56 protein-coding genes, 1 pseudogene and 1 other annotated feature are annotated in these 54693 nt (G+C 42.4%); of the genes and pseudogenes, 42 read left to right on the top strand and 15 right to left on the bottom strand.

Translation table 11 applies throughout. The annotated features are described in order from the left end of the window. From BI182_RS06920 to dnaA, 13 genes are all read right to left on the bottom strand, one after another. On the bottom strand, window positions 1–897 hold an 897-nt coding region (locus tag BI182_RS06920), incomplete at its 3' end, for a LysR family transcriptional regulator (protein ID WP_286806471.1). 49 nt (window positions 898–946) lie between these two features. Continuing rightward, a complete protein-coding gene (locus BI182_RS06915; protein ID WP_286806469.1) occupies window positions 947–1927 on the bottom strand; it encodes a M14 family metallopeptidase in 981 nt (326 codons plus the stop codon). A gap of 132 nt (window positions 1928–2059) precedes the next feature. Next, the gene (locus BI182_RS06910) at window positions 2060–2818 is read right to left on the bottom strand and encodes a class I SAM-dependent methyltransferase (protein ID WP_286806467.1); all 759 of its coding nucleotides are present in this window, start codon (window positions 2816–2818) and stop codon (window positions 2060–2062) included. Window positions 2819–3049: 231 nt separating this feature from the next. Beyond that, the gene (locus tag BI182_RS06905; RefSeq protein WP_250934273.1) at window positions 3050–4465 is read right to left on the bottom strand and encodes an MATE family efflux transporter; all 1416 of its coding nucleotides are present in this window, start codon (window positions 4463–4465) and stop codon (window positions 3050–3052) included. Between the two features lie 126 nt (window positions 4466–4591). Further along, on the bottom strand, window positions 4592–4876 hold the full coding sequence (locus BI182_RS06900; RefSeq protein WP_070370641.1) for a PTS sugar transporter subunit IIB: 285 nt from the start codon (window positions 4874–4876) through the stop codon (window positions 4592–4594). Between the two features lie 27 nt (window positions 4877–4903). Beyond that, window positions 4904–5554 carry a ribulose-phosphate 3-epimerase gene (gene rpe, locus BI182_RS06895; RefSeq protein ID WP_070370642.1) on the bottom strand — a complete coding sequence of 217 codons (651 nt, stop codon included), beginning with the start codon at window positions 5552–5554 and terminating at the stop codon, window positions 4904–4906. A 55-nt stretch (window positions 5555–5609) separates the two neighbouring features. Next, a complete protein-coding gene (locus tag BI182_RS06890) occupies window positions 5610–6062 on the bottom strand; it encodes a PTS sugar transporter subunit IIA (RefSeq protein WP_070370643.1) in 453 nt (150 codons plus the stop codon). 216 nt (window positions 6063–6278) lie between these two features. After that, the gene (gyrA, locus tag BI182_RS06885; RefSeq protein WP_276553977.1) at window positions 6279–8780 is read right to left on the bottom strand and encodes a DNA gyrase subunit A; all 2502 of its coding nucleotides are present in this window, start codon (window positions 8778–8780) and stop codon (window positions 6279–6281) included. 29 nt (window positions 8781–8809) lie between these two features. After that, window positions 8810–10726, bottom strand: coding sequence for a DNA topoisomerase (ATP-hydrolyzing) subunit B (gyrB, locus tag BI182_RS06880; protein WP_070370645.1), 1917 nt, complete (start codon window positions 10724–10726; stop codon window positions 8810–8812). Between the two features lie 16 nt (window positions 10727–10742). After that, on the bottom strand, window positions 10743–11858 hold the full coding sequence (recF, locus tag BI182_RS06875; protein ID WP_148637005.1) for a DNA replication/repair protein RecF: 1116 nt from the start codon (window positions 11856–11858) through the stop codon (window positions 10743–10745). After that, window positions 11840–12079 (bottom strand): RNA-binding S4 domain-containing protein, encoded by a 240-nt coding sequence (locus BI182_RS06870; protein WP_070370647.1) that lies wholly within the window; start codon window positions 12077–12079, stop codon window positions 11840–11842. The genes recF and BI182_RS06870 overlap by 19 nt, the downstream gene beginning before the upstream one ends. A 221-nt stretch (window positions 12080–12300) precedes the next feature. Then, on the bottom strand, window positions 12301–13413 hold the full coding sequence (gene dnaN / locus BI182_RS06865) for a DNA polymerase III subunit beta (RefSeq protein WP_070370648.1): 1113 nt from the start codon (window positions 13411–13413) through the stop codon (window positions 12301–12303). A 196-nt stretch (window positions 13414–13609) separates the two neighbouring features. Next, a complete protein-coding gene (dnaA, locus tag BI182_RS06860; protein ID WP_148637003.1) occupies window positions 13610–14965 on the bottom strand; it encodes a chromosomal replication initiator protein DnaA in 1356 nt (451 codons plus the stop codon). Window positions 14966–15428: 463 nt separating this feature from the next. Between dnaA and rpmH the strand changes: the two genes are divergently transcribed. From rpmH to metG, 25 genes are all read left to right on the top strand, one after another. Continuing rightward, a complete protein-coding gene (gene rpmH, locus BI182_RS06855) occupies window positions 15429–15563 on the top strand; it encodes a 50S ribosomal protein L34 (protein WP_041669680.1) in 135 nt (44 codons plus the stop codon). 61 nt (window positions 15564–15624) lie between these two features. Beyond that, window positions 15625–15966 carry a ribonuclease P protein component gene (gene rnpA / locus BI182_RS06850; protein WP_070370650.1) on the top strand — a complete coding sequence of 114 codons (342 nt, stop codon included), beginning with the start codon at window positions 15625–15627 and terminating at the stop codon, window positions 15964–15966. 1 nt (window position 15967) lies between these two features. Next, complete coding sequence (gene yidD, locus BI182_RS06845) at window positions 15968–16180, top strand: membrane protein insertion efficiency factor YidD (protein ID WP_070370651.1); 213 nt, start codon at window positions 15968–15970, stop codon at window positions 16178–16180. Between the two features lie 33 nt (window positions 16181–16213). Beyond that, entirely contained in the window at window positions 16214–17173 is a 960-nt protein-coding gene (locus tag BI182_RS06840) for a YidC/Oxa1 family membrane protein insertase (protein WP_070370652.1), read from the top strand. 33 nt (window positions 17174–17206) lie between these two features. After that, a complete protein-coding gene (gene jag / locus BI182_RS06835; protein WP_084633543.1) occupies window positions 17207–17836 on the top strand; it encodes an RNA-binding cell elongation regulator Jag/EloR in 630 nt (209 codons plus the stop codon). A 131-nt stretch (window positions 17837–17967) separates the two neighbouring features. After that, window positions 17968–19347: a tRNA uridine-5-carboxymethylaminomethyl(34) synthesis GTPase MnmE gene (mnmE, locus tag BI182_RS06830; RefSeq protein WP_286806455.1), complete on the top strand. Its 1380-nt coding sequence runs from the start codon at window positions 17968–17970 to the stop codon at window positions 19345–19347. 10 nt (window positions 19348–19357) lie between these two features. Then, on the top strand, window positions 19358–21259 hold the full coding sequence (mnmG, locus tag BI182_RS06825) for a tRNA uridine-5-carboxymethylaminomethyl(34) synthesis enzyme MnmG (RefSeq protein WP_286806453.1): 1902 nt from the start codon (window positions 19358–19360) through the stop codon (window positions 21257–21259). After that, entirely contained in the window at window positions 21252–21983 is a 732-nt protein-coding gene (gene rsmG, locus BI182_RS06820; RefSeq protein WP_286806451.1) for a 16S rRNA (guanine(527)-N(7))-methyltransferase RsmG, read from the top strand. Before mnmG ends, rsmG begins: the two co-directional genes overlap by 8 nt. A 218-nt stretch (window positions 21984–22201) precedes the next feature. Then, a complete protein-coding gene (locus BI182_RS06815) occupies window positions 22202–22966 on the top strand; it encodes a ParA family protein (RefSeq protein ID WP_070370655.1) in 765 nt (254 codons plus the stop codon). A 2-nt stretch (window positions 22967–22968) separates the two neighbouring features. Beyond that, window positions 22969–23868 carry a ParB/RepB/Spo0J family partition protein gene (locus BI182_RS06810; RefSeq protein WP_286806447.1) on the top strand — a complete coding sequence of 300 codons (900 nt, stop codon included), beginning with the start codon at window positions 22969–22971 and terminating at the stop codon, window positions 23866–23868. A 44-nt stretch (window positions 23869–23912) separates the two neighbouring features. Further along, window positions 23913–24989 carry a hypothetical protein gene (locus BI182_RS06805; protein ID WP_286806445.1) on the top strand — a complete coding sequence of 359 codons (1077 nt, stop codon included), beginning with the start codon at window positions 23913–23915 and terminating at the stop codon, window positions 24987–24989. Then, the gene (locus BI182_RS06800; RefSeq protein WP_148636995.1) at window positions 24986–25639 is read left to right on the top strand and encodes a CvpA family protein; all 654 of its coding nucleotides are present in this window, start codon (window positions 24986–24988) and stop codon (window positions 25637–25639) included. The genes BI182_RS06805 and BI182_RS06800 overlap by 4 nt, the downstream gene beginning before the upstream one ends. 9 nt (window positions 25640–25648) lie before the next feature. Beyond that, on the top strand, window positions 25649–26545 hold the full coding sequence (locus BI182_RS06795) for a mechanosensitive ion channel family protein (RefSeq protein ID WP_070370659.1): 897 nt from the start codon (window positions 25649–25651) through the stop codon (window positions 26543–26545). Next, window positions 26535–26741 (top strand): DUF951 domain-containing protein, encoded by a 207-nt coding sequence (locus BI182_RS06790; protein ID WP_070370660.1) that lies wholly within the window; start codon window positions 26535–26537, stop codon window positions 26739–26741. Before BI182_RS06795 ends, BI182_RS06790 begins: the two co-directional genes overlap by 11 nt. Beyond that, window positions 26738–27370, top strand: a complete 633-nt coding sequence (locus BI182_RS06785; RefSeq protein ID WP_070370661.1) for a stage II sporulation protein M — start codon at window positions 26738–26740, stop codon at window positions 27368–27370. Before BI182_RS06790 ends, BI182_RS06785 begins: the two co-directional genes overlap by 4 nt. A gap of 112 nt (window positions 27371–27482) precedes the next feature. After that, the gene (gene rpsF / locus BI182_RS06780) at window positions 27483–27770 is read left to right on the top strand and encodes a 30S ribosomal protein S6 (protein WP_070370662.1); all 288 of its coding nucleotides are present in this window, start codon (window positions 27483–27485) and stop codon (window positions 27768–27770) included. A gap of 11 nt (window positions 27771–27781) precedes the next feature. Beyond that, window positions 27782–28219 (top strand): single-stranded DNA-binding protein, encoded by a 438-nt coding sequence (locus BI182_RS06775; RefSeq protein WP_070370663.1) that lies wholly within the window; start codon window positions 27782–27784, stop codon window positions 28217–28219. A gap of 17 nt (window positions 28220–28236) precedes the next feature. Next, the gene (rpsR, locus tag BI182_RS06770; RefSeq protein WP_070370664.1) at window positions 28237–28464 is read left to right on the top strand and encodes a 30S ribosomal protein S18; all 228 of its coding nucleotides are present in this window, start codon (window positions 28237–28239) and stop codon (window positions 28462–28464) included. A gap of 249 nt (window positions 28465–28713) precedes the next feature. After that, window positions 28714–29667, top strand: a complete 954-nt coding sequence (locus BI182_RS06765; protein WP_286806441.1) for a YybS family protein — start codon at window positions 28714–28716, stop codon at window positions 29665–29667. Continuing rightward, window positions 29664–31637: a DHH family phosphoesterase gene (locus BI182_RS06760; RefSeq protein ID WP_228881765.1), complete on the top strand. Its 1974-nt coding sequence runs from the start codon at window positions 29664–29666 to the stop codon at window positions 31635–31637. Before BI182_RS06765 ends, BI182_RS06760 begins: the two co-directional genes overlap by 4 nt. Further along, complete coding sequence (rplI, locus tag BI182_RS06755; protein ID WP_286806439.1) at window positions 31634–32083, top strand: 50S ribosomal protein L9; 450 nt, start codon at window positions 31634–31636, stop codon at window positions 32081–32083. The genes BI182_RS06760 and rplI overlap by 4 nt, the downstream gene beginning before the upstream one ends. Before the next feature lie 14 nt (window positions 32084–32097). Continuing rightward, window positions 32098–33453 carry a replicative DNA helicase gene (gene dnaB, locus BI182_RS06750; RefSeq protein WP_070370668.1) on the top strand — a complete coding sequence of 452 codons (1356 nt, stop codon included), beginning with the start codon at window positions 32098–32100 and terminating at the stop codon, window positions 33451–33453. Between the two features lie 12 nt (window positions 33454–33465). Continuing rightward, window positions 33466–34854 carry an NAD(P)/FAD-dependent oxidoreductase gene (locus tag BI182_RS06745; protein WP_286806436.1) on the top strand — a complete coding sequence of 463 codons (1389 nt, stop codon included), beginning with the start codon at window positions 33466–33468 and terminating at the stop codon, window positions 34852–34854. Beyond that, the gene (gene rsmI / locus BI182_RS06740) at window positions 34855–35697 is read left to right on the top strand and encodes a 16S rRNA (cytidine(1402)-2'-O)-methyltransferase (RefSeq protein ID WP_286806435.1); all 843 of its coding nucleotides are present in this window, start codon (window positions 34855–34857) and stop codon (window positions 35695–35697) included. A gap of 51 nt (window positions 35698–35748) precedes the next feature. Continuing rightward, window positions 35749–35976, top strand: a binding site (T-box leader). Window positions 35977–36000: 24 nt separating this feature from the next. Next, a complete protein-coding gene (gene metG, locus BI182_RS06735; protein ID WP_286806475.1) occupies window positions 36001–37992 on the top strand; it encodes a methionine--tRNA ligase in 1992 nt (663 codons plus the stop codon). 91 nt (window positions 37993–38083) lie between these two features. On the opposite strand, the gene trxA (BI182_RS06730) is transcribed toward metG, so the two are convergent. Then, a complete protein-coding gene (gene trxA, locus BI182_RS06730) occupies window positions 38084–38410 on the bottom strand; it encodes a thioredoxin (RefSeq protein ID WP_070370672.1) in 327 nt (108 codons plus the stop codon). 119 nt (window positions 38411–38529) lie between these two features. On the opposite strand from trxA (BI182_RS06730), the pseudogene BI182_RS17325 reads away from it, so the two are divergent. The 17 genes and pseudogenes from BI182_RS17325 to BI182_RS06645 all read left to right on the top strand — a co-directional run. Next, window positions 38530–39885: pseudogene (locus tag BI182_RS17325) on the top strand (aminotransferase class I/II-fold pyridoxal phosphate-dependent enzyme); the annotation flags it as partial. Between the two features lie 87 nt (window positions 39886–39972). Beyond that, window positions 39973–40668: a dTMP kinase gene (locus tag BI182_RS17320; RefSeq protein ID WP_286806473.1), complete on the top strand. Its 696-nt coding sequence runs from the start codon at window positions 39973–39975 to the stop codon at window positions 40666–40668. After that, the gene (locus BI182_RS06715; RefSeq protein ID WP_070370673.1) at window positions 40661–40972 is read left to right on the top strand and encodes a DUF2007 domain-containing protein; all 312 of its coding nucleotides are present in this window, start codon (window positions 40661–40663) and stop codon (window positions 40970–40972) included. Before BI182_RS17320 ends, BI182_RS06715 begins: the two co-directional genes overlap by 8 nt. A 23-nt stretch (window positions 40973–40995) precedes the next feature. Continuing rightward, window positions 40996–41982 carry a DNA polymerase III subunit delta' gene (holB, locus tag BI182_RS06710; RefSeq protein WP_070370674.1) on the top strand — a complete coding sequence of 329 codons (987 nt, stop codon included), beginning with the start codon at window positions 40996–40998 and terminating at the stop codon, window positions 41980–41982. Between the two features lie 4 nt (window positions 41983–41986). Further along, complete coding sequence (locus tag BI182_RS06705; RefSeq protein ID WP_250934260.1) at window positions 41987–42826, top strand: PSP1 domain-containing protein; 840 nt, start codon at window positions 41987–41989, stop codon at window positions 42824–42826. Between the two features lie 69 nt (window positions 42827–42895). Beyond that, entirely contained in the window at window positions 42896–43063 is a 168-nt protein-coding gene (gene fdxA / locus BI182_RS06700; RefSeq protein WP_148636984.1) for a 4Fe-4S ferredoxin, read from the top strand. A gap of 188 nt (window positions 43064–43251) precedes the next feature. Then, window positions 43252–43413: a rubredoxin gene (gene rd, locus BI182_RS06695; protein WP_070370677.1), complete on the top strand. Its 162-nt coding sequence runs from the start codon at window positions 43252–43254 to the stop codon at window positions 43411–43413. Window positions 43414–43501: 88 nt separating this feature from the next. After that, window positions 43502–43993 carry a hypothetical protein gene (locus BI182_RS06690; protein ID WP_070370678.1) on the top strand — a complete coding sequence of 164 codons (492 nt, stop codon included), beginning with the start codon at window positions 43502–43504 and terminating at the stop codon, window positions 43991–43993. 241 nt (window positions 43994–44234) lie between these two features. Further along, on the top strand, window positions 44235–44801 hold the full coding sequence (locus tag BI182_RS06685) for a flavodoxin family protein (RefSeq protein ID WP_148636983.1): 567 nt from the start codon (window positions 44235–44237) through the stop codon (window positions 44799–44801). A 30-nt stretch (window positions 44802–44831) separates the two neighbouring features. After that, window positions 44832–45152, top strand: coding sequence for a thioredoxin (trxA, locus tag BI182_RS06680; RefSeq protein ID WP_070370680.1), 321 nt, complete (start codon window positions 44832–44834; stop codon window positions 45150–45152). A gap of 207 nt (window positions 45153–45359) precedes the next feature. Continuing rightward, window positions 45360–47471: a YhgE/Pip family protein gene (locus BI182_RS06675; protein WP_286806428.1), complete on the top strand. Its 2112-nt coding sequence runs from the start codon at window positions 45360–45362 to the stop codon at window positions 47469–47471. 127 nt (window positions 47472–47598) lie between these two features. After that, entirely contained in the window at window positions 47599–48198 is a 600-nt protein-coding gene (locus tag BI182_RS06670; RefSeq protein ID WP_286806427.1) for a TetR/AcrR family transcriptional regulator C-terminal domain-containing protein, read from the top strand. A 63-nt stretch (window positions 48199–48261) separates the two neighbouring features. Then, window positions 48262–49620, top strand: coding sequence for a 23S rRNA (uracil(1939)-C(5))-methyltransferase RlmD (gene rlmD, locus BI182_RS06665; RefSeq protein ID WP_286806425.1), 1359 nt, complete (start codon window positions 48262–48264; stop codon window positions 49618–49620). A gap of 301 nt (window positions 49621–49921) precedes the next feature. Next, a complete protein-coding gene (locus BI182_RS06660; protein WP_286806424.1) occupies window positions 49922–50956 on the top strand; it encodes a helix-turn-helix domain-containing protein in 1035 nt (344 codons plus the stop codon). A 430-nt stretch (window positions 50957–51386) separates the two neighbouring features. Next, entirely contained in the window at window positions 51387–52604 is a 1218-nt protein-coding gene (gene mef(A), locus BI182_RS06655; RefSeq protein ID WP_027625762.1) for a macrolide efflux MFS transporter Mef(A), read from the top strand. Window positions 52605–52623: 19 nt separating this feature from the next. Beyond that, the gene (locus BI182_RS06650; protein WP_502691633.1) at window positions 52624–53478 is read left to right on the top strand and encodes a nucleotidyltransferase domain-containing protein; all 855 of its coding nucleotides are present in this window, start codon (window positions 52624–52626) and stop codon (window positions 53476–53478) included. Beyond that, complete coding sequence (locus BI182_RS06645; protein ID WP_502691632.1) at window positions 53475–54104, top strand: class I SAM-dependent methyltransferase; 630 nt, start codon at window positions 53475–53477, stop codon at window positions 54102–54104. The genes BI182_RS06650 and BI182_RS06645 overlap by 4 nt, the downstream gene beginning before the upstream one ends. A 131-nt stretch (window positions 54105–54235) precedes the next feature. On the opposite strand, the gene BI182_RS06640 is transcribed toward BI182_RS06645, so the two are convergent. Continuing rightward, on the bottom strand, window positions 54236–54693 hold a 458-nt coding region (locus tag BI182_RS06640), incomplete at its 5' end, for an ExeA family protein (RefSeq protein ID WP_502691631.1).

Genomic DNA, 54693 nt, shown 5'->3' with positions numbered 1-54693 from the left:
ACTGTGCTCTTCCTGCCGCCGACGGATATAGCCAAACATCACCACATTCTCCTTTTCATATAAGGGAATACCATTGATTTCCTTCTCGTCCACATCAGCAGTGATATAACCGCTGCCGATATTAGCCAGATCAGTGGTTTGCAGCAGCTGCATCATAACACAGTCACTGTTGGTCACTACCACACTCTCCAGGGATGGCATATCTTTTCCCTGGGGATTGGTTATTTTCCAGTAATTGTTGAGATCAAACTCGTCTTCATAGCACTGCACCAGCTTGAGCTTCTTCAGTTCTGCTTCACTGATCTCACTGGCCTGATAAAGCGGGTGTTTCTGACCCAGATACAAGACCACCTGGGTTTTTTTGAGCTCCACAAATTCTAAATGATTTCTGGTTAAGATATACTGAAAGGCGGTATTCTGACTGTCCATCACATAGACAAAACCCAGTTCGTCCTGATAACCGGCCACCCGCTTGATAATTTCTGCCACCGAGGCGCTATAAAGCTCAAAATGTAATTGTTTGACGTGAAAGCGATTATAAAAATCGGCAAACACCTTCGCCATCCAGGCGCTGGGATTACTGGCAATCTGCAATTGCTCAATCCGGTCCGTCTGCGAAAAAGAAGCCAGCATTTCAATGTTGTCAATGGCTTTGCAGGCATACTCATAGACGTGTTTGCCCCGGGATGACAACAAAATCCCCCGACTTTTGCGATGAAAGAGGCTAAATCCGAGATGTTCTTCCAGCGCCTTAATGGCCTTACTGACATTGGGTTGGGTCGTATAGAGGATTTCGGCAGCTTTGCTGAAAGATCCCACATCGGCACAAACCACAAAATATTTCAGTTGCTTAAGTTCAATCATATCACACACCTTCTTAAAGCGATTGTCCTTCATTTTAAAACCATCCTTCTGCTAAAATCAATTGTCATCACGTTTAACTTTTTTATTTCTCGTTTGTATTATCCCCGTCATTTTTTATTTTTCCATAGGCAATCATTGCGCTCTTTTTTGGAATTGTCAGCGAACTGACCTGATAAAGAACGATCCCATCATATTTGGCAATGGAAGTCTGCAAAACCTTGCCAAAATAATCCTTGATCATCCCCAGGATCTCGCCTTTTAAAAACGACTGGCCGGCTTTTTTATTGGGGTACCAGCACCCGGTGACTTCGGCCTCTTCATAAACGACATCCACTAGCTCCAACTGTTTGCTTGCAGGCGAGCGCATCGGCTCAGCCAAAACCTTTAGATAGCGCAATACATTTTTAACATCTTCCTGATATTTTTTAATCTCATCTTCAGACCAGCGGGCCTCGCCGCCCCGTTCAATCAGAATACCGGGAATCCCCATCGAACCGGCATAATTATAGGCGCCGCTGGTGGCCAGATAGGATTTAACCCGATAGGGCACTAGTACCGCCGTTGCCATGGCCTCGGACTCACTGACGACCGCCTCTTTGGCTGCACCAACATAATAAACGTAAGGAGTCAGCGACTCATAACCATCCCCGGCATGAAGGTCAATAAAGCGATCGGCTTTTTTAAAAAACATTTCTGTTAAAAAAGCCGCCAGCTTATCGCCGGTTGTGCCGTCCGGATCACCCGGAAAAATCCGGTTAAGATTTTTTCCATCCTCGGCCACCACACTCATCGTCCGGTTTTCAAATCCGCTGATATTGACCGGATGAATGATGATCAGACAGCCAGCTACTGCTTCTGGCGTGATTTCCTGAGCCAGACGAATCGCTGTTTCGATTCCGGTATATTCGGCGTTATGGACTCCGCCGGTAATCAGCACGGTTTTTCCGGCACTTTGGCCATTAATAATGGTCACCGGTAAGTTAAGCGCCGTCTTGGGCACCGCCACATAGCCAGAAACTTTCGTTCCTTTTTTTGCCACCAGATTATTAATTACTACTTCCAAGTGCCTTCCTCCTTTTGTCAAATAAAAAATACTTTATAAACTCATTTTTAGCTTTTTAAAATATCTAATCTAAAAACGAGACCGTAATTCCGTTCTGGGAATTACGGTCTCACCAGTTTATTTTATCATTATTTATTTTTCGGCAAAAATCATAAACATCGGGGTGGACGCATAATTGATCTGTTCTTCCTGATCCCAGACTACCGCACCAATCCCCTGTTCAACCATGACCTTATTAAAACCGGTATTAATCAAAACCGCGGCATCCCACTGGGGCCGCATGGTTCGGCTCAGCGGCAGATTCATGGCAATTTCTTCCATCGCTTTAGTATCGGTCTTGATATAGTGGTCATTAACCCCTGCTTCTTCCGATTTAATCCGATCGTTAAAGTACTCCTCTCTTTTTTCTTTATCATAAAGATGGAGATACCAGTTGGCATCAAAATTCAGGATCCTACCGCCTGGCGCCAGTACCCGATGCCATTCTTTATAGGCTTCGTCGGGACGTTCCAGATTCCAGGTCAGGTTCCGGGTAACAATCAGATCAAAACTGTTATCTGCAAAGCTTAAATGATGAGCATCCATCTGCATAAAATTGATTTGATTCCGGTAATAACCGGCATTTTGTTTAGCCTTATGAAGCATCGCATCGGTGTAATCAACCGCTGTTACATCATAACCGCAGGAGGCCATGGTAATGGCAAAGAAACCCGGGCCGGTGCCAATATCCAAAACTTTAAGCTTACGGCCAATCACGGCTGGCTTATGACGATTGATCAGTTCTTTCCAGACATCCATTTTGTAGCTGTTCAGCTCCACCACATTGACCTCAGAATAACCTTCTGAACGTTTATCCCAATAATTTTCCACTTTTTCAAGAATGTTTTCCATTATTATTCCCCTTTTTTGCCTGATACAATAAAAAAAGCCGTAAAGAAACAAGCCGATCTTCTGATCGAAATGAGTCTTCATGACTTTCTTGTATATACGTGTATTTAATTTAGCCGTATTTTCTCATAATCTTCTTGTTCTGTCAAGGACTATTCTTTTGGGAACTAAGACAAACCTCTTCAAATTTTACAGAATAGTAATTTTAGAAAGAAAAAATTTGTATTTTATGGTTTATTCGAAACCCTCCAGGGCCTTAAGTCTTTTAAATTCACCCATCCAGTCGCCTTTAAAATAATAGATCGCCATTCCCAATGCCGTGGATGCCCAGGTAATCGGATAGGTCATGGCAATCCCGGTAATACTCTGATTGGATGCCATAATCATAAACAGCAGCACGGTCCGTAATACACAGATATTGGTTAAAATAATCACCATCGGCGGCACCGCTTTACCAGCTCCACGAATGGTGCCACCCAACACTTCCAAAATCAGGTAAACAAAATAAAACGGCACCGTCACCGAAATAATCTGAACCCCCAAATCAAGGACCCCCGGATCACTGTTGATGGCACTGAAGGCCTGACGGCCAAAAGCCAGTACCAGGGCGCTCATAAGGGCAGTGACCCCGATCCCCATGGCCAAACAGACCCGGGTGCCTTTTTTAACCCGTTCATATTCACTGGCTCCCAGATTTTGACTGGTAAAGGTTGAAATCGCCTGACCAAAGGCTAGTATTGGCAGGTAGATTAAGAGCTCAACTTTAAAATATGCCGTAAAGGCCGCTATCGCATCAACCCCCAAACTATTGACATGAAATTGGATAAAAACATTGGATACTGTAATAACCAAGGCCTGCAGACCACTGGGAACGCCAATTTTTAAAATATTGCTTAACAACTGGACATCGACCCGGATCTTTTTCCACTCCAGCCGGGATTCCGGCTCCAGACGCATCAGGTAAAGAAGCGCCAACCCGGCGGCCACCGACTGTGAAAACAGGGTCGCCAGAGCAACGCCGACCACACCATTTTTAAAGAGGAAAATAAAAACCGCATCCATCACTACATTAACCAGACCGCCAATCAATTGGATATGCATGGTGGTTTTTGAATCGCCCAAGGCCCGGATAATTCCCGAAGCCATGTTGTAGGTGACCACTGCAATAATGCTGATAAAGTATACCCGGACATAGGAGACCGCCATACCCATGATCTCATCTGGCGTATTAATCATCTTAAGAAAATAGGGTGCCCCGATCAGACCGATCACCATCATGATCAGACCACAGATAAAAGCCAACCCGACGGTGGTATGAATCACCTTTTTTAATTCACGTCTCTTACCACTGCCAAATACATAAGCGGTCACCGCACTGGAACCGACCGACATCCCCGAAAAAAAGCCAACCAGACAGGTGACAAATAAGGTACTGGCACCGACTGCAGCGGCTGCTTCCTTGCCCAGAAAATTTCCCACGTAGATCAGATCAACGGTATTGTAAAGTTGCTGAATAAAGCTGGTTCCCAATAGCGGCAGGGCAAAAAATAGTAACTTCTTCCAAATGACTCCTTTGGTTAAACTATTGTTTTTTATACCTTTACCCTCCTTATTTGCTGATCCATTTAAACTGTTAATAAAAAAAGCCATGAAAGTTAATCACACTTAACCTTCATGGCTTTTTCTATTGATGTTCAGATCAATAAAAATGTTATCCTCTTCGTTTTTAGATCCAACCAGAAATATTATACGTTAAATTATTATCAATTGTCAATTCTATTTTTTTAATATCTCAATCAATTGATCAATGGTACTTTGTAAATTAATTCCCGTTAAAAAAGCCCGGCCATTAATCACTGGAATATCAATGTCCCCTTCTAATTGACAAGTACAGACAATCGCATCCGGATGCAGTTCCTGATACTTTGTAAAGGCATCAACCGCTTTGGCTTGAACGGTTTGACATTCAATCCCATTTTCCTGAGCAATTTGTTCAATTTTTTTGGCAACTACAGTTGATGTTGCCAGGGCCGTTCCACACGCAACTAAAACAAGTTTCATTATACTTCCCTCTTTCAATTTTAGAATTTATCCCTGAATGATTTTTCTAAATTGTCGCATATTCTCTTTCATATCGCCTTTAAATAAACACGATCCAGAAACAATGACATCGGCTCCAGCTGTTACCACTTCTTTTAAGGTATCAAAATTAATCCCGCCGTCAACCTGAAGTTTTATATCTCGTTCACCAATCATTTGGCGACACGCTCTTATTTTTTCGGTACTGGCTGGAAGATAACGTTGTCCGCCAAAACCAGGATAAACACACATAATCAGAATCATCCTGACCTGATCAAGGTAGGGTTCAATCACCTCTAAAGGGGTATCGGGCGACACCACCAGGCCCGGTTTGATACCCTTATTGACAATGGCGTCAATACACGCCTGAATCTCTCCATCCGATTCCACGTGAACCGTAATGATATCTGCTCCTGCATCAGCAAAACGGTCAATATACTTAAGCGGTTCGCTAATCATCAAATGGACATCAAAAGGAATATCTACCGTTTTTCGCAGCTGCGCCACCTGATCCGGCCCAATGGTAATATTGGGAACAAAGTGACCATCCATAATATCCACATGGAGATAGTCGGCGCCACTCTTCTCAACTTCTTTAAGATCCCGTTCCAGATTGGCAAAATCTGCACTGAGCATCGATGGTGCTATTTTTATATTCATTTAGTTTCTCTTTCTCTGTTTGGTTATTTTCACAATAAATCATCACACAACATTTTTATAAAAATGTATTAATTAAATTGTAGATATCCCGTGGTTCTTTGGCATCCCTGATTTTTTTGAGCATTTTTTCATTTTGAATGATGGTAATAATTGTCTGTAATATACGCAGTTGTTTTTCAGGATTACTGATGGCCAGTAAAAAAACAATCTGAACCGGGATGCTTTCTTTCGGGTTACCCATACCTGCAAAAACAATGGTGTTTTTAAGCGTTAAGATTGAAATACTTTCTTTTAATACATATTTCGCTTCAGTATGAGGCAACGCCACGCCGATTTTTGTTGGTAATCCCGTTGGAAAAATCCGTTCTCTTTCGATTGCGGCATCAATAAATTCCTCCGTAATACAGCCCTTTTCCAAGAGTGGTTTGGCTGCTAAGGCAATGGCATCAAATTGATCCTTAACCAGACAACTGACCTGAATGCGATCGACTTGGATTAATGAGCCCATTATTCTTTTTCAACTGGCACGGTCTTTTTTTCTTTATTCAAAATGGTTTTCACCGTAGTTCTCTCCTTTTTTTGATCTATTTTATCATGCCATCCACGTTTTGTCACTTTTTTCGATCCATTAACACTGGACAACGTTTGCAATTTTTTAACCTCAAATTCATAAAAAACACACCCTGTTTACTTAAATTAATATCAAAACAGGGTGTTGAGTAATTTATTCTTTTTCAGTTGAATTGACAAGTGTCATCTGGTTTTCTCCATTTTCTCCATCTTCTTCAAGATCATCAACCGGATCTTCTTTGTAGACTTTGGAAATCGTCGCAATGGATTCATCCGGACTTAATTTCATCAGACGAACGCCCTGGGTATTACGGCCCACGGCACTGATATCATTACCTTCCAGTTTGATCACAACGCCCTGATTATTAATCATCATAATCTCGCCATCCCGACTGATCACGCAAAAGCCCACCAGTTCCCCGGTTTTTTTGGTGACCTTGTAGGTTTGAACGCCTTTGCCGCCCCGTTTCTGAGGACGATACAGATCCGATGCACTCAGCTTGCCATAGCCGTTTTCGCTGACACAAAGAACAAAGAGTTCTTCTTTGACAATATCCATACCAACCACCACGTCATCTTCCCGAAGCTCAATCCCCCGAACCCCAATGGAGGTTCGACTAATTGGTCGCACTTCTTCGGAATTAAAGCGGATCGCATAGCCACATTGGGTTCCCATGACGATTTCTTCGTCCTGTTCAACCAGACGCACATTAATCAGCTCATCCCCTTCGCGCAGGTTAATGGCAATGATCCCATTTTTACGGGAGGTGTCATATTCGGTCAGATCGGTTTTCTTAATAATCCCCTGTTTGGTGGCCATAATCAGATATTTATCAGCGGTAAACTCTTTAACCGGAATCATCGTCGCAATCTGTTCACCTTCCTCTAATGGCAGCAGGTTGACAATGGCGGTGCCTCGGGCGGTTCGTCCGCCTTCAGGAATTTCGAAGGCTTTTAAGCGATAGACCTTACCCAGGTTGGTAAAGAACATCAGATAATGATGGGTGGTGGTCGTAAAGAGATGTTCGACAAAATCATTTTCCCGGGTGCTCAGCGCCGTGATCCCTTTACCACCTCGTTTTTGTGACCGGTAATTGTCAGCCGTAATGCGCTTCACATAACCGATATGGGTCATGGTGATGACCACTTCTTCTTCTTTGATTAAATCTTCGATTTCAAAATCTTCGACGTCAATATCAAAGGATGTGCGTCGTTTGTCGCCATATTTTTCTTTGATTTCAATCAGTTCTTCTTTGATAATATTAAGAACCAGTTGACCATCGGCCAAAATGGCTTTTAATTTGGCAATGGTTAACATGATTTCTTTATATTCTTCTTCAATTTTTTCCCGTTCCAGACCGGTTAAACGCTGGAGACGCATGTCCAGAATCGCCTGAGCCTGAATTTCCGAAAGCTTAAATCGCTCAATCAATTGCTCTTTGGCAGCCTTGCCATCGGCAGCGGCTCGGATTAATTTAATCACCTCGTCAATATGATCGAGCGCAATTTTTAAACCTTCTAAAATATGAGCTCGGGCTTCGGCTTTTTTAAGTTCAAAAATCGTTCGTCTGGTGATGATTTCTTTCTGATGCTCAATATAGTGAAAGAGGATCTCTTTTAGATTCAGCACCTTCGGCTCATTATTGACCAACGCCAGCATAATCACCCCAAAGGTTTCCTGGAGTTGGGTATGTTTATATAATTGATTTAAAATGATCGTTTCGTTGGCATCCCGTTTTAAATCAATGATGATCGACATCCCTTTTTTAAGATCAGACTCATCTCTTAAATCGGAAATCCCTTCAATTTTTTTCTCTTTAACCAACTCGGCAATTTTTTCAACCAGCTTGGATTTATTGACCATATAAGGAATTTCGGTAATGATAATCTGTTTCTTACCTTTTTTAGTGGTAACAACGTCGACCTTGCCACGTACTTTGATTCGGCCGCGACCGGTGCGATAAGCGCTTTTAATCCCAGATTTTCCAAGGACAATTCCGGCAGTGGGAAAATCGGGCCCTTTGACATATTTCATCAGCTCATCAATACTAATATCCGGGTCATCAATAAAGGCCACGGTACCATCGATGATTTCACCCAGATTATGGGGCGGAATATTGGTGGCCATCCCGACGGCAATCCCGGAGGAACCATTAACCAGCAAATTTGGAAACTTTGAGGGTAAAACCATCGGTTCTTTTTCTGATTCATCAAAGTTAGGACCAAAATCCACCGTTTCTTTGTTGATATCCCGCAGCATTTCCACCGTAATTTTGCCCATTTTGGCTTCAGTATAACGCATTGCTGCCGGGCTGTCACCATCCACTGAACCAAAGTTTCCCTGACCATTGACCAGCAAATAACGGGTCGACCAATCCTGGGCCATCCGCACCATCGCATCATAAACCGATGAATCACCATGGGGGTGATACTTACCTAAAACATCCCCGACAATACGGGCTGATTTTCGAAAGGGTTTGTCCGGCGTCAGACCCAGCTCACTCATGGCAAAGATAATCCGGCGATGCACTGGTTTTAAGCCATCCCGAACATCCGGTAAGGCTCGACCTATGATGACACTCATGGCGTAGTCAATATAGGAAGTTTTCATTTCTTCTTCAATATTAATCGATTTTACCCGATCAAATTCAATTATTTCTTGCATTTAACAGTACTCCTTCTTGACTAGATGTCCAAATTCTTGACTTTTTTTGCATTCCGTTCGATAAACTCTTTACGGGGCTGAACTTTATCGCCCATTAAAATGGTAAAAATTTCATCAGCATAGGAGGCTTCCTCAATATTAACCTGAAGCAGGGTTCGAACGCTGGGATCCATGGTGGTTTCCCATAGCTGATGGGCATCCATTTCTCCAAGACCTTTGTAGCGTTGCAGACCGATCCGGGAACGATCTTCCACGCCTTCCAGTTTCTTCTCCAGATCCCGATCCGTATAGGCATAATCAACCTGTTTCCCCCGGGTAATCTTATAAAGTGGTGGTTGGGCAATATAGACATAGCCGGCTTCGATCAGACCAGGCATGTAGCGATAAAAGAAGGTTAACAGCAGGGTTCGGATGTGGGCCCCATCCACATCAGCATCGGTCATGATGATGATTTTATGATAACGGGCCTTTTCGACATTAAATTCATCGCCCACCCCGGTGCCAAAGGCAATGATCATCGATTTTAAGGAATCCGTCGTTAAAATCCGATCCAATCGGGCTTTTTCCACATTCAGGATCTTTCCCCGCAGCGGCAGAATCGCCTGAGTTTTAGAGTCCCGGCCAGATTTAGCCGAACCACCGGCCGAGTCCCCTTCGACAATATAAATTTCTGAAAGGGCCGGATCTTTTTCCCGGCAATCAGCCAGTTTCCCAGGTAGGGCTGTGGAATCCAAAGCACTTTTTCGCCGGGTGAATTCCCGGGCTTTTTTAGCGGCTTCCCGGGCTCGGGCGGCCGATAGCGTTTTTTCAATGATGCTTTTGGCAATTCCGGGGTTTTCTTCCATCAGGGCTGATAACTGATCGCCAACAATGGTTTCAACAATTCCCTTCACTTCGGTATTCCCCAATTTTGATTTGGTCTGACCCTCAAATTGCGGATCCAGTAGCTTGATGCTGACAATCGCCGTTAAGCCTTCTCTGGCATCTTCACCGGTGAGATTTTTGTCATTCCCTTTTAAAAAGCCATTTTTACGGGCATAGGTATTGACGGTCCGGGTCAGGGCACTTTTAAAGCCATTGAGATGGGTGCCGCCTTCTGGGGTATTAATATTATTGGCATAGGAAAAAATATTTTCCGAGTAACCGGTGGTATATTGAAAGGCTATTTCCAGGGCATAATCGTCCTGCTCTTTTTCAAAATAGGTGATCTTATCATACAGCGGATCTTTATTGCGATTCATATATTCGACATAGGAATATATCCCGCCGGTATAACAATAATTTTCTTTCCGTTTGGGTGACTCTTTTTCATTGATTAAAGTGATCGATACCCCTTTATTAAGAAATGCCAGCTCTCTTAAACGATGCTCCAGAATATCAAAGTCATAGACGGTTTCATCAAAGATATCCTTATCCGGTTTAAAATAAACGGTGGTTCCAGTGCGATTGGTGGTTCCAGTCACGGTCAGGTCACAAGTTGGTTTCCCTTTTTCATAGCTTTGAAAAAAGATCTGACCTTTTTGTTTGACTTCAATGGTCAGTTTTTCCGATAGCGCATTAACGACCGAGACCCCGACCCCATGCAGACCGCCGGATACCTTATAGCCGCCACCGCCAAATTTTCCGCCGGCATGAAGAACCGTTAAGGCCAGCTCGACCCCCGTTTTACCCTGGGCATGGTTCATCCCGGTGGGAATCCCCCGACCATCATCAACAACGGTGATGGAATCATCCGGATGGATGGTGACACTGATATTTTTACAATAACCGGCCAGGGCTTCGTCAATACTGTTATCGACCACCTCATAGACTAAATGGTGTAAGCCCCGGGATCCGGTACTGCCGATATACATCCCCGGTCTTTTCTGAACAGCTTCCAAGCCTTCGAGGACCTGGATCTGATCAGCGGTATAGTTATCTGCTTTGTTTTCTGGCATGTTTTCCTCCTGATTTTTATGGTTTATTAATTTTTCTTACTTGGCCCTTTACAATCTCGATGATGTGTTGATTTTCTGGTCGAACATCACCTTCATTGACAATATCTTCGGTACAGGTGATAAAGGCCTGGGTTTTATTTAAAAGTGAGAGAATGCTTTTGCGACGATGTTCATCCAATTCTGAAAAGATATCATCCAAAAGGATCACCGGATATTCCCCGGTATTGTCATAGTATATCTCAATTTGAGATAGCTTAAGGGAAATGGCGGCAGAACGCTGCTGGCCCTGCGATCCAAAGCGTCTGGCATCTTTACCATTAATTTGAATCAGCATGTCATCCACATGGGGTCCAAAAATCGTAGCCCCCCGTGAAATTTCTTCTTCCCGGCTGGCTGCTAATTTTTTTTTATAAAGGTTTTTTATTTCAGACAGTTCTTCCAGAGAATCAATAATATTATTCAGATAGGATAATGAAAGCGTTTCTTTTCCATGACTGAGTACTTGATGAAGATTATTTGCTTCCCGATTGAGCCGATGAAGATAGCGAATCCGATGATTCATTAACCTGACTCCAGTTTGCATCAGTTGTTCATCCCAAACATCGAGGGTGGTAATCAAACTGGGCTGATAATGAATATTTTTTAACAGGGAATTTCGCTGATTCAGTATTTTTTCATAATCTCTTAAAATATAATGATATTCTGGCCGGAAACCGGATATTTCCTGATTAAGAAACCGCCGTCTTTTGTCCGGTCCTTCTTTGACAATTTTTAAATCATCCGGTTCAAAAAGAATGGTATTAAAAATCCCATTGATCTTATCTCTTTTCTTGATCTTGCCATCCAGTAAAAATTGTCGTTTTCCCTGGTGACTCTTAGCAGAAAGGGTATGTTTGACCTCTTTGCTGACAACCCGGGCATTCATAAAAAAATCATCATGATCCCATTGGGCAAGTTCTGCCACATTTGAAGCACGATGACTGTAACCCCGGGATAAAAAAAACATAGCTTCAATAAGATTTGTTTTTCCCTGGGCATTTTCGCCCATAATAATATTGATTCCTCGCTTCGGAATAATTAATTCATTTTCATAATTACGATAATGAATCAGTTTTAATTCTTCGATAAACATGGTTTTCCGATCCCTTTTACCTGCAGGGTATCATAATCTTTTATTTCGACCAGATCACCATCTCTGATCTTTTTATTTCTCTGGGTACACAACTCCCCATTCACCCGAATCAAGCCGTCTAAAATCATCAATTTGACATCACTGCCATTACCGACAATGCCAGCATATTTGATCAGTTGATCAATTTTTATGAACTCCGTGTTAATTTCAATTATTTGCATATTTTTCCCCGCCCATTACATTTTTGACAAAAATGAAAGAGCATTACACGAATCCCCTTTATTTATACCAAAATTGATTAAATTTTTATATGTTTATCTATGAACCAAGCTATTATAACATAAAAATAAAAAATAGTCTAAAAATTCAATGAATCATTTACATAATTCTGATTTTTTAAACTACTTTTAATACTACTATTTATTTTTATCTTATTGATAATTTAATTCTCTTCTGCAATCCGAACCGGAAGAATCAAATAAATAAAGTCATTCCCTGTCATCGGCAGTAAAACCCCCGGACCAACCGAAGTGGTCATATCAATCATCAGTTCTTCACCTTCAATCACCCGCAAAGCTTCAATGAGAAATTTGGAGTTAAAGGCAATTTTTAAAGATTCACCCCGATTTTCGATGGGAATCACTTCAAACACATCCCCGATTTCCGCATTAGAGGTTAAAATCAGCTGGTCTTGATTAAAATCCATTTTGATTAAGTTGTTTTTACCTTCCCGAGCGAGTAGCGCTGCCCGTTCACTGCTTTCGAGTAATAATCGGCGATTGACTTTAACTTGAGTCGTTTTTTCGCCAGGTATAATTTGCTTGTAATTAATAAAGTCCCCTTCCAGCAGTCGGGAGGTAAATTGAGTATTGTCCATTTCAAAAAATATCTGATTTTTTGAAAATTTAACGACCACATCGCCACTATAATTGACCAGAACCTTATTGATTTCAGAAAGCGATTTAGACGGGATAATGACACTAAGGTCTTCTGCCACCGGATTTTTTATTTTCCCGGCTCTGAGTGCCAGACGATAGCCATCAAGCGCAATCAAATGAATGTCATCATCATGCAGTTCTATTTTTACACCGGTTAAAACCGGAATATTCTCATTGGTAGCCACCGAAAATAAGGTACCTTTGATCAGTTCTTTTAAAACACTTGCTTCGATGGTAAAAATATGATCATCGATCACTTCGGGGAATTCCGGGAATTCTTCATCTGACAATCCTTTAAGGGTAAAGTTTGATAACAGGCATTCTATTTTTATCTGATGGTGCTCATCACTTTCAAAGAAAATATCAGAACCGGACATTTTACGAATCAATTCACTAATGATGTTGGCAGTTAAAACAATTTCACCGCTTCTTTCTACTTCAGCTGGAATCGTAACTTCAACACCAATTTCCATATCGGTACTTCTTAATAATAATTTATTATCAGAGGCACTAAAAAGAATTCCCTCCAATATTTTCATGGTTGTTTTTGATGAAACTGCCTTTTGAGCAATGGATATCGCAGCTATTAAACTTTCTTTTGAACAATTGAATTTCATAAATAATCCCTCCTATTTTTTTAAAAAACCCCTTTTATATATTAATAATATTAAATAAAATAATAGTATTAGTAGTAGGGGGTGTGGATTTTGTTAATAACTCGGCAAATCGGTTGATCGTACAAAAAATCAGCAAAAATAACAGGGGATAACTTGTGGATAACCTCGTTATTGATCCGACAGAGCCTGTGGGTTGTTAATTACCATTTATTTCCCGTTCAATTCGCAGAATCAGGTTTTTAAAATCGGTATTGGTATCCATTTCTTCGGCGATTTTCTGACAGGCATGAATCACCGTGGAATGATCACGTCCGCCGAATTCTTCGCCAATTCGCGGGAGTGAAAGATCGGTAATTTCCCGGGTAATGTACATGGCAACCTGACGGGGCAATGCAATCGAGCGGGTTCTTTTTTTAGAATTCATGTCTTCAACTGTAATATTAAAGTATTTAGCGGTGACCTCTTTAATGTACTCACCAGTGATGACAATGTCTTCTTTTTTTCTAAAGATATCTTTGAGGGCATTTTTGGCTGATTCTAAATTAATCGGCACCTTATGCAGTTTTGAATAAGCAAAGACGGTTGTTAACGCGCCTTCAAGCTCCCGGATATTGGAATGGATGCTGTCGGCAATAAAACTTAAGACCTCATTGGGGATCTCATCATTAAAGGATTCAGCTTTTTTTCGGATGATCGCAATCCGGGTTTCAAAGTTAGGGGCATAAATATCTGTTATCAGACCGCTTTCAAAACGGGAACGAAGTCGTTCTTCAAGGGTTGGTATTTCCTTTGGTGGTCGGTCACTGCTGATGACAATCTGTTTATTTTCCTGATGCAGAGTATTAAAGGTATGGAAAAATTCTTCCTGGGTTCCTTCTTTTTTGGCTAAAAACTGGATATCATCAATTAACAAAATATCGGCGCTGCGGTATTTGTTGCGAAAAGAGATATTGGTTTTATTCTGAATCGCATCGATAAAGTCGTTGGTAAATTTTTCACAGGATACATAAACAACCTTTTTATGGGGTGCATAGGATAAGATGTAATGTCCGATCGCCTGCATCAGGTGGGTTTTTCCTAAACCAACACCACCATAAATAAAGAGTGGATTATAACGTTCAGAAGGTGCTTCGGATACGGCCACACAGGCGGCATGAGCAAAACGGTTATTTTCGCCAATAACAAAACTGTCGAAGGTATATTTCGGATTCATCGAGTTATTCTGGTAATTGGATATTTTATCTTCAACAGTGGTGATGGATATCTGGGAGGAAGCATTGTTTTGCGGAATCATCGCATCTTCTTCTTTTAAAACGATTTTAACCTGACCGGTTTTTCCGGTAACTTCAGCCAGGGCATTGGTGATCAAGGGAATATGCCGACTCTCCAGAATTCCTTTTTCGAATTCATTTTCCGATAAAAAATAATAGGTGTTATTGACATAGTTTATGGGCTTTATTTTTAAGAACCAGGTGTTAAAACTGGTTGGACTAATATCCGGTTTGATAATTTCCAGGGCGGCATCCCATATTTTTTTAAAGGAAGTGTCCATTAAATGAACCTCCAATTTCTAATAAATTTAAGTCGTGTCATTGTGGATAAAATTTTAAATTATGCACAGAGAATTCATTTTAATGTGAATAGCCAAATAAATCAAGCAAAATCTACGAAAAATTGTTGATAACTTAAAAAAATTATCCCAACAAGAAAAGACGAAAAGAAAGGGATAAATAAAAAATACTGACAAGTTATCCCCAAATAATCCACACAATCCTGGAATTTGTGGATTATTTGGATAAAATTCAAAAACTTATCCACATTTCCGTTGATAAACCTAGTATAACAAATTGTTATGTGGCATTCAATATAATTAAAATAAACATAATACTTGCGAAAACGCTTTAGATTTGATAATATAACTTGACATAAAATAAGCGAGATTATATAATTCTAGGGTAAAAGTCTTATTAGCTTATAAACAAATGAATATAAAGTATTAGTCAGGGGGTGTCGAAGTGAAAAGAACTTATCAACCAAAAGTTAGACAACGTAAGAAAGAACATGGTTTCAGAAAAAGAATGTCTGCAAAAAGCGGTCGACTTATTTTGAAGAAGAGAAGACAAAAAGGAAGAGAAAAATTATCAGCATAATCCTTTATAGACCGTTTTTCAAAAGCGGTCTTTTGTTTAATAAAAATTAAGGAGAATTCCTTTGGTAAAAATAAAATCCCTAAGTAAGGAAAATGAATTCAAACGTGTTTTTAAAGTTGGGGATGTATTCGGAAACAAAGTTTTTGTGATCTATTATCTAAAGAATGAAGAGAATTTTAATCGTTTGGGGATAATCGTCAGTAAAAAAGTTTCTAAAAAAGCTGTGATTAGAAATAAGGTAAAAAGACGAATAAAAGAGGCATATCGTCTTAATGAAGATTCTTTTTCAAAAGGTTATGATATTATTCTGATTGCTAAGGAATCCATTAAAGAAGTGCCGTATAGTAGTTTGGAAAAATCGTTAAACCATTTGTTTTATAAGAAGAATCTCATGAGGCCATAGAATGTTCAAGAAATTCCTGGTTTTAATTATTAGAGGTTATCAGAAATTTATTTCACCTCTTTTAGGAAATAATTGTCGTTTCAGTCCCACGTGTTCAGAGTATTTTATTTTGGCTGTTGAAAAATACGGTGTCATAAAAGGAAGCTATATAGGTGGGAAACGCATTCTCAGATGCCATCCTTTTAATCCCGGGGGATATGATCCCCTTCCTTAGAATGTTAGGGAGAAAAACTTAAGGAGTTAATGAATGGAGTTTTTATACCAGATCTTTGGTTGGATGTTATTCCAGATTTATGGAATTGTTCATAATTATGGATTATCAATCATTATTTTTACAATATTTATGAAGGTATTGTTATTACCGCTAAATATTAAACAAACGAAATCCATGAAGGATATGCAACGCCTTCAGCCGGAATTACAAAAGCTTAACAAGAAGTACAAGAATAACAAAGAAAAATTAAATGAAGAGACGCTAAAACTCTACAAAACCTTTAAGGTTAATCCTGCCGGGGGCTGTCTGCCGATTTTATTACAATTTCCCATCCTGATCGGGCTTTATCAGACCCTGCTTCATCCCGAAACCTGGGTCTTCGTTAACGGAACCATCAGTGAAGTGGATATGTCTTTTTTATGGATGGATAGTTTAAGTGTACCGGACCCGATTTATGTATTGCCAATCTTAGCTGCTTTATTTACCTTTATCACTCAGAAATTTACCATGGCAGCACAACCGGCAACGAATCCGGATGATCCCAATGCCAAAACTCAGAAAATTATGCTTTATGCCATGCCAATTATGATTGGTTATATTTCTATTTCCATGCCAGCAGGGGTAGCACTTTACTGGGTCGTACAGAATATCTTTACCTTTGTACAACAATTTATTATGATGCGAATTCCGGAACCAGATTATACTATTGAAGAAGCGGAACGCCGGGTTCGTGAAGCGGAGGAAGAGCGTAAAGCGGAATTAGCGGCCAGACGAGCGGCGGCTAACCCCAATGCCCCTAAAAGCAGTAAAAAAGATCAGACTGATGGACCCAAAAAACCACTAACCCGACCAGCTTCTCAGAAGAAAATTCAAAGTTCAAAAAACAATCAGTCTGCGGAGCAGCGAAAAAAACCATCAGTCGAAATTCCCGAGCGCGATGCAGCCCAGGAAGAAGCCTATCAAAAAGCCAAGGAACGTTATGATAACAAGTAAAAAATGATGACTAAAAGCTTAAGGAGAGGGAAAATGAATAAGACAGTAACGGGCACTGGTAAAACCGTAGAAGATGCGATTAACCATGGTTTGCAACAGCTTGGTGTGACAAAGGAACAAGTTGAAACAAATGTATTGCAATTACCGGACAGTGGTTTAATGAAAATATTTGGGAAAAAAGAAGCCATTGTTGAGGTCTCACTGATAAACAATCCTGAACAGCGGGCCCTTGATTTTTTAAATGATGTCCTCAATGCCATGAAAATTAATTGTAAAATCAATACCCGTCTTGAGGATAAAGTATTATTCATTGATCTGGAAGGGAAAGACATGGGGGTTTTAATTGGACGCCGTGGTCAAACCCTGGATTCGCTCCAATATTTAGTTAGCTTGGTTATCAATCGGCAACATGAAGAATATGTTCGGGTTATTCTGGACACTGAGAACTATCGGGCGAAGCGGGAAAAAACCCTTGAAGATCTTGGGGAAAAAATGGCCAATAAGGCAGTTTATTATCAAAAGAAAATGCTGCTGGAACCCATGAATCCTTCAGAACGAAGGGTTATTCACGCAAAACTCCAGAATCACGACAAGGTTTTTACCTTTAGTGAGGGAGAGGAACCCTATCGTCGGGTTGTTATTCAATTAAAAGATAAAAACTAAAAAAAGGCACTTTGCAAATTAGCTTAAGCGTTAATTGTAAGGTGCCTTTTTATTTGGATCTTACTTGTAAACATCAGGTTTTTATTATATTATTAGAGATTAGGAAACAATTATTGAAACAGGAGAATAAATTGGAAGCCTTATTACAAAATGAAGATACCATTGCTGCAGTAGCTACCGGTATGGGTGGTGCCGGAATCGGTATTATCCGAATCAGCGGGCCCGATGCCGTTGAACTGGGAAACAAACTGTTTGTCAACCCCCGGGGAAAAACCCTGTTGGCAGCTGGCAGTCATGAATTGGTTTATGGACGGGTTGTTGACCCAGCTACCAAAAAAGACATTGATGAGGTGCTGGTTTCAAAAATGCTGGCGCCCCATTCCTATACCGCTGAAGATGTCGTCGAGATAAATTGCCATGGGGGAATTGTCCCGATGCGCAAAATTTTAAAACTGGTTATTACCAGTGGAGCCCGACTGGCCGAACCGGGAGAATTTACCAAGCGGGCTTTTTTAAATGGGAGAATGGATTTGACTCAGGCTGAAGCGGTTATTGACATCATCAATGCAAAAACCGAAAAAAGTCTGGAATATTCAGTGGCCCAGCTGGAAGGACGACTGTCTCACAAACTGGAAGAACTGGATAATATTTTAGTGGGAATTCTATCACATATGGAAGTCAATATTGATTATCCTGAATACGATATTGAAGAAATATCATATGATTTTGTGAACAGCCAGATTTTAGAGTTGTTAAACAAGATCAAAGAAATTCTGACTGTGGCAGAAACCGGCAAAATTTACCGGGAGGGGATCACAACTGCGATTCTTGGTGAGCCAAATGTGGGAAAATCGTCATTACTAAATACCTTGTTAATGGAAAACAAAGCCATTGTCACCGATATTCCCGGCACCACCCGGGATACCATTGAAGAATATCTTAACATTGAAGGGATTCCCTTTAAGATTATTGATACTGCCGGAATCAGAGAAACAGATAATCTGGTGGAAAAAATCGGCGTTGAAAAATCAAAGGCGCTTTTAAACCAAACCAATCTGGTGATTTTTATGCGGGATATTTCTAAAGAAATGTCTACTGGAGAAAAGGAACTGATTGAATTGCTTAAAAATCGCAAAACCATTTATATTGCCAATAAGACCGATGCGATCAGTGGAATGGATGTTGAAATTCCAGAGCCATGGATACCAATGTCCCTATTGGAAGATCAGGGGATCGAAACCCTGCGACAAAAAATGCTGGAAATGGTTTTTGAAGGAACGGTCAGTCAGGAAGCGGATTACCTGATTACCAATACCCGACACATTCAGTTACTGGAAACAACAAAAACCAGTCTGGAAAATGCTATTAACACCATGGCCAGCCAAATGCCACTGGAACTTGTCAGTATTGACGTGATGGAAGCCCTGGAAGCGCTTCGTGGCATTACCGGCAAAGCCGTTGGGATGGATATCATCGATCAGATTTTTAAAAATTTTTGCATTGGAAAGTAGAGGAAAGAAAATGACATATCCAGGAGGAGACTACGACATTATCGTCATCGGTGCCGGTCATGCCGGTTCTGAAGCAGCTCTGGCCAGTGCCCGAATTGGTTTTAAGACATTATTATTAACCATCAATCTGGATTCGGTGGCAATGATGCCCTGTAATCCATCCATCGGTGGTACCGGAAAAGGACATCTGGTTCGGGAAATTGATGCCCTTGGCGGTGAAATGGGAAAAAACATTGATGCAACGATGATTCAGTGTAAGATGTTAAATACGGCAAAAGGTCCGGCGGTACATTCGTTGCGGGCTCAGGCCGATAAAAAAGCCTATCAATTCAGAATGAAGGAAGTAATTGAGAATCAGGAGAATTTGCTGTTAAAACAGCAGGAGGCGACTGAAATTATTGTCGAAGATGGCAAGATCACCGGGGTAATGGTTAATACCGGGGCAGTTTACAGCTGTAAGGCAGCGATTATCTGTAGCGGCACCTATTTAAAGGGCCGGATTATTATCGGTGATGTTCAATACGATGGCGGGCCCAACGGTTTATTTCCAGCCATGTATTTATCAGAGAGCCTTATAAAAAATGGTATTGAGTTGCAACGTTTTAAAACCGGAACCCCGGCCCGGGTTGATGCCAAAACTCTGGATTATTCAAAAATGATTATTCAGGAGGGCGACGATCAGATTGTTCCTTTTTCATTTGAAACCGACTCAATAAAAATTGATCAGGTGCCCTGTTACCTGACCTATACCAACCCGCAAACCCACCAAATTATTAATGCCAACATTGAACGCTCGCCGCTTTATACCGGCGAAGTCGTAGGAATTGGCCCTCGTTATTGCCCATCGATTGAAACTAAGGTAATGCGTTTTCATGACAAGGAACGACATCAGATTTTTATGGAGCCGGAAGGATTAAATACCAATGAAATATACGTCCAGGGGATGTCCTCCTGTTTACCAGAAGATGTTCAGATTGCTCTATACCGAACGGTGCCGGGAATGGAAAAAGTGGAGTTTATGCGTTCGGCCTATGCCATTGAATATGACTGCATCCATCCGACTCGATTAAAGCCTTCGCTTGAATCCAAGGCAGTAGCTGGTTTATTTTTTGCCGGACAAATCAATGGTACCTCTGGTTATGAAGAGGCCGGAGCCCAGGGATTGATTGCCGGTATTAATGCATCGCTCTATTTACGGGGTGAACAGCCGGTGATCATCGATCGGTCTGAAGGTTATATTGGTGTACTCATTGATGATATCATTACCAAGGGAATTGATGAGCCATACCGAATGATGACTTCCCGGGCTGAATATCGTTTATTGTTACGACAGGATAACGCCGATCTGCGGTTAACTGAGATCGGACACCGGGTCGGGCTAATTGGCGAGAGCCGGTATCAAAAGTTCCTGGAGAAAAAGGAACAGATTAAACAAGAGATAACTCGGCTCAATCAGATTATTGTTAAACCCAATCAGGAAAACAATGCAGTTCTTAGATCACTTGGCAGTTCGGAGATTTTGCATGGTTTATCAATCGGTGAACTGATTCGTCGGCCGGAAGTTAAGTATCAACAAACGGCTGTTTTTGATCCGGAACGACCGGTGTTGCATTGGAGTGTGGTCGAGCAGGTGGAAGTTCAGATTAAGTACGAGGGTTACATTAAAAAGCAACTGCAACAGGTTGAGCAGTTTAAAAAGCTTGAACACAAACTGATTCCGACCGATCTTGATTACCCCCAAATTGGCGGACTGCGAATTGAAGCAGCTGAAAAACTGCAAGAAATCAAACCATTGTCAATTGGTCAGGCATCCCGAATTTCTGGCGTTTCGCCAGCAGACATTTCGGTATTGTTAATTGCCTTGGAGCAACGCCGACGAAGTGGAGATCAGAAGGGAACGGATAATGAATAAACGTATTGAAGAATTAATACATCGGGGTAAAACTGCCGAAATAATAATTAATGAAATTCAGGCAGAAAAGCTGATTGCTTATATGGATCAGCTCCTGGAACGAAATAAGCAGATCAATCTAACTCGGATTATTGATGAAGATGAATTTATCAGGCTTCATCTACTTGATTCTTTGACATTACTTAAACTAATAAAAAACCCCCGGATAAGTATTTTAGATGTCGGAACCGGGGGCGGTTTTCCGGGCATTCCGCTGGCGATCATGCTGGAAGAGGCCAAGATTACGCTAATGGATTCAACAAAAAAGAAGCTCAATGTCGTCCAGTCCATCGCTTCTGAGTTAGAGATCAACAATATAAATACCCTTCATGGCAGAGCTGAAGAATTAGGACAAGATCATAGATACCGGGAGAAATATGAAGTGGTCGCCTCTCGGGCGGTGGCAAATTTGACGCTGCTATCCGAGTATTGTTTGCCGCTGACAAAGGTTGGGGGACAGTTTCTATCGATGAAAGGAAGAGACTATCAGGAGGAGTTAAATGCTGCCCAAATACCGATTGATGTTTTAGGTGGAAAAATTACAACAATTAAAAAGGGTTTGTTACTGCAAAGTGAGTTTGTTCATGTTATAATAAATATAAAAAAAGTCAAACCTACCCCAGCTAATTTTCCGAGGATTCATGGTAAGATTAAAAAAGAAGCGTTTCCAATCCAGTATAAATAGTACAAGCATAAATAAAGGGTTATATGATAGTATTTGACCTGGTTTTTGACAGATGTTTCACGTGAAACATCTGTCAAAAACAGTGTATCGCAGCTTGCGTTGACAATCACATGTTTCACGTGAAACATTGCTGGCAGTCAGAAATTTCAGGATAACAAACCAATGATCAGTAAACAAAGTTGTGAAAGTGATTGAGTGATTTAATTAAGGAGCAAAGTATGGCAAAAATCGTGGCAGTATTTAATCAAAAAGGTGGTGTTGGTAAAACGACCACAAATATCAACTTAACCACTGCCCTTAGTTTAGAAGGATATCGAGTATTGGTTATTGATATTGATCCGCAGGGAAATACCAGTAGTGGGTTTGGAATTGAAAAGAATAATCTGGAAAAAAGCGTCTATAATGGAATTATCCATGGTGATAATTTTAAAGAAATTATTCTGACAACTTCTTACGAAAATCTTCATATTCTGCCATCTCACCCCGATTTAGCTGGAGCAGAAATTGAATTGACAAATATGCCACAACGAGAATTGCGCCTTAAAAATAGTATTGAAAATATCAAATCATTTTACGACTATATCTTCATCGACTGCCCACCTTCACTTGGCTTGTTAACAATTAATGCCCTGGCAGTGACAAACACGGTGTTAATTCCCATCCAATGTGAGTTTTATGCATTGGAAGGCGTGAGTCAGCTGATGAATACGATCAGTCTGGTAAAACAGGGATTAAATCCCCATTTAGAAATAGAAGGTGTCCTGATGACCATGTTTGACAGCCGCACCAACTTATCAAATCAGGTTGTCGATGAAGTGGTTGATTATTTCAAAGAAAAGGTTTATGACACCATGATCCCCCGCAATGTCCGCTTGGCCGAAGCCCCCAGCTATGGGCAGACTATCTTTGAATACGCCAACGGATCAAAGGGATCAAAAGCATATCTGGCCCTCGCAAAAGAGTTTGTACAAAGACAGGAGTAGTTATGGGAAAAAGCACAGGTTTAGGTAAAGGTCTTAGAGCGTTATTTCCCGATGATGCAGTGGTTGTTCCTTCGCAAAAAGATGAAGTGCTGGAAGTTGACGTTGAAAAGTTGGTTTTCTATGTCAGAACAAATAATGTTCGGCCCAATCCAAAACAACCGCGAAAAAGTTTTGACCGAATTAAGCTAGAAGAATTAGGGGCATCAATTAAAGAACATGGCATTCTCCAACCGTTGGTGGTTAAACCGGAAACGAAGGGTTATACCATTATTGCTGGAGAGAGACGTTGGCGAGCCGCCAATATGATTGGCCTTAAAGAGGTGCCAGTAATTGTAAAAGATCTGCCACCAGAAGAAGTTCTGGAAATCGCCATCATTGAAAATGTTCAACGGGAAAATCTCAATAGCATTGAAGAAGCGCTGGCCTATGAAGCGTTAATGGAGAACTTTAATCTGACCCAGGGGGAAATTGGTATTCGGATTGGAAAAAGTCGTACCGCCATTGCCAACACCCTCAGGTTATTAAAACTGCCTCAAAGCATTCAAGAACAATTGGCTCAAGAAAAAATCACATCGGGGCATGCCCGAGCGATTCTGATTCTGGAAGATCCCGCAAAAATGGAAGCTTTTGCAAGCGAGATCATTGAAAAAGGAATGAGTGTCAGAGAAGCAGAGAATCGCATAAAAAAAATGCAGAGTGAAGGTCTGGTAAAGCCACTTCAGCAAAAAAAAGACAATAGTAGTGGATATATAGCAGAAATTCAGGAAGCTTTGGAAAGAAAATTCGAAACCAAAGTCCATTTAAGTAATCGAGGAAAAAAAGGAAAAATAGAGTTTGTCTATTCATCGCTGGAAGAATTGGATCGTCTACTCGAGCGATTGGGATATGAAAAAGAAAACTAGAATCAGTCGAACTGTGACAATTCAATTATGAAATGGAGAAAATAATGAATCAAATCAAAAGAAAGAGACGACTGTCAGCGTTAGAAGCAGCAGTATTGGGCAATATCCTTTATATTGTGATTGTACTGATCTTCAAAAATATATTTGATCTGACCCGAACAAGTAATTTTGACTATCTGTTTAATGGCATCCAATTAATAACAATTGGTGCGTTCTGGATCATCCTGTTTACCGTTTGCTTTAAAAACATCAGTGGCAATGAAAAACCAAAGACACTGCGGTATGTTGTCTATAGTCTGATTCCCATAATCGTCCTAACCGGGACATTGACAGTGGTATCCACCATGTTTCCGGGACAGGATACAAACAGTATCTGGAATCAGTTTGCTTTTATTGCAGCACCCACTATATTTTGGTACTTGCCCTTTGGGTTAATTTATCAATTAGTTGGTGGTGAGCTGTCTGTTTTTCTGTTATTTGGAATAGCGCTAGTAATGACCATTGTCTTTCAGGTGATTGGGATTGTACTCGGCCGAATTGTGGGCCGAAAGTATTGGGAAGAAACCAAAGCCGAAGATCAGCGGGATCTGGAGTATGATCTCGAAGCGAAAAAAGAAAAGAAAAAAAACCGTCGAAAATCACGAGGACCGAAACGGGAGAGTATCGGCCTGGAAGGGCTTTCCAACGAACAAATCAATGAAGGTTTTACGCCCAGAGAGACAGAAATCATGACAGAAGTCATCATTGACGATACCTATGTAGCTCCCGAGCGCGGGAATGTAAAAAAAACCCGCTTTAAGAAATCAGAAACAGGATTGTTTGAAACCAATGAGCCCATTATCGAAGAAAAGCCATTTGGTTCAGAAAAAGTTTCGCTTTCCTACGAAAGCGAAATAAAACCAGCGGCAATGCCGGACATCGCAACCGACACAGAGTTCAGTAACGAACCCTCACAAACGGCAGGGGAATGGAATCTTTCCCAACCCATCGAGCTGGAGAATCTCAATAAAGGGTTGAATCAACATGAAGAATCGGATGATAAATCCTTCTTGATGGAAACCAGTGCTGTGCGGATCATCAACGAAGAGGACATTGAAGCATACTACAGGAATAAAAAATGAGTTTTCAAACACTGACATCACTTGATTTAATAGGTATCCTGATTTGCGTGCTATCAGGAATTATAGGATTCAAACGAGGTGCAATAAATACCCTGATCAGTTTCGGGGGATTTATTGCATCTTTTGTAATCGCCTGGTTTTTTTCACCATTGCTGGCGGATTGGTTGATTCAGTCGGGCATGCTCAACAATCTTTTTACTACAATTAACATTGATGCGATTTCCCAGTCGCTGATGGATCTGGGTGCCCAGCAAAGTGGTTTAACCAATGCTCTTTTAGGTGAAGCCGCTATGAGTAGCGGACAATCCATATTGGATCAGGGCATTACCGTAATAACAGAAGTGATCAAACATGGTATTGCCAACAGTATCAGTTTTGGAATTCTCGTTATGGGGGTATCGGTGTTGTGTTGGTTGCTGCAGGCCATCTTTCTGGGAATCTCAAAACTTCCTGTTATTGGAATCCTTAATCGGCTGGCGGGGGCGATAATCGGAGTGGTTTTAGGGGCAGCCATCATTGCAGTGATGCTTTGGGTATTTTCTGTGATTAATCTTGCAACGGGAGGTGTATCCAAACTGCCCACCGTTGAAGCGAGCAGTTTGTTAACCACTTGGATACCAATTGGGCTTAACGTTATCGGAATTCAATAGGAGTTAATTATGGAATATTTAACAACAAGTTTTTCTTCGTATCTCAATCAATTTGATTTTTCACATTTACTGCAAAAATGCCTGGTTTCGGGGATCGTTCTAATTGCGGTTGTGATCAGTATAAAAATCACTTTTGGTATTGTCGACCGGATTTTTGATGGTGAAAAAGCAGGGCTTGAACCCCGGGATGCCCGCCGCATTGTTACTCTGAATCATGTGACAAAAACCGCTGCCAGAGCAAGCATCTGGACCCTGGCGGGGTTGATTATTCTGGGCCAATTCATTAATGTGGGTTCATTGTTGGCAGTAGCCGGAGTTGGAACCCTGGCCATTGGTTTTGGGGCGCAGGGGATTGTGGAAGATGTGATGAGTGGCTTTGTAATTGTTTTTGAAAATCAATTTAGTGTTGGTGATTATGTGATCATTGATGAGACGCACTATGGGATCGTTGAGACGATTGGGATGCGCACAACCAGCGTCCGGGAATTTAATGGGGGGCTCTTTATCATTCATAATGGGAAAATCGATCGCCTCGTCAATTATTCTAAGGGTCATATGAAAGCAATTGTTGAAGTCAGCATTGCTTATGAAGAAAACATCGACAAGGTCATGACAATCCTCGAAGAAATCTGCACAGATCTATATGAAAACCATGAAGAGTTATTTAAAATTCGGCCTGAAGTTCAGGGAATCACCCGACTTGATCCATCTGCAGTTGTTATCCGGGTTGTATGTGAAGAAGATGCGGCATCAAAATTTGCGGCAGAAAATTTACTGCGGCAACGAATCAAAACGGTATTTGACGAAAAAGGAATTGAAATTCCCTACAATAAAACCGTGATATATAATCAAAATTCGGTCAAAATGATGGACAAAAAAGAAGCAGAGGTGAAATATGGAAACTAAGGTTTATTCATTAGGGGATCGGGTAGAAATGAAAAAAAAGCATCCCTGCGGAAGCTTTCAATGGGAAATTATCCGGGTCGGGGCCGATATTAAAATAAAATGTCTGGGTTGCGGCCATATTGTTATGCTTCAGCGGTCAAAATTCAATAAACAGATTAAGAAAATTCTGAGCGGTGAGAGCAAGGGAGAAGTATGAAAGAATTTTTTATGACCCAATGGAATGGAGCAGAAACCTACTTTGAAAAACATTTAAAACCAACCTTCTTTTTTTGTCTGACGTTTTTTGTGGTTATGAGTATTTTAAACACCCTGCTTTTTCTGAGTGACCCGGGCTTGAGTCAGAGTTATTTTAATGAGTTGCAGGCGTTGTTTAATCAGAAAGAATTTTTAGATGGTACCGGGGTTGATCTCTGGCTGGGTATTTTTTTAAATAATGTGATTGCCAGTGGAATCAGCAGTCTTTTAGGGGTTGTTCCATTTTTATTTTTGCCAATGTTTTCGCTGGCTTCCAATGCGATTATTATTGGTTTGATCGGTGCAGTGTATCAAACCAATGGCATTGGTTGGTTTGCTTTTCTGGTGGGGGTTTTGCCCCATGGTATGATTGAGATTCCGGCTCTGGTTTTAGGGGTAACGCTGGGTGTGCATCTCTGTTTACAATTATCAAAAACAATTTTACGAAGAAGCCTAAAGGGTGAGCTAAAACAGGCGGCGATAGGATGTTTGCGAATTTATTTATTGTGGCTGATTCCACTTTTCTTTCTAGCTGCTTTTATAGAAACATTTATGACACCAATTATATTTGGTGCAGTTGTGCCTGCCTGAAATAAAAAATAAAAGAAAATCCTTGCATGAATTGTAAGATGTGATATAATTAAAAGCTGTAATCCTTGCTCGCTGGAAAAGTGAGCCATAGTCCATGAGGAGGTGAAATGGAATGAGAAAGTATGAAACACTATTTGTTTTAAAACCGGATCTTGAGAAAGAAGCGATTGAAGAACTTGTCGGCAAAGTGAAGGCTGTTATTGAAGCAGCTGGAGAAATTGAAAAAGTCGACGAATGGGGCAAACGAAAGTTAGCCTACGAAATCGATAAAAAGTATCAAGAAGGATTCTATGTTTTAATCGACTTTAAAGCTGATAACTCAGTTCTTGATGCATTAGATCATTTATACAAAATTAACGAACAGTTTATTCGAAGCATCGTTATTAAAAAAGAGAAATAGGGGGCAATTCTGTGAATAAAGTAATTCTCGTAGGAAGACTAACCCGTGATCCTGAGGTGAAAAACACTACAACAGGCAGAGCAGTCGCTTCATTTACCTTAGCGGTGGATCGTCGTTTTAAAAACAAAGATGGTCAAAAAGAAGCAGACTTTGTGCCAGTCGTCGTGTGGGGAAAACAGGCAGAAATTGCTGGACAATATTTGTCAAAGGGTAGCCAAATTGGTGTATCAGGACGACTACAGGTAAGAAGTTACGACGCACAGGATGGTCAACGACGTTATGTGACGGAAGTTGTTGCCGATGAGATTAGTTTTCTCTCATCCGGCCGGAGAGATTCGAACGCCGGATTCCAGCAAACTTCAGCGCCACAATCCAATAATAATATGTCAGTAATGGGATTGGATGAAGATTTTCATCTGATGGCCGATGATGACGATATACCTTTTTAAGATAGGAGGAAAATACAATGCCAAAACCATTTAAAAAGCGAAGAAAAGTTTGTGAGTTTTGCGAACGAAAAGTAGAAAATGTTGACTATAAAGATGTAGTTACGTTAAAAAAATTCGTTTCTGAACGTGGAAAAATTCTACCAAGACGAGCAACCGGCACCTGTGCTAAACATCAGAGAAAGGTAACTGAAGCCATTAAACGTGCGCGAAATGTTGCCCTATTACCATATAGCTCAAACAATTAAAAACGCAAAGCTGTTTGTTTCAGGAAGGATCTGGAGCGAACAGCTTTTTCTTTTTCACAAATGAGCTGCGTAAACGGCTTGGGCGAATCCTTCCGCCCGGAAGGTTAAGAAGAATTGCCGGTGAAATTAAAAATCAGAGCAAACAAAAATAATAGGTATTTTCCGTTAATATGATATAATGGTTCAGTAACTTTTTATAGAGTAATAAAAGGTATGTGGTAATACGTAAGTTACCAATTTGGAGGATCAATGAAAACACGTGGAATAACAGAAGGTGCCATGTTTTGTGCCCTGGGAGTCATTCTTACCTTAGTTAGCTATTATTTACCTTTTTTTGTGCTATTGGTATTTTTTATACCGGTACCAATGGTGGTATTGGGAAAACGCCAGGGCCTGAAGGTGAGTATTCTTTCCAGCATTGCGGCCACGATTCTGATTGGTCTTTTTTTGGGACCGCTCAATGCGATTTCTTTTGGGGCGCTGATGCTCTTTGTGGGCTGCAGTCTGGGATTTGCCTATAATCGGGATTATTCACCGGTTTTTAAAGTTGCCATCGGAATTGTTGGTTTTGCGATTTTGCTGATTGCGGTGGTGGCCAGTTATGAATGGGTGATGGGGATTGGTTTTACCAGCCTGTTGTTACAGACCCTGGAACAGAGTACCAGTGAGGTGATGACGTTTTATCAAACTGCCAATATTATGGATGCCGAACAGTTGGCAATGGCCAAAACGGCCATGGATAAAAACATAGAAATGATGAAGCTGGCATTACCGAGTGCTTTTCTGTTACTGCCAGTTGTATTTGGGATGGTCAATGTGATCGTTTCGGATATGATTTTAAAACGCATCGGCTATCCGGTTAAAACCTTCAAACCGCTGAGCCAATGGGAAATGCCAACAAGCCTTAAATATTTTTTGATGGTACTGATCCTCGGTGATTTTATCATCAGTATGTTTCAGGTTACCACGATCCCGCAGATTTATATTGTCACGGTGATGAATTTTGTCAATATTATTTTCCTCATTATGGGACTGTCATTGATTTTAAACTATCTGGAATACAAGAAATTGACGAACAAGGGGTTAAACGTGCTGGTAGTCATTTTAAGCTTATTGTTTAGCTCACTGGTAACCATTTTAGGGATCGCTGATACTTACATCGGAATTCGTCGGATTTTTCGAAGGGAGTCCCAGATCAAATGAAAGAGTCAAAAAAAGATATTGTCCGATTTGCGTTAGCGGCACAGTTGATTGTCTCTCTGGTACTTGGTTTTTATAATATCTTCCTGGGAATTGGTGGCGTTGTTATCTTTGTGATCCTGATCATGTATTACACTAAAAACACCACCATTGATGAAATCAAAATCGATAAAGCCATTGATGAAATTTACAGTGATCTCGATAAGATTAATCAGGAACGGATGTATGAAATGCCGATTGCCATGGCGATTGTTGATAATGAAGGTATCATTTATTGGTATAACCAGGCATTTGGAAAGGCGTTTAAAAAAGAAAAAGAAGGTTTATTCAAAAAAAATATTATTACCGAGTTGGATTTTAATCTGACCGCCGCCATCAAGGCTGATGAATTCACCTTCCATTATGAAGAACGGGACTATGGCGTGGTTACCAATGCGTTCTCTGACAAGATCCATAGTTTTGAACTGCTGCATTTTTTTGATATCACCGAACAAAGTAAGCAACGGCAGCTGTACCGGAAAAATTCACCGCTGTTTTGCTACATCGTCATCGACAATTATGATGATATCATTGAGCAGATTCCCAGTCATAAGCGTTCGGCGATTCTTGGAAAGGTCGATCTGAAGCTTAACGAATGGGCGAAACAGCTGGGCAGTGTTATCATTGAGTATGAAAGTGACCGTTATCTGATGATTTTTGAGCGGGGAAAAATCTGTGCCCTGCAAAAAGAGAATTTTAAAATCCTTGATGAAATTCGGGAAATCGAAAATGATGAAAAAGTGCCGATTACCCTCAGTATTGGTATTGGTATCTCTGAAAGTATTCTGGGGATTATCGAATCCCAGGAATTGTCCCATTCAGCCCTGGATATTGCCCTGGCTCGGGGCGGTGATCAGGCCGTGGTCCGCCAGGATGAAAAAATGTCCTTTTACGGGGGCAAAAGCGAAGCTACCGAAAAAAGAACCAAGGTTAAAGCCCGGGTTAAGGCTTACGGTCTGAAAGAGCTGATCAAAGAGTCGGATCATGTTCTGATGATGGGTCATCAGAATCCGGATATGGACTGCCTGGGTTCGGCGGTCGGGTTGCTGGGAGCCTGTAAATCCCTTGGTAAAGAAGGAAAAATTGTGATCCGGGAGATTAATTATTCGATCAAATCGCTGTTTGATTATCTGTTGGAGAATGAAGCCTATCAGGATGCCTTTATTACCCCCAAAGAAGCCGAAAGCTATGCCACTAAAAACACCCTATTAATTATTTTAGACACCCAAACCGTCAATTATCTGGAGATGCCCTCCCTGGTGGATCAGATCCCAAAAATAGTGGTGATCGATCATCATCGGCGTTCTGGAAAAGCCATCAAGGAAACGCTGCTGACCTATACGGAAGCCTATGCTTCGTCCACCTGCGAACTGGTGACTGAGCTGCTGCAGTATTTTGATGAGAAGAGTCAGCTCAATGTCATTGAAGCCAACGCACTAATGGCGGGGATGTGTATGGACACCAAGATGTTTACCTTAAAAACGGGGGTGCGAACCTTTGAAGCGGCCTCTTACTTAAGGCGAAAGGGAGCCGATACGCTAATCAGTAAAATTTTGCTGCAGGATGATCTCAATACCTATACGGCCAAATCGGATGCTGTCAAAAATGCTAAAATTTATTTTGATAACATTGCGATCTCAACTTTTGAGAACAATACCGATTATGGCAAGGTGATTGCTGCCCAGGCAGCGGATGAACTGTTAAATATCAAGGGGATTGTGGCTTCCTTTATCATTCTTAAAAATGAAGAGGGGCTGGCCATCAGTGCTCGCTCCATGGGCGAGGTCAATGTTCAGGTAATCTTAGAGAAATTGGGTGGTGGCGGCCATTTGGCCATTGCCGGAGCACAGTTCCCCGGTGAAAAAAACATTGAAACCGGCGTCGAGCTATTGCTCACTGCCATAAAAAAATACAAGAAGGAGAATGGATCATGAAAGTAGTCTTATTGGAAAATGTAAAAAATGTTGGAAATAAAGGTGATATTGTTGATGTAAAGGATGGTTATGGCCGGAACTTTTTGATTAAAACCGGTAAGGGCGTCATTGGTAATAAAGAAAATATTGCCATGGCGGAAACGACCAAAGCTGAAGAAGCGCAAAAAGTCGCAGCCGAACGACAGGCTGCTGTCGAACTGGCAAAAACAATCGATGAAACGGAAATTACCATTACCGAACGGGCTGGCGAAGACGGCAAACTGTTTGGGTCGGTTACCAGCAAAGACATTGCTGAAGCTCTGGAAAATCAAAAAGGCATCAAGGTTGATAAGCGCAAAGTTGAACTGGAAATGCCGTTGCGTAATGTGGGTCGGGCCGAAGTCAAAGTTAAAACCTATCAGGGTGTGATTGGAAAACTGACCGTGCTCATCAAAGGCGAAGCCTAGGAGACTAAGCGGTGATGAATCCCAAAGTCCCGCCCCATAATATTGAAGCCGAGCAGTCGGTGCTAGGCGCCATCTTGATGGATGAGTCCAATATTGCCCGGGCTGAAGAGCTATTGTCCCCCCAGGATTTTTATCGGGGCGGCCATAAAGAAATCTATGAAGCGATGCTTTCTCTTCACAACGAGAGAAAGCCCATTGACACCGTTACCCTGATTAATGCCCTTAGAAACCGGGGAGTTCTGGAAAAAATCGGCGGAATTGGTTATCTCAGTGAATTGGTCGAGATGGTGCCGATTCATCGGAATTATCTGGAATACTGCCAGATTGTTCATGAAAAGGCGGTGATTCGTAATCTGATTCATACGGCCACCCAGATTCTTGAAGACAGCTATGGTCAGTATGAGAATATCGGGGATGTGATTGATCGGGCCGAACAGGAAATCTTCAAAGTTTCCCAGGGTCGACGAACGGGTGATTTTCAGAGCATTCAGGAAACCCTGGCCACCACCCTGGCCCAGATTGAAGCGATTGAAAGTAAAAAAGGTAAACTCACCGGAATTGAAACCGGTTTTACCGAGCTTAACCATATTACCTCCGGCTTGCAGCCCTCCGATCTGATTATTGTGGCTGCCCGACCATCAATGGGGAAAACCGCCTTTGCCTTGAATATCGCCCAAAATGCGGCCATCAAAGATAACCGCTCGGTGGCGATTTTCAGTCTCGAAATGTCCAAGGAACAGCTGGTACAGCGTATGCTGTGTGCCGCCTCATTGGTGGACAGCAATAACGTTAGAACCGGTAATCTCAGCAAGGAAGACTGGGAACGAATGGTGGTTGGTTACAATACCCTTTACGGCGCCAGTATTTTTATAGATGATACCCCGGGGATTACGGTTTCAGAAGTCCGTTCCAAATGTCGGCGGCTAAAAACCGAAAAAGCCCTGGATTTGATCGTCATTGACTACCTGCAACTGATGAGCGGCGGTGGTCGGACTGAAAACCGGCAGAATGAAATTTCTGAAATGTCCCGGGGCTTAAAAGCCCTGGCCCGGGAAATGGAAGCGCCGGTGATTGCTTTGTCACAGCTCAGCCGGGCCCCGGATGCCCGAACCGATCACCATCCGGTCATGTCGGATTTGCGTGAGTCTGGTTCGATCGAGCAGGATGCCGATGTGATCATGCTTTTATACCGGGAATATTATTACGATAAAAACCCGGAATTAAAAAACTTATCTGAGGTAATCATTGCCAAGCAACGTAACGGTCCAACCGGAACCGTACGCCTGGCCTGGATACCCGAATATACAAAATTCAACGATCTGGCTGTGGGTTATAATGAAGATGACTACGGCCCGGATGCGTTTGCATAAAGGAAGAAGAACATGAAATATGATGTAATCATCATCGGGGCTGGCCCCGGTGGTATTTTTGCCGCCATGGAACTGGCCAAAAAGAACAAGGAACTGAAGATATTGATGCTGGAAAAGGGCAATTCGATTGAAAAACGGATCTGTCCCAAGCGTCAGACCAATGTCTGCATTGGTTGCAAACCCTGTAATATTACTACCGGATTTGCCGGAGCCGGGGCCTACTCGGATGGCAAACTATCGCTTTCACCGGATGTCGGCGGCGAGCTGCCGGAATACATTGGCTATAACACCACGGTTGATCTGATTAAATATGTTGATGATCTCTATATTGAGTTTGGCGCCGACAAGCGCGTTCATGGTGTGGATGATCCGGATAAGATTAGGGATATTCGGACCAAGGCGATCCAGAGCAATTTAAAACTGATTGAATGTCCGGTTCGTCACATGGGCACCGAGGTCGGTTATACCATTTATCAGCGGATTCAAAATTACTTAATCAACGATCTGGGCATCGACATTAAGTTTAGAACACCGGTGCAAAGCCTGGTAGTCGAAGATAATTCTGTCGTCGGCGTGGTCGCCAAAGGTGAAACCTACCGGGCTGACAAGGTATTGGTGGCTGTGGGCCGGGATGGCTCGGAATGGTTTACCTCGATGTGCGAAGAATACAAGGTGGAAACCAAGGTCGGGAAAATCGATATCGGCGTCCGTTTGGAAACCCGCAACGAGGTCATGCAGGAAATCAATGAGGCCCTTTATGAAGGTAAGCTGGTTTATTATACACCCACCTTTGATGACAGCGTCCGGACCTTCTGTTCCAACCCCGGCGGAGTTGTATCGACCGAATATTATGATAACCAGTTGGCGGTGGTCAATGGACACAGCTATAAATCCGACAACTTAAAAACCCATAACACCAATTTTGCCCTGCTGGTTTCTAAAAGCTTTACCGAACCCTTTAAAGAAGCGGTTGCTTATGGCAAGCACATTGCCGGGTTGGGAAATATGCTCACCGGTAACAAGATCATGGTACAGCGCTACGGCGATTTCTTAAGAGGCCGCCGGACTACCGAAGAGCGGTTGATGCGTAATAATATCCGGCCGACCTTAATTGATGCGGTGCCCGGGGATCTCTGTTTAGTACTACCTTACCGGATTATGAAGGACATTGTCGAAATGATTCAGGCCCTGGATCATGTGTCACCGGGTCTGGCCAGTGATGAAACCCTGCTCTATGGGGTAGAGGTTAAGTTCTATTCCAATAAGGTGACCGTAGATAAAAACTTCCAGTCCAGCATTAAGAATCTCTATGTATTGGGCGATGGCGCCGGAGTCACCCGGGGCTTGATGCAGGCCTCCGCCAATGGGGTCTATGTGGCCCGAAACCTTTATAACGAATAGATGTCCGGAAAACTCTATATAGTCGGTACTCCGATTGGGAATCTGGATGATATGAGCATCCGGGGCCTAAAAGTCCTGCAGTCGGTGGATCTGATTGCTGCTGAAGATACCCGGCATTCGATTAAGCTGCTCAACCATTTTGAGATTTCTAAAAAAATGGTCGCCTATCATCAACATAACGAACAGCAGTCGTGTGAGGGCCTGATTGAACTGCTAAAACAGGGTCAGAACATCGCCCTGATTTCTGATGCCGGAATGCCGCTAATTTCCGATCCGGGGTCAGTCCTGGTTAAAAGCTGTGTCGCCAATGCCATTGCCCTGGAAGTGGTGCCCGGCCCCAACGCCGGGCTCTGCGGCCTGGTGTTGTCAGGACTGGACACCCGTTCCTTTTTATTTCTCGGCTTTTTAGGTAAAGACAATAAGGCGGTTAAAGCAGGGATCAACCGGATTGAAGAATCAGTCGATACGGTGGTGCTTTATGAGTCCCCCCACCGTCTGCCAAAAACTCTGGAAATTTTGGTCAAGCAGGGGCTCGGTCACCGGCAGATGAGTATCTCCCGGGAGCTGACCAAACGCTATGAGGAAACCCGTTATGGTACCATCGCAGAACATCGGGACTATTATCAGAAAAATCCCCCCCGGGGCGAGTATGTCCTTTGTATTGAAGGCCGAACCGCCGATGAAGGTAAGGTGGCGGCTTCTCTGGAACTGGAAAGCCTGAGCCTGGAAGACCATCTAGCTCATTATCTGAAGTCCGGTTTGCCGGAAAAAGAAGCCATGAAAGCGGTGGCCAAAGACCGCAATATTTCAAGACGGGATGTTTATAACGCAGTTAAGCGATAAATCCCTTGAAAAAATCTGGAATTAAAGTATAATAGGGATAGCAATTAAATAAAAATTACAATGAAGAGAAGAGTAGGTGTGGATGCTGTGAAGAGAGAGCCGGGATGGTGAAAGCCGGTGACAGAAAAAGCATTGAAGATGGCCTCGGAGTAAGTTTGGGTGAATCGTTTAGCCCGAACCGCTTGACGCGATAAAACTTAAAGTTTTAAAAACTTATGAAGGCATTATTTGTGAGAATAATGTGAATTAAGGTGGTAACGCGAACCCTTCGCCCTTAACTGGACGGAGGGTTTTTTTTGTTGGATTAAACCCACCAAATACAGAAATATGAATAAAGGAGAACTTATGTCAGAAAAAACATTTTATATTACTACCCCCATTTATTATCCCAGTGGGAACTTGCATATTGGCCATACCTACACCACGGTGGCAGCCGATACGATTACCCGGTTCAAAAAACTGCAGGGTTATGACACTTACTTTTTAACCGGTACCGATGAGCACGGTCAAAAAATTGAAAAAGTGGCGGCTGAAGCGGGCGTTGCGCCCCAGGCCTATGTCGATGGGATTGTCACCGGCATTAAAAACCTCTGGGACACCATGAACATCAGTTACGATCAGTTTATCCGGACCACCGACCCTGAGCATGAAAAAACGATTCAGCGGATTTTTAAAAAGCTCTATGATCAGGGGGATATTTATAAATCCAACTACGAAGGCTGGTACTGCACGCCGTGTGAATCCTTCTGGACCGAAAGTCAATTAGTTGACGGAAACTGTCCGGACTGTGGTCGACCGGTAGAAAAAGCCGCCGAAGAAGCCTACTTCTTTAAAATGTCCAAATATGCCGACGATTTGCTCAAACATATTGAAGACCACCCCCATTTTATTCAACCGGAATCCCGCAAAAATGAAATGATCAATAACTTTATTAAACCCGGGCTCCAGGATTTGTGCGTTTCCCGAACCTCCTTTACCTGGGGCGTGCCAGTTGATTTTGATCCCGGTCATGTGGTTTACGTCTGGATTGACGCCCTGCCCAACTACATTTCGGCCCTGGGTTATCTCAATGACAAACCGGATCTGATGGAAAAATACTGGCCAGCGGATGTTCATCTGGTCGGCAAGGATATTATCCGCTTCCATACCATTTACTGGCCAATTATTTTGATGGCACTCAAATTACCACTGCCCAAACAGGTTTATGGCCACGGCTGGATTTTATTAAAAGGCGGAAAAATGTCCAAATCGGTGGGGAACGTGGTTGATCCGGTGGTTTTAGTCGACAAATATGGGGTTGATGCCCTGCGCTACCATGTGCTGCGGGAAATGAGCTATGGTTCGGACGGTGTTTATAACGAAGACCTGCTGGTCAGTCACATCAATTCTGACCTGGCCAATGACCTTGGCAATCTGCTTAGCCGGACCCTGGCGATGACTGATAAATATTTCGGTGGGATTATTCCCAAGGAACGGGAAAAAGAAGCCATTGACAGTGAACTGATTGATCTGGCTGAAAAAACGCCCGGGATTGTCAGTGACTACATGGATAAGCTGGATTTTAGCCGGGCCCTGGAAGAAATCTGGAAGCTGGTTTCCCGTTCCAATAAATACATTGATGAAACCCAACCCTGGGTACTCGGCAAAAGTCCCGAAAAACAGGCTCGTCTGGCCCAGGTAATGTATAATCTGACCGAGTCCTTGCGAATCGTCACCGTGCTGATTTCGGCGGCAATGCCGGAAACCGCCCGAAAAATCGGCCAGCAATTAAACTGTCCGGCGGAATGTCTAACCTGGAACAGCATCCAGCAGTTTGGCGGCTATCCGGAAGGCCTCAAGATCGAACGCTGCGACGCCCTGTTCCCACGGATTGAGCTGGAAAAGAAAGCGGAACAGCCTCTTAAAGAAGAGAAAGTTAAGCTCGAAAAAGCTAAAAAAGAAAACGACAACGCAACTCCGGAAGAACTGCCGGAAGGTCTGATCACCATTGACGATTTTGCCAAGGTGCAGTTGCGGGTGGCTGAGGTGGTTGCCTGTGAACCCCATCCCGATGCTGATCGCTTGCTGGTTTTACAGCTGATGGTCGGCCAGGAAAAGCGTCAGGTGGTCTCCGGGATTGCCAAATACTACGCCCCAGCAGATCTGGTTGGCAAAACGGTCATTCTGGTGGCCAACTTAAAACCGGTCAACCTCCGGGGATTGGAATCCAACGGGATGATCCTGGCCGCTACCAAGGGTAAGAAACTGTCCCTGGTTACCGTCGATGGCATTCCCTCCGGTGGAAAAGTTTCCTAATTGAGGGCAGAAATAAGGTAAATCGAAATAGGATAAATAAAAAAAGTTTAAACAGAAATTTTTTCTGTTTAGACTTTTTCAAAGCCCCGAATTAGAGACTTTTTATCATTTCGATGTATTCATTTTTTTCACGAACACCGACAAAGCGGTTAACCGCTTCACCGTTCTTAAAGAAAACCACGGTGGGGATACTCATCACCCGAAACTGTTGGGCCAGGGCCTGGTTGTCATCCACATTGATTTTACAAACCTTCATACCAGCTTCAAGCTCCTGAGATATTTCATCAATTGTCGGCGACAGGGCTTTACACGGGCCACACCATTCTGCCCAAAAATCCACCATGACAGCTCCATCATAGGATAAAATCTCGGTTTCGAAATTTTCCATATTGATTGTTATAACTTTTTCACTGGACATTATTCTCTTCACCTCTTTAACATATTTGCTCAATCATTATATAATAATTCATAAGAAGTTAAAAGGATAAAAGTTAAATTTCTCCGTTTTAAGGAGGGGGATTGTGTTAAAATAGAGGCATGAAAAAAATGGATAGAAAAAAGAGTATCATCAAAAGCGAACTCGAAAAGCTTAATAAAAACAACACGCACCGGTTTCACATGCCCGGACATAAGGGGCGGGGTGAGGCCTTTGCCTTATACGACTATGATATTACCGAAATCCCTGGCGCTGATAATCTTCATGATGCCCAGGGGATCATCGCAAAGGCCCAGAAAAAACTGGCAACGATCTATCACAGCGATGAAGCAGCGATTCTGGTCAACGGCACCACCACCGGTATTCACAGTGCCATTCTGGGCAGCTGTGCTCCGGGTGAGCAGCTGCTGGTGCCCACCAACTGTCATCGGGCCGTTTTTGGAGCCCTGGGGCTGGGACGCATTGAAGGGGTTTTTATCACCCCGGAGATTGACCGCAACCTGGGATTTGCCCACTCAATCAGTGTGGCTGCAGTTCGTCAGGCGCTGGCCAAAAATCCGCTCAGTAAGGGGATGATTTTGACCAATCCCAGCTACTATGGTACCATCAGTGACCTAAAAACCATTGCCGCCATCCTTCATGAGCAGGGGAAATTTTTAATTGTTGATGAAGCCCACGGCGCCCATCTGCGCTTTAGTGACAAACTGCCGCCAGATGCCATTTCTGCTGGGGCCGATGTGGTCATTCAAAGTACCCATAAGATTCTGGGATCGCTGACCCAAAGCTCCTTGCTTCATTTTCAGGGCAGCCGGGTCAATCGTCAGAAGATCAAAGCCTATCTCAGTCTGTTGCAAAGCTCATCACCCAGCTATCCGCTGATGATCTCGGTGGAAGAGGCGGTGGATGCGGCCGCTGAAAAGGGCGAAACCATATTTAATGGAATTGTGGCGGCCCATCAGGAATTTTGTCAGCAGCAGAACGGTCAGGAGCCGATTGTGCTGTATGGCGGAGAGAATCCGGAGCAGGATTATGATTGCAGCAAGTGGCTGTTTTGGACCCGGGGCATCACCGGAACGGAGGTGGAAGCCCGACTGTCAGCGGAGTATGGCATTCAATGCGAAATGTCATCAGCTAATCATCTGCTGGCGATGACCGGGATGGGCACCACCCGGGCTGATTTAGTAAGCTTAACGCAAGCTATCTGTGCTATAAATAAAACCATCAGGCGCGACGAAAAAGAACCTCAGCCCCCCCGAGGGTGGCGGGAGCAGCTCGATTTTACGGCTGCTGTCCAAACCCAGATGCCGCTGTGGGAAGCCCTTGCCTGGGAAGAACGCTGTCAAATGCCGCTGGAACAGGCCACTGGGCAGCTGGTTGGGGATTTTATTATTCCCTATCCGCCGGGGATCCCGGTCTTGCTACCGGGCAGCCGGATCACCGTCGAAATGGTGGTATATTTAAACGACTTGCTGGATCATCAGGTGGCGGTGGTGGGAGTCGATGTTAACAGAGCAGTCACAATTATCAAAAAGGAGCCGGTAATCATGGAAAAGAATCATCAGGGACAATTGATCGTCATCGAAGGAGTGGATGGTAGCGGGAAACAGACCCAAACCCAACTGCTTTATGACCGGCTGGTAAAAGCGGGGGAAAACGTCATGAAAATCGCCTATCCCCGCTATGACAAAAAATCGTCAGCGCTGGTAAAATTATATCTGGAAGGGGCCTTCGGAAAAGATCCCGGGAGCATCAGCCCCTATATCGCTTCAACCTTTTACGCCGCCGATCGTTATGCCTCCTACAAGGAAGATTACGAGGACTTTCTTGCACAGGGGGGATTGGTGCTGGTCGATCGCTATACCACCTCTAATATGGTTCATCAGGCGGGAAAAATAAAGGATCCGGACGAACGGAAACGTTTTCTTGACTGGCTCTGGGATTTTGAATTCAATCTCTATGGTCTGCCGGTTCCAGACCAGGTCTTTTTTCTGAACATTCCCCCGGAGATCAACGAGCAGCTGATTAAAAACCGTAACAATAAAATAACCGGAAAACAGCAAAAAGATATTCACGAAAGCAGTCCCGAGCATCTAAGAGATTCCTATTGCAGTGCTCTGGCGCTGGTGGCAGAATATGGCTGGACGGAAATCAATTGTGTTACAGATAACCAATTGCGCAGTATCAAAAGCATTCATCAGGAAATCTGGGAACGCATAAAGGAGCATAAATCAAATGATTGAAGATCAGTACACCTATTTAACCATGGCCGACTCCGACATGGATTTTATTCTGCTTAAGAATTATTTAAATGCCCACGGGATTGAGGTCATCACCAGGGAAAAAGGTTTTGGTGGACCAATTCGCAGTATTTTTATGGGAAACTTTACCCCCGCTCACATTGAGGTCTTTGTTAAAGACAGCGATTTCGAAATGGCCCTTGAGCTCCTGGATTATGAAGAATTCAGTGCTGAATTGGACAAAGAATTGGGACTGGATCGTGATGATTGGGATAACAGTGATGAGAAAAAGAAAAAACCCCATTAATAACTGTCTTTGAGAGGAAAACTATGTTTGAGATGATTCAGGGTCACCAAACCATTACCAAGCATCTTGCCAACGAAATAGATTCCCAGCAGGTAAGCCACGCTTACCTTTTTTCTGGAATCGACGGGATCGGAAAAAAGAAAACCGCCCAGGAGTTTGCCAAGGCCCTTTTATGTCAGGATCGGGAGAAGCCGGGTTGCGGACATTGTCCGGTTTGTCTTCAGATTGAGCATGAAAACTATCCAGATGTCAAAATAATTGAGCCCAAAGCGGGAGTCGACAGCATCAAGATCAGTCAGGTGCGAGAAATGATCAGCGAGCTGGCGATTAAACCCTATTCGGGAGACTGGCGCATTAATATCATTGATGGGGCCGAAAAGATGACGCCAGAGGCCCAGAACAGCTTACTGAAGTCGTTGGAAGAACCGCTTAGTTATAATATTTTTATTCTGGTCACCAGCCATCCCCAGTCCATCTTACCGACGATTCGCTCCCGCTGTCAAAGCTATCATTTTCAGCCGCTGAGCATGGTCGAAATGGAGGCTGCTTTTTTTGAGCAAGGTGAATTTGAAAAACAAGCAGTGACCGAAGCCGTCCGGGCTGCTGGGGGATCTCCGGGGATGGCCTTATACCTGCTTAATAATGGTGAGATTCAAAAAGAAAGAACCCACTATCTGCGGGAGCTTTACAGCTTGTTAAAAGGGGACGAGATAAAGATTTTTACCCTGGCCGAGGTTTTATCGAAGGATAAGGCCACCAGCCAGGAAATGCTGGAGTTTTTTATTCACTGGTTTTATGAGGTCAATCTACTTTTGGAAGGTCATCCACTGCCGCAGCAGGGGGAGCCGAATCCGGCCCATCGGGCCTACCATCAACTATTGGAAAATGAAAAAAATCAGGCGATCATTAAAACTTTGTTTGAAATGATGGCGACGATACAATATAATGTTAATTTAAGATTACAATGGGAAAAGTGTTTCATTAAGATAATGAAAATTCAGAAAGGATAAGCCAATGGGAAAATCAGTCGTCGGCGTACGATTTAAAAAAGTGGGCAAAATATATTATTTTGATCCCCTGGATATTGAGTTTGAACAGTTTGATCCGGTTATCGTGGAAACGGTCAGAGGCATTGAGTATGGTGAAATTGCCCTGACTGCCAGAGATGTGGATGAAGCAGAAATCGTGGCTCCGGTAAAACCAGTGATCCGCAAAGCAACTGAAGCAGATACCTTCGAGTATAATAAACTCAAGCAAAATGAACAGGATGCCAAAGCAATTTTTATTGCCAAGGCCAAAAAGCACAAGTTGGAAATGAAACTGATCGATGTGGAATACACCTTTGACCAGAAAAAGGCGATCTTTTATTTTACCGCCGAAGGTCGGGTCGATTTTCGCGAGCTGGTCAAAGATCTGGCTTCGATCTTCAAGGTCCGGATTGAACTTCGGCAAATCGGGGTGCGGGACGAAGCCAAATTGTTCAAAGGCCTGGGTGTCTGCGGGCGGACGACCTGCTGTGCCCAGTGGCTGGGGGATTTTACCCCGGTATCGATAAAAATGGCCAAGGAACAGAACCTGTCGCTTAATTCGACAAAGATTTCCGGGATCTGCGGGCGGCTCTTATGTTGTCTGACCTATGAGCAGGAATTCTATGAAGAGGTTTCAAAAAAACTTCCCAAAGTGGGACAGCGTGTCATCACCGCCGATGGCGAGGGGGAAGTATTTAAATTAAGTATTCTGGAAGAAACCGTTTTCGTCAAAATTCAGGTGAATAAGGATGAAACCGAGGTAAAAAAATATCTTCTGGAAGAAATTGAAGTAAAAAAATTCGAAAAAGTCAAAAAAGACAAATAATCATCTTGATTTCACTTCAAAAAAGGATATAATAAAGATGTTGTTAATGCTAAAAGGAGGGTTTTTTAGATGGCTTATAAAATTACAGATGAATGTATTGCTTGTGGCTCTTGCATGGACGAATGTCCAGTAGAAGCAATTTCTGAAGGCGATATCTATGTTATCGATGCAGCTACTTGTACTGACTGCGGTTCTTGTGCAGAACAATGTCCAGTAGAAGCAATTGTTCAGGACTAGTTAGAAGTATGAAAAAAAGGCACCTTCCAGAGTATTCTGGGAGGTGCCTTTAACGTGGACTGATGCAATCAGTAATTTTTTCTTAAATCATTTAAAATATTTAAGAGGGTGTTAAATAATAAGATATATGGGTAAATACCTGTTTAAGAAATAAAATCAATGACAGATTAAGATCTGGAGGAGGAAAAATGCAAAAATATGTATGTGATATTTGCGGGTATATTTATGATCCTGAGGTAGGGGATCCTGACAGTGGCGTTGCACCAGGAACCGCCTTTGAAGATATCCCCGAGGATTGGGTTTGCCCTTTGTGTGGCGTTTCAAAAGAAGATTTTTCACCAGAAGATTAGAAAAGTGCAATCAAAAAAGAGCCAAAGCTCTTTTTTTTATGGGATCAATGGGTTATAATGAAAATGACTACAAAAACATGGAGGACATATGGCAGTTAAAGCACGGGAAACCCTTGAAAGCAAACAAATCAGCATCACAACCCTGGGGATATTAATGGTGGTGGTGGTTGGATATACGCTTCTATACAATCAGTTTGCCAATACCCTGGAAGATTATCGGTTAAAAACAATTGTTGGTGTGATCAGTCTGGTGATTATGATGGGGGGCTTTTTAATTTCACTACGCTATATTACAACCATCTACGAGATGCTCATTACCCATGACCAATTTACCATCGAACGAAAAATATTTTTTTGGAAAAAAACGGTACTGGAAATAAAAATAGATGACATAATAAAAATTTTGCCAATCGAAGAAGCTAAAAAGATCGAAGGACCAATGCGTAACTATACCCTGACAAATATGGACGGAAAACGAAAATATGTGATTCAATATAATAAACAGGGAAAAATTTGCTGTGCCAAGATCCAATGTACCGGGAAATTCCATGAAACCTTAAAAAAACAGGTCAAAATATAATAGTTTTAAGGAAACCTTAAGGGAAATAGGGTATTATTTGGACATAACAAGTTACCCTCTTTCAAAGTTTTTAGAAAAAACCGAACGCTTTTCACACGGCTTCGGTTTTTTTCTTTTTTGGATAAAAAAGAATTTGTAATTCAGAAGAAATTTTAACTGGCAATTAGATGTTGTTAATGCGGTAATAAATCGGGTATAATACTCCTAAATAACTAAAGGATCCATCAGGAAAGGAAAATCTATGGAAATCGTAGCAATTATGGGAAGCCACCGGAATGGTCAGAATACGCAGAAGGCCATCGACTTTTTTATTAATAAAATTGAAGTTGAACACGAATTGTTTGAATATAATGTCAATAAGATCGACGTTCAGGCGTGTACGGCCTGTGATTATTGTATTCCGCATCAGGGCAAATGTGTCCTTGAGGATGATATGACCCAAATTTATCAAAAAATGGAGAGCTGTGATTTGCTGATCGTGGCCAGTCCCGTTTATTTCAGTGCTTTTCCCTCAAAAATTAAAGCGCTGATTGATCGAACCCAGATGATTTATAACCTTAAGGATAAATCGAACATCAAAAAGAAAAAAATTCTGATCATCGGAATCGGTGGGGCACCTCATTATCCGAGGCAGTTTCAGGCCATGGATAATACCCTGGAGTGGTACAAAAAAACTCTGAGCTGTGATGAGATCGGCTTCGTCCAATTTTCCCATACCGATGAGCTGCCAGCGCTGGATAATAAAAAGTGTCTGGATGAGCTGGCAGAAATTGCAGCCAAAATTAATGGGCCATTGGCCAAGAATTAAAAAATAATCAAAAAATAAGGAGAAATAAAAATGGCAAAGATAATCGATCAAACCGAATTTGATACACTGGTTTTAAAAGGCGAAGGTGTTGTCCTGGTAGATTTTTTTGCGACCTGGTGTGGGCCCTGTAAAGCACTGGCACCGATTTTAGAAGAGGTGGCCGAGGAGTTGAAAGACAAGGTGGGCATTTATAAGGTCGACATCGATCAGACCCAGGGTCTGGCCCAGCAATACCGGGTAATGAGCGTGCCAACCATGAAGATTTTTAAAAGTGGCGAGGTGGTAGAAACCATCGTCGGGCTTCAATCAAAAGGGGTTTTACTGGAAAAGCTGAATTACTATGCCGGTTAGGAAACAATAAGCCGGATGACAAGGATCACTTCATTAAGAAGTGATTCTTTTTTTGCAGATAAAAACCTTAAAAAAAATAAGGAGACCGTTTTCATTTTTGGACAAATTGGCCGATTTGTCGGGATTTCTGACAAGTATGAAGAATCGTATAATTACAAGCGGTCAACCCAGTGCTATACTCCTTTAAGCAAGTGAAAGGAGTATAAAATGAATAAAAAAATAGTGAATAAAGCCAATACGGTTCGATTGATTGTCATTATCGGTGTTATTATTATACCACTTATGTATAGCTTTTTTTATCTCAGCGCCTTCTGGGATCCCTACTCAAAACTCGATAACCTGCCAGTGGCACTGGTCAATAATGATACGGGTGCGACCATCAATAATCAGCAGCGCAATCTGGGGGAAGAGTTTATTGATGAATTGATTAAGGACGGCACCTTTAAGTATGTGATTACCGATGAAGCCACCGGAAAAGCCGGTACCGAAACCGATGATTACTATGCCATGATCGTGGTGCCAAAGAATTTCTCAAACAATATTGCTTCGGCGGCGACGGTTAACAAGCAGACTGCCAGCATTATTTTTTCGCCCAACGAAAAACGAAATTATCTGGCCAGCCAGATCCTCGGAAAAGCTGAGATGCAAATGGAAACCAGCTTAAGAGAAAGCATCTCCGGCGAGATCGTTAACAATCTGACCGATCAGGTGGCCAAGGTGCCCGGTCAGTTGAGTACTTTGAATGATGGCTTAACCCAGCTTTCCAGCGGTTCAGCGCAACTTTTGAGCGGCTCTCAGACCTTAGCGAATGGTACCTATTCGCTGGCCGCTGGTTCCCAGGAATTGGCAACCGGTTCAGAAACCCTGGCCGCAGGGACTCAGGCCCTGGCCGCTGGCAGTCAAACTCTGGCCGATGGCACCCAAACTTTGGCCGCCGGAACATCACAGTTTGCCGCCAAGTTCTCTGATTTCAACGATGGCATCAGTAGTCTGAAAAGTGGCTCAGCCCAGGTTAGTTCCGGTGCTGAGTCGTTGGCCGCCGGAACGGACCAGCTCAATCAGGGGATCGCGGCCTATACCGCTGGGGTGGACAGCCTGATCGGCAATGTCAATCAGACCTCGGCCTTTATCTCAGCCTTTGTCAGTGAACATCCCGAGCTGATGGCTGATCCGCAGTTTGCGGCCTTTGTTGCGAACATGGCCTCAAGTGACAATGCTGACAGCATTGCCCAACTGGAAGCCGCCGGCAGTCAGCTCAGCGGAGCGTCGGATGCCATCGCCGCCGGGACCCAGGCCTTAGCCGTCGGAACCAGCAATCTGGATGATGGGATAGCCACCGTCAGTGCCGCCGCCGGTCAATTAAATAATGCTGCCGATAGCATTTCAACCGGAGCCAGTGCTGTTTCAGATGGTGCTTCATCACTGACAAACGGTGCGATCGCTTTGTCAAACGGGGCGACTACGCTGACTAATGGGGTGTATACCCTGGCCGATGGTGCTAACACCCTCGCTGGTGGTGCCGCGACCCTGGCCAATGGTCAGCAGCAGCTTAACAGCGGCATCACGACTGCCCAAAACGGTGTTACCACCGCTGTCAATGACGCCAATGCCGACACCGCCAAATTAAATGGTTTGGGCACCTATGTCAGCGAACCGGTCACGGTGGACGATGAGGTGATTGATCCGATTGCCAATTATGGCACCTACTTTTCACCCTACTTTATGTCGCTGTCACTTTGGGTTGGTGGCCTGATTATCTTCTTCGGGATTTATTTTGATGCCGATCAGAAATTTAAGATCCTGTCCCGGGAAAGCAGCAATAAGACCGCCCGCAGCTTTATTTATCTGCTGTTAGGGCTGGCCCAGGCAATTCTTTTGGGCAGCATCATTAAATATGCCCTGGGCTTAGAAATTGCCCATACTGGCCTGTACTTTGTTTCGGTTTGTCTGGTCTCGATGACCTTCCTGGCGATTGTCCAGTTCTGTATTATTCACATGGGCGATGCCGGAAAGTTTGTGGCACTGACCTTGCTGATTCTGCAGCTGACCTCCTGTGGCGGCACCTTCCCGATTGAAACGGTGCCCAAGTTCTTCCAGGTACTGTATCCCTTTATGCCAATGACCTATTCGGTGGTGGTCTTTAAGGATACCATTACCGGTGCGATCTCCGGCGACTTCTGGCACAGCTTTCTGATTCTGGTTATTTATCTGGTGGTTTTCTTTGCCGCCACGATCTTCCTGACCCTAATTAAGAAAAAGAAAGCCGAGAAAGAGAATGTCACCATTAAAGGCGAATTGAACTCCGACCATTTATTTTAAAATGACCCAGATTAAAAGAACTCTGCATAGCAAAATGCGGGGTTCTTTTTATTTGGGGCGGATTACTTTGAAATAAGAAGCGGAAATGATATAATTATTTTCAAAAAAGATCATGAGGAGTGTCTGCATGTCCGATGCGTCAATAACCAAAAAAGCCATTGCCAAAGGCTTTAAACATATTCTAAAAAATAAAAACTTTGAAAAAATTACCATTGCCGAAATTACCGCTGCGTGTGGTCTGAACCGCCAGACCTTTTATTATCATTTTCGAGATAAATACGATCTGATCAACTGGATTGTTTATCAGGAGGCGATTTTAGTCATCCGAACCGATCTCACCATCGAAAACTGGGACAGCAAGGTGCTGGAGCTGTTAACGACGATGAAAAAGGATGGCCATTTTTATCAAACCACCTTAAAAGATATCGCTGGCACTGAATTTCAGAATTATCTGTTTACCGTCACCAAGGAAATTTTTATCGAAATGATTGAACACCTGGCCAGCGATCGCAAAATCAATTCGGAAGCAGTCCCGGTGATGACGCCCCAGAAGAAAACTTTTACCGCCGAATTTTTGTCCTATGGGGTGGTGGGGATGATTATCGACTGGGCCCAAAACGGGATGAAGCAATCACCCGAGGAAATCACCATCAGCATCAAAGAGATTATCAACGGGGCCCGGATGTTTGCCGTTTCCCGTTATTTTCAGGAACTGACTAAAGCGTAATAGCAAATCTCGGCTGAATAAACAGCCTCGTATAATAAAACAAAAAATTTTAAGGAGTCCACATTGAAAAAGAATGAAACAATTGAATTAACGATAGAGGGATTTAATTTTCCCGGTAAATCCTGGGGCATGCACGGCGAAAAAAAAGTCGTCATGAAAAACGGCTTGCCGGGTCAGCGGGTGTTGGTGAACATTGCCAAGAAACGCAAAAAATATGAAGGCCGGATTCTGGAAGTGTTGGAAAAAGCCCCCAATGAAATTGACGCCGCCTGCGATGTCTTTGATAAATGCGGGGGCTGTACCTACCAGAACCTGCCTTATCAAGAACAGCTCAAGCTCAAAGAAAGCTACGTCTTAAATCTACTGGAGCAGGCCGGGATCGCAGGTTTTGCCTATGAGGGGATTGTTCCCAGTCCCGAGGTTTTTGGTTACCGCAACAAGATGGAGTATTCCTTTGGCGATAACGAAAAAGACGGCCCCCTGATGCTGGGCCTGCACGAACAGGGCAGTTTTTACAATATCGTCAAAACTGACAGCTGCCAGATTACCGATGAGGATTTTAACCAGATTCAAACGGCGGTACTGGGCTATTTTGCTCAAACCGGAGACAGCTATTTTCACAAACGCAGCCACCAGGGCTTTTTACGGCATCTGGTCGTCCGCAAGGGCAAACAGACTGGTGATCTGCTGATCAATCTGGCCACCACCAGTCAGGGCACCCTGGATGAAGCGGCCTTTGTCAATTGCCTGCTGGATCTATCGCTGATTGGCCAGATCCGGGGGATTCTCCATACCCAAAACGATGGCATCGCTGATGTAGTCAAAGCTGAAACCGCCAAAACTCTTTACGGCGAAGACAAAATCGAAGATAAGATTTTAGGTCTGAGTTTTGAAATTACCAGTTTTTCCTTTTTTCAGACTAACACCTTGGGAGCCGAAAAACTCTATTCGGTGGTCCGGGATTTTGTTGGCCAGGAACAGAACGAGGTGATTTATGATTTATACTGCGGCACCGGCACCATTGCCCAGGTGCTGGCCCCGGTTACTAAAAAGGTGGTTGGCATCGAGCTGGTCGCTGAAGCGGTCGAAGCCGCCAAAGCCAATGCCACCAAGAACGGCCTGGATAACTGCCAGTTCATTGCTGGTGACGTGATGGTCGAGGTGGCTAACCTCCATGACCCGGCTGATGTGATTATTCTGGACCCACCGCGGGACGGCATCCATCCCAAAGCGATCTTTAAAATTCTGGATTTTAAACCAAAAACCTTTGTGTACGTGTCCTGCAAGGCGACATCGCTGGCTCGGGATCTGCCGTTTTTTGTGGCGGCGGGGTATGAGGTGAAGAAGGTGAAGTTGGTGGATATGTTTCCGCATACTGGGCACGTTGAGACGGTTGTATTGCTATCAAGAGCAGAAAAGTAAGAGTGTAGAAATGTGAGTAAATAAGAGCTTTCCGTGATTTGAGCTCTGGCTTCAAGCCAGAAGGATAATCACGGTTTTTTATTTTGTGGGAAATTATCCAAGACTATGAAAGCGTAAGGTTGAGTGGATAGATTGACTTTAAGCCTTGCGAGTTGACAAGATGACTGTAAAAAATGCGGCGGGTTGATAGAATTATTGTCAAAAAATTAGAAAACATTTACACTTTATATTGACCGAGACAATAAAATGAAGTACAATAAATATTAGGTGGGATTATAGCCCTGCACCAGGAGGTGAGAACTTGATAGGATTAGAATATATTTTAAACCGCTATAACCTTCAACATATAGAACTTGCAGAAAAACTTGGCATTAAAAAACAAAATATAAACATGTGGGTGAAAGGGCGACAGAACATTCCAAAGAAATATCTACCGGTTTTAGAAGAACTCTTTGGCATTGACCAGTCTTACTTTGGACGTGAGCTTAGTGAAATTAATCAGTTAGAAATCCAGAAGGAAAAGCTGAAAAGAGATCTGAAGCCTGTAATCAAAAAGCATGAACAGCAGTATTCTTTGGGAGAGATTAATGATCTTGTTGAAGTTCCCATTTACGATAAAGAAGAAATGAATGCCATCGAACGAGATATTGAAAAAGCAAAACTCATATCAAGGTTTAAGGCTGCAATGGATATAGTAGATAATAATCCATACTTGGAGACCTATAAACTCATCGTAGAACTACTTGAAAAAGTACAGCATGAACCTGTTCTACACAAAACGGTTGAAGCATTGGCTCACTATTACGAAGTCTTACCTGATTGGGTAAGTAGCGAACCAGAACAAGAAGGCTTTGAAGGTGAAATATTTGAAGTCTTTGATGATCATAACAATGAGGAAGTGCTACAGGCAGCAGTTGTAAAAGCCATCAATGAGTTGCTGGCCAGTAAGGATACCTTTCTCTCCACTTTACAGGCCAATATCGAGACAGTTTTAAATGAAGAACACGACAAAATTACCAATGATATTGACGTCAAGCTGGAAGAACTGCAAAACGAACTTTTGCGGCTTGCCAATTCCAAAACAGATTATGAGGAAGTGGCGGAAGAGATATACCGTTTGCGGGAGCAGAAGCAAAATGCACTGGTTGAGAATGCAGATCGTGAGGGAAAAAGGCAACGAATCGCTGAAATGACTGATTTCTTGAATGAGCAATCCTGCGAGTTAGAAGAGTATGATGAGCAATTAGTAAGGCGAATTATTGAGAAAGTAACGATATATGAAGATAAGCTCACCGTTGAATTCAAGTCTGGGATTGAGATTGACGAAGAGATATAGAATATTAACCGCCAATTAGGGGCTAGCACCCTTTGGCGGTTAATATTGGATTTTTTTAATTTTAAAGTTGCTTAAAACGACTTGTTGTGTTAAAATATACGCTGATACAAATAAGAATTTAGGAGGAACCGAAACTATGACAGCCTCAATGCGTTTAAGATAAGCTGGCAATAAAAAAAGCAGAATCTATCCCCGATGATAGGCTTTTTTGTTGTGCTTATTTATACGATATTGAGCATTCATTAGTTACGGTGAGGATATAGGTCATTTAACTATACCTTTATTTAACTATGTCTTTATTATGAATGTTTCCATATTGTATGTATGCAGACCAAAAGCCACATTGTGGATTTAGGCCTGCATTTTTTATTGCCTAGAATGCTATTCAAAATAGAAATTCAAGCAAAATAATATGCAGGAGATAATATAAATGGAAAAATACAACAATTGGAAACTTAAGTTTTATACAATATGGGCAGGGCAGGCAGTATCATTAATCACTAGTGCCATCCTGCAAATGGCGATTATTTTTTACCTTACAGAAAAAACAGGATCTGCGATGGTCTTGTCTATGGCTTCACTTGTAGGTTTTTTACCCTATGCGGTCTTTGGACCAGCCATTGGTGTATTAGTGGATCGTCATGATAGGAAGAAGATAATGATTGGTGCTGATTTAATTATCGCAGCAGCTGGGGCCGTGCTAGCTATTGTTGCATTGTATATGGAGTTACCTATCTGGATGGTTATGGTAGTATTGTTCATCCGTAGCATTGGAACAGCTTTTCATACCCCGGCTCTCAATGCGGTTACTCCACTTTTAGTACCAGAAGAACAGCTTACGAAATGTGCAGGCTATAGTCAGTCTTTGCAGTCTATAAGCTATATTGTTAGTCCGGCGGTTGCAGCACTCTTATACTCCGTTTGGGAACTAAATGCTATTATTGCCATCGATGTATTGGGTGCTGTGATTGCATCTATTACGGTAGCAATTGTACGTATTCCTAAGCTGGGTGATCAAGTGCAAAGTTTGAAACCAAATTTCATACGAGAAATGAAAGAAGGAATGGCTGTACTACGGCAAAATAAAGGATTATTTGCTTTATTACTCGTTGGAACATTATATATGTTTGTTTATATGCCCATAAATGCTTTATATCCTTTAATCACTATGGAATATTTTAATGGTACACCGATGCATATTTCTATTACGGAGATTGCTTATGCCTCTGGTATGTTGATAGGGGGTCTATTATTAGGGTTATTTGGGAATTACCAAAAGCGAATCTTATTAATAACGGCATCCATTTTTATGATGGGGATAAGCTTAACCATTTCAGGATTACTTCCCCAAAGTGGATTTTTCATATTTGTAGTCTGCTGTGCAATAATGGGGCTTTCGGTTCCGTTTTACAGCGGTGTGCAAACAGCTCTTTTTCAGGAGAAAATTAAGCCTGAATATTTAGGACGTGTATTTTCTTTAACTGGAAGTATCATGTCTCTTGCTATGCCAATTGGGTTAATTCTTTCTGGATTCTTTGCTGATAGAATCGGTGTAAATCATTGGTTTTTACTATCAGGTATTTTAATTATTTGCATTGCAATAGTTTGCCCAATGATAACTGAGATTAGAAAATTAGATGCAAAATAAAATAAAGGAGTGTGTTCGTATGATATATAATATTATTCAATCAGTGACAGAAAAATTATCCTCTTTGCCTTATATAGAAGGCATTGTATTAGGGGGCTCACGTGCAAGAGGCACCCATACAGAGGATTCTGATATAGATATCGGAATCTATTACAATTCAGAATCATTTGACCTGACAGCGATTAATCAAATTGCTACAGAATTGGATGATGAGAATAGAAACAACCTTGTTGTACCTCCCGGAGCGTGGGGTGATTGGATCAATGGCGGCGGATGGTTAGTTATGAACGGGTATCATGTTGATCTGATTTTACGTGATATAAAACGGGTGGAACAAATAATCAAGGATACGGAGCAAGGAATTGTTACTGCAAATTATCAGACCGGGCATCCCCATGGTTATATAAGTGCTATGTATCGTGGAGAATTGGCTATCAGCAAGATACAATATGCTAAAAATGAAAGCTTATGCGAATTAAAAAATCAGGCGGAAATTTACCCTGGTGCTCTAAAGAAGAGCTTGATAAACTTTTTTTTATTTGAAGCAGAGTTCTCTTTAATGTTTGTAAAAGCAAATGCGGGAGCAGAGGATAAATATTATATTGCAGGCCATGTTTTTCGTATTATTTCATGCTTAAATCAAGTACTATTTGCATGCAATAATGCTTATTGCATTAACGAAAAGAAAGCTATAAAACTGCTTGAAACTTTTGAATATAAACCTAAAAAATATGCCGAAAGGGTAAATCATATTTTTGAAGTACTCGGTCTTTCACTTTTTGAATGCTACGATATGACCGAGAAGCTTTATAAAGAAGTGAAAAAAATTGCAACGGAGATAAATAACTTTTTAAACGAGGGGGAATTCAGATGAAAGAAAACAAATATGATGATAATATATTTTTTCAAAAATACAGTCAAATGAGTCGCTCACAGCAGGGACTAGCCGGTGCAGGAGAATGGGAAACATTGAGAAAGCTGCTGCCGGATTTTAAAGATAAGCGTGTGCTTGATTTAGGATGCGGCTATGGATGGCACTGTATTTATGCGATGGAACACGGAGCGTCTTCTGTTGTAGGTGTTGATATTTCTCATAAAATGCTCGAGGTAGCCAAAGAAAAAACACATTTTCCACAGGTTGAATATAAATGCTGTGCTATAGAAGATGTGGAATTCCCAGAGGAGAGTTTTGATGTAATATTAAGTTCACTTGCGTTTCACTATGTAGCAGATTATGAGATTTTAGTAAAAAAGATATATAGAATACTGAAGTCTGGTGGTAAGCTAGTTTTTACGGTTGAACATCCTGTTTTTACTGCCTATGGAACACAAGACTGGCATTATAACGAAAAAGGAGAAATACTGCATTTTCCGGTGGATAATTATTATTATGAGGGCAAACGGACAGCTGTGTTTTTGGGAGAAAAGGTTACAAAATATCATAGAACACTGACCACATATCTAAATTGTAAATTTTCACATTATTTCGGACTGGTTTAATCACAATAAAACGGATGAAAAAGAACGGAATAATGTAAAAATTATGAGTTGTTGAAAATAAAACGCCAGTCTTTAATCACATAATCACGCTTTATTTCTCCAGAAAAAAAGGGAAGTAACGCCGTCAGGCGTTAAATCCCAGCTTCCGCAGAAGCGGCAAAAACAATCTCTTCATCGATAAGATCGGTTTGCTTTTGAAAGGCGAGAATCAGACATTGGGTAACCAGATTACCGACTAATCGGGGATAACCGCCAGTGGATGACGAAATGGCTTCATAAGCATTCTCGTTGATCAGATTCCGTGAAACACCGGCATGCTTAAACCGGTGTTTGATATAGTCCCGGACCTCATCCGGTGTCAGCGGCGAGAAATGAAACCGGGTCACCAGTCGCTGATCCAGCGACCGGTTCTGGTTTAAGGCCAGGCGGTTGGCCAGCGTTGGTAAACCAGTGAGAATCAGGATAAAAGGATTACGTTTATCCATGTCAAAGTTAAAAATAATGCTCAGATCGTGAAGAAACTGGGCGGTCGCCGACTGCATCTCATCGAGGATAAAGACCGGCGTGATGCGACGCTTATCATAAAGAT

The organism is Acetobacterium sp. MES1, assembly GCF_002237635.1.
Classification (GTDB): domain Bacteria; phylum Bacillota; class Clostridia; order Eubacteriales; family Eubacteriaceae; genus Acetobacterium; species Acetobacterium wieringae.
The sequence above is the reverse complement of the archived record's forward strand: the minus strand, read 5'-3'. Positions and strand labels throughout refer to the sequence as shown.

Coding starts and splice junctions, on each gene's coding strand:
- BI182_RS06910 (WP_286806467.1), bottom strand. CDS start 2,818: ATGGAAAACATTCTTGAAAAAGTGGAAAATTATTGGGATAAACGTTCA.
- BI182_RS06905 (WP_250934273.1), bottom strand. CDS start 4,465: ATGGCTTTTTTTATTAACAGTTTAAATGGATCAGCAAATAAGGAGGGT.
- BI182_RS06900 (WP_070370641.1), bottom strand. CDS start 4,876: ATGAAACTTGTTTTAGTTGCGTGTGGAACGGCCCTGGCAACATCAACT.
- rpe (WP_070370642.1), bottom strand. CDS start 5,554: ATGAATATAAAAATAGCACCATCGATGCTCAGTGCAGATTTTGCCAAT.
- BI182_RS06890 (WP_070370643.1), bottom strand. CDS start 6,062: ATGGGCTCATTAATCCAAGTCGATCGCATTCAGGTCAGTTGTCTGGTT.
- gyrB (WP_070370645.1), bottom strand. CDS start 10,726: ATGCCAGAAAACAAAGCAGATAACTATACCGCTGATCAGATCCAGGTC.
- recF (WP_148637005.1), bottom strand. CDS start 11,858: ATGTTTATCGAAGAATTAAAACTGATTCATTATCGTAATTATGAAAAT.
- BI182_RS06870 (WP_070370647.1), bottom strand. CDS start 12,079: ATGCAAATAATTGAAATTAACACGGAGTTCATAAAAATTGATCAACTG.
- dnaN (WP_070370648.1), bottom strand. CDS start 13,413: ATGAAATTCAATTGTTCAAAAGAAAGTTTAATAGCTGCGATATCCATT.
- dnaA (WP_148637003.1), bottom strand. CDS start 14,965: ATGGACACTTCCTTTAAAAAAATATGGGATGCCGCCCTGGAAATTATC.
- yidD (WP_070370651.1), top strand. CDS start 15,968: ATGTTCAAGAAATTCCTGGTTTTAATTATTAGAGGTTATCAGAAATTT.
- BI182_RS06840 (WP_070370652.1), top strand. CDS start 16,214: ATGGAGTTTTTATACCAGATCTTTGGTTGGATGTTATTCCAGATTTAT.
- jag (WP_084633543.1), top strand. CDS start 17,207: ATGAATAAGACAGTAACGGGCACTGGTAAAACCGTAGAAGATGCGATT.
- mnmG (WP_286806453.1), top strand. CDS start 19,358: ATGACATATCCAGGAGGAGACTACGACATTATCGTCATCGGTGCCGGT.
- rsmG (WP_286806451.1), top strand. CDS start 21,252: ATGAATAAACGTATTGAAGAATTAATACATCGGGGTAAAACTGCCGAA.
- BI182_RS06815 (WP_070370655.1), top strand. CDS start 22,202: ATGGCAAAAATCGTGGCAGTATTTAATCAAAAAGGTGGTGTTGGTAAA.
- BI182_RS06810 (WP_286806447.1), top strand. CDS start 22,969: ATGGGAAAAAGCACAGGTTTAGGTAAAGGTCTTAGAGCGTTATTTCCC.
- BI182_RS06805 (WP_286806445.1), top strand. CDS start 23,913: ATGAATCAAATCAAAAGAAAGAGACGACTGTCAGCGTTAGAAGCAGCA.
- BI182_RS06800 (WP_148636995.1), top strand. CDS start 24,986: ATGAGTTTTCAAACACTGACATCACTTGATTTAATAGGTATCCTGATT.
- BI182_RS06795 (WP_070370659.1), top strand. CDS start 25,649: ATGGAATATTTAACAACAAGTTTTTCTTCGTATCTCAATCAATTTGAT.
- BI182_RS06790 (WP_070370660.1), top strand. CDS start 26,535: ATGGAAACTAAGGTTTATTCATTAGGGGATCGGGTAGAAATGAAAAAA.
- BI182_RS06785 (WP_070370661.1), top strand. CDS start 26,738: ATGAAAGAATTTTTTATGACCCAATGGAATGGAGCAGAAACCTACTTT.
- rpsF (WP_070370662.1), top strand. CDS start 27,483: ATGAGAAAGTATGAAACACTATTTGTTTTAAAACCGGATCTTGAGAAA.
- rpsR (WP_070370664.1), top strand. CDS start 28,237: ATGCCAAAACCATTTAAAAAGCGAAGAAAAGTTTGTGAGTTTTGCGAA.
- BI182_RS06765 (WP_286806441.1), top strand. CDS start 28,714: ATGAAAACACGTGGAATAACAGAAGGTGCCATGTTTTGTGCCCTGGGA.
- BI182_RS06760 (WP_228881765.1), top strand. CDS start 29,664: ATGAAAGAGTCAAAAAAAGATATTGTCCGATTTGCGTTAGCGGCACAG.
- rplI (WP_286806439.1), top strand. CDS start 31,634: ATGAAAGTAGTCTTATTGGAAAATGTAAAAAATGTTGGAAATAAAGGT.
- dnaB (WP_070370668.1), top strand. CDS start 32,098: ATGAATCCCAAAGTCCCGCCCCATAATATTGAAGCCGAGCAGTCGGTG.
- BI182_RS06745 (WP_286806436.1), top strand. CDS start 33,466: ATGAAATATGATGTAATCATCATCGGGGCTGGCCCCGGTGGTATTTTT.
- rsmI (WP_286806435.1), top strand. CDS start 34,855: ATGTCCGGAAAACTCTATATAGTCGGTACTCCGATTGGGAATCTGGAT.
- trxA (WP_070370672.1), bottom strand. CDS start 38,410: ATGTCCAGTGAAAAAGTTATAACAATCAATATGGAAAATTTCGAAACC.
- BI182_RS17320 (WP_286806473.1), top strand. CDS start 39,973: ATGGAAAAGAATCATCAGGGACAATTGATCGTCATCGAAGGAGTGGAT.
- BI182_RS06715 (WP_070370673.1), top strand. CDS start 40,661: ATGATTGAAGATCAGTACACCTATTTAACCATGGCCGACTCCGACATG.
- holB (WP_070370674.1), top strand. CDS start 40,996: ATGTTTGAGATGATTCAGGGTCACCAAACCATTACCAAGCATCTTGCC.
- BI182_RS06705 (WP_250934260.1), top strand. CDS start 41,987: ATGGGAAAATCAGTCGTCGGCGTACGATTTAAAAAAGTGGGCAAAATA.
- fdxA (WP_148636984.1), top strand. CDS start 42,896: ATGGCTTATAAAATTACAGATGAATGTATTGCTTGTGGCTCTTGCATG.
- rd (WP_070370677.1), top strand. CDS start 43,252: ATGCAAAAATATGTATGTGATATTTGCGGGTATATTTATGATCCTGAG.
- BI182_RS06690 (WP_070370678.1), top strand. CDS start 43,502: ATGGCAGTTAAAGCACGGGAAACCCTTGAAAGCAAACAAATCAGCATC.
- BI182_RS06685 (WP_148636983.1), top strand. CDS start 44,235: ATGGAAATCGTAGCAATTATGGGAAGCCACCGGAATGGTCAGAATACG.
- trxA (WP_070370680.1), top strand. CDS start 44,832: ATGGCAAAGATAATCGATCAAACCGAATTTGATACACTGGTTTTAAAA.
- BI182_RS06675 (WP_286806428.1), top strand. CDS start 45,360: ATGAATAAAAAAATAGTGAATAAAGCCAATACGGTTCGATTGATTGTC.
- BI182_RS06670 (WP_286806427.1), top strand. CDS start 47,599: ATGTCCGATGCGTCAATAACCAAAAAAGCCATTGCCAAAGGCTTTAAA.
- BI182_RS06650 (WP_502691633.1), top strand. CDS start 52,624: ATGATATATAATATTATTCAATCAGTGACAGAAAAATTATCCTCTTTG.
- BI182_RS06645 (WP_502691632.1), top strand. CDS start 53,475: ATGAAAGAAAACAAATATGATGATAATATATTTTTTCAAAAATACAGT.